The following is a 44,848-nucleotide window of genomic DNA, read 5'->3' on the forward strand; positions in this document are numbered from 1 at the left end:
CGCACGCGTCGGCACCATGCCGGTCGGCGCCAGCACGATGGGTGCGGCCCGGTCGAGGTCGATCAGCAGTGCGGACATGCCAGCTCCTCGACCTCCTGGGCGCGCAGCACCCGCGCCGGGTTGCCGACCACGACGGCGCCGGGCGACACGTCCCGTGTCACCACGGCACCCGCGCCCACCGTCGCACCTCGCCCGACCGTGAGCTCGGGGAGCACGGTGGCGCCGGCGCCCACGAAGGCACCGGCCTCGACGACCACGCCACCGGCGAGGACGACGCCCGGGCCGGTCGACGCGGCGAAACCCAGGCGCGCGTCATGGCCGATGGAGCTCGAGCGGTTGACGTTGGCGTGGCAGCCGATGCTCGCGTGGGAGCCCAAGACCGCACCGGCGTTGACGTAGGCCCCGTGGGCGATCGTGGCCGTCGACGCGACGGTCGCGGTCGGGTCGACCAGCGCTTCGGGCTCGGACCACCCGGCGTCGGCCGCAGCGTGGGCAGCCCGTCCGCGGTGGGCGGCCGACGAGAGGCCCAACGCGAATGGCGTACGCACTGTGTCGTCGGTGAGCTCGCTCAGGCCGGGCAGGCGCGGGTCGGCCCCGCCGTGGTTGTCGACGCAGACGACGTCGCGGCCCAGCCGACGGGCCGACTCGGCCACGTCGAAGGCGTAGGGCGACGCCACACCTACAAGGGTGAGGGGGCCAGGCATGGAGAGACCATAGTGGCGAGGCGCGCTGGTCGGCCCGGAGTCGCGCGGTGCTCTATACCGGTCTGTTCATTCCCGCTCGGGCGTTCCCTGCGGCGCCGGGTCGCCCGTCGCCGTGTGGATGCTGAGGACGGACTCGTCGGGCACTCCGTTGACGGCGGCCGGGACCAGCCGCTCCACCACGAGGGCCAGGACGGCGATCAGCGCGCACCCGACGACCATGGTCAGCACGTAGGGCGTCGACCAGCCCCGGTCGAGCACGAAGCCGGCGAACAGCGGGCCCCCGATCGCGCCGGCCTGGAACGCCCCGGCGTTGACCGCGTTGTAGCGCCCGCGCAGGTGGTCGGGCGCCATGTCGTTGGTGATCGCCGGGATGGTCGGCTGCATCATCGTCTCGCCGAGGGCGAACAGGCCCATGTAGGCCAGCACGGCCGCGCCCGCGAGCACTCCCGGCAGCACCCCGGTGGCGCCGAGGACGAGGTAGGAGACCGCCCAGATCGCGCACATCACCAGCATCACGCGGGTGCGGCGGTGCCCCGCGATGCGGCGCAGCACCAGGAACTGCAGCAGCACGATCACCGCGGTGTTGACGGCGAAGGCGAAGCCGATCACCCGGGTCGACACGTCGCCGACCTGGCGGGCGAACGCCGGGAAGCCGGCCTCCAGCTGCCCGTAGCCGACGAAGACGGCGATGAAGGTCAGCCCGGTCATCCCGACGACGGCCGGGTTGCGGAGGATGGCGAGGTAGGAGCCGCTGGCCGCGTCGGCGTCGTCGGGTGCGACGTGCTGACCGCTGACGCGACGCAACGGCCCGAGGAGCAGGGCGATCGGGACGAGCATGCTGGCGGCGTCGGCCAGGAAGATCACCGTGAACGTGTGGGGCTGCGAGACGTCGGCGTACATCCCGCCGATCACGCCGCCCACGCCGATGCCGAGGTTGATCAGCGCGAAGTTGATGCCGAAGTACTGCTGGCGCAGCTCGCCCGTGGTGACCGCGGCGATGAGGGCGTTGAACGCCGGCCACGACATCCCGAAATTGACGCCGAGGAAGGCCATCGCGAGCGCGGCGGCGGCCGGCGTGGTCGCGAAGGCCAGCACGGTGCACCCGAGGAGCTGGCACGTGGTGGAGAAGAGCAGCACCCGGCGGGCGCCGACCCGATCGGTGAGCGCGCCTCCGGGCCCGGTGACGGCGAGGGCCACGACCGCGATGAACGCCATCAGGGTGCCGGCGAGGTCGAGGGAGAAGCCGCGGACCTCGTGGAGGTAGATCACGGTGAACGGCAGGGTGAGCCCGCGGCCCAGGGTCTGCACCGCGACGGTGGACAGCAGCCACCGCCCCTCGGGGGACAGCACGGTCCAGAACTGGCGCAGGGTCACCGAGGAGCTCACCGGTGGATTGTGTCCTCCGGCACCGACACGTGGCACGCGGGTTTCGGACGGGTACGTCGACGGTGGCGGCCCGGAGGGCGTGGACCGGGACCAAGGTCCTGAGAAGTCCCGTGCCCGGTGGCTTCGTCTCAGGTCGGCGGTGCGCCTGACGATCGTCCTCTCAGCCACCGGGGAACGCCCGGTCATCTCCGGGAGTAGCACCACGCATGTCTGCCAACCACGACGCACGTCCCACCGCCCGGATCGTCCGCCCCACCGGCGTCGAGCGGTCCTTCGGCCAGGACGAGGTCATCGTCACCAAGACCGACCTCAAGGGGCGCATCACCTACGCCAACGACGTCTTCTGCCGGGTGTCGGCGATCGAGGAGGCGGAGCTGCTGGGGCGCCCCCACAGCGTCATCCGGCACCCCGACATGCCCAAGGCGGTGTTCCAGCTGCTGTGGGACACGCTCCGCAGCCGGCAGGAGCTCTTCGCCTACGTCGTGAACCTCGCCGGCGACGGGGCGCACTACTGGGTGCTCGCCCACATCACCCCCAGCATCGGTCCCGGCGGGGACGTGGTCGGCTACCACTCCAACCGACGGCTGCCCGACGCGCGCGCGATCCGCGAGATCGACCCCTTGTACCGCAGCCTGGTCGCCGAGGAGAAACGTCACCACAACTCCGCCGAGGCCGCTCGCGCCGGCTGCGACCTGCTGCAGGAGCTCCTGACGGACCGGCGCACGTCCTACGACCGGTTCGTCTGGTCGCTCGCGAGCGGAGCAGTGGCATGAGCCGGCTCGGGCGCGCGGACCGGGACGCCCAGCGACAGGAGGCGGAGGTCTATCGCGAGGTCGTAGCGCAGTGGCTGGCGGTGTGCCGGGCCGCGGCCTCCGGCGACCTCGAGGCGCGAGCCATGGCGGTGCCCGGCAGCGAGGGGATGGCCGACGTCGCGGCCCTGCGCTCGGCGCTGAACCTCCTGCTCGACCGCACCGACGCCTACGTGCGGGAGTCCGCGGCGTCGTTGGAGGCGGCCAGCGACGGGCGCTTCCACCGGCAGTTCCTGCTCAACGGCATGAGCGGCTCCTTCCGCACGGGTGCGACCACGATCAACCGCGCCGCCGGCCACATGGCCGAGGCGCAACGAGACCTCGACGTCGCCGCGGCCGCGCGTCAGGAGCTCGCCAACCGTCTCGAGGACACCGTGATGTCAGTGGCCGAGCAGGTCGCGGCCGCGGCCACGGAGCTCGGCGCCACCGCGGCGGGGCTCTCCGAATCCGCCCACCACGCCGTCGGTCAGGCCGATGCGGCCGGGACGACCAGCAGCCGTCTCGACGATGCCGCGCGCGAGATCCAGGACGTCGTCCGCGTCATCTCCCAGATCGCCGCGCAGACCCAGCTCCTGGCGCTCAACGCGACCATCGAGGCGGCCCGCGCCGGCGAGGCGGGGCGGGGCTTCGCGGTCGTCGCGACCGAGGTCAAGTCGCTCGCCGACACGACCGCCGCCTCGGCCGAGCGGGTGGTGGGCCAGGTGCGGATGATGCAGGACGTCGTCGCGGCGAGCACCGCGGCGATGGGCGACGTGGGGGGCACCGTGCGCGAGATGTCGCCGATGGTGGACGCCGTGCGCACGGCCGTGGACGGTCAGCTGCGCGGCTCGTCGGAGGCTTTCGACGCTCCCGCCCAGGGACTCGCCCACATGGCCGAGCTCCTGCGCGAGGAGGTCGGCACGTTCCTTGCGGTGATGCGCGAGGACGCATGACGTGCGCGGGCCCCGGTCACCGAGGTGACCGGGGCCCGACGCGTAGGTGGAGAGCGAGTGCTACCAGACTCGGCGGCTCGAGCCGCCGATCGGGACGAAGTTCAGCACCAGCCCGACCACGATCAGGATGATTCCCAGCGTGGTCAGGATGCTCTGGGGCAGAAGCAGCCCGAGGATGAGCAGGATCAGTCCGAGGACAATCATTCTTTCTCCTCCTTGTTGCGTGCCCACTTTGGGCGGCCGCCCGAGTATGCCGGGGTCCGTCCGGAAGGGGAACCCTCCCTGCGGGTGACGACCGGTGAGCGACCCTCAGTCGGCGGAGAGCGCCTCGATCGCCTCGTGGATCGACAGCGTGCGGCGGGCCGACTCGACGTGGAGGTTCTCCACCATCCGGCCGTTGTAGGTGACCACACCGGCCCCCTTGCCGTCCTCCCACGCGGCGATGAGGCCGCGGGCGTCCGCGACGGCCTGCTCGCTCGGCGCGAAGGCGGCGTTGGCGCCCTCCACCTGGCCGGGGTGGATCAGCGTCTTGCCGTCGAAGCCCATCTGGCGGCCCTGCTCGCACTCGGCGAGGAAGCCCTCGGTGTCCTTGACGTCGTTGTAGACGCCGTCGATCACCGCGATGCCGGCCGCACGGCCCGCGAGCAGGGCCGTGTGGAGGCTGGGCAGGATCGGGGCGCGGCCAGGGACGTGCTCGGCGTACAGCTCCTTGACCAGGTCGTTGGTGCCGAGCACGAACGCGGCGAGGCGCTCGGACGCGCGGGCGATCGCGAGCGCGTCGAGGATCGCGACCGGCGTCTCGACCATGGCCCACAGCCGCGTGTGGTCGGGCGCGCCCGCCTTCTCCATCGCGGTGACGAGCCGGGCGACCTGATCGGCGCTGTCGACCTTCGGCACCACGATCGCGGCCGGGCCGGCCTGGCTCGCCGCGACGATGTCGTCGTCGTGCCACTCGGTGCCGATGCCGTTGACGCGGATGGTGACCGTGCGCCGGCCGTAGTCGCCGGAGGCCGCCGCAGCGGCGGCGGCGTCGCGGGCAGCGGGCTTGGCGTCGGGCGCGACGGCGTCCTCGAGGTCCAGGATCAGGCCGTCGCAGGCGATGGACTTCGCCTTCTCCAGCGCCCGCTCGTTGGAGCTGGGCATGTAGAGGACGGAGCGCAGCGGGGTGAAGTCGCTCATCTCAGGCCTCGATCCCGATCGCGTCGTAGGCCTTCTGCAGCTCGGGGTCGATCGCCGCGAGCTCCTCGGCGAGCGCGACCATCACCTGGCACTGCTTGACCGAGGCGTCGTCCTCCATCTTCCCGTCGATCATCACCGCGCCGGTGCCGTCGCCCATCGCGGCGATCACGCGGCGCGCGTGCGCGACGTCCTCGACGCTGGGGGAGAAGACCTTGTTGGCGATCGCGATCTGCTTCGGGTGCAGGCTCCACGCACCGACGCACCCGAGCAGAAAGGCGTTGCGGAACTGGTCCTCGCAGGCGACCGTGTCGGCGATGTCGCCGAACGGCCCGTAGTAGGGGTAGATCCCGTGCATCGCGCACGCGTCGACCATCCGGGCGATCGTGTAGTGCCACAGGTCCTGCTGGTACGTCGTCCGCTGGGCGTCGTACTGCGCCACGCCGAGGTCGTCCTTCACGGGGTCCTGGCGCACGAGGTAGCCGGGGTGGCCGCCGCCGACGCGGGTCGTCTTCATCCGGCGGTCCGCGGCGAGGTCGGCGGGGCCGAGGGAGAGGCCCTGCATGCGCGGGCTGGCGCCGCAGATCTCCTCGACGTTGGCCACGCCGCGCGCGGTCTCGAGGATCGCGTGGACCAGGATCGGACGGTCGAGGCCGGCCTTGGCCTCGAGCTGGGCGAGCAGCCGGTCGACGTAGTGGATGTCCTCGGCGCCCTGCACCTTCGGCACCATGATCACGTCGAGCTTGTGGCCGATCTCCGGCACGAGCGTGGTCAGGTCGTCGAGCACCCATGGGCTGTCGAGGGAGTTGATCCGCGTCCAGAGCTGCGTGGGTCCGAAGTCCGTGGCCTTGCCGATCTCCACCAGGCCTTGGCGGGACTTCTCCTTGTTCTCCGCCTTGACGGCGTCCTCGAGGTTGCCCAGCAGCACGTCGACCGTGCCGACCATGCCCGGCACCTTGGCGGCCATCTTCTCGTTGCCGGGGTCGAAGAAGTGGATCGCGCGGCTGGGCCGGGCCGGGATCTCGCGCAGCGGCGCGGGGGCCCCGACGGCGAGGGGGGCGAAGAAGTCCTTGGCGGAACGCGTCATGCGCGCAAACTACCGTCGCTCCCGCGCAGGCGGATATGACGCATGTCTCTCCGGTGGCGCGGTCGCTGGAGGTCAGCGGGTGCGCCGACGCCGCCACCACGGCCGACGTCCGCCCTCCGGCTCGCCGGCCGCAGCCCGGACGGCACGCTGCGCCTCGATCCGGGCCGTACGCCGATCGCGCCAGGCCGCGACCTCGGCGTCGACGTCACGCGTGGGCGTCACCACGGGCGGGCCGCCCTGGAGCTGGCGGCGGGTCTCGACGACGCGTCGGTTGAAGTCGTCGAGCTCGCGCCGGACCTCGCGCTCGACGGTGATCGCGTCGAGCCGGTCCTCGAGCTCGGCGTCCTCCTTGCGCAGCGCGATCGCCGGGGGGAGCAGTGCGATGTTCTCGCGCTCGACGAGCTTCTTGAGCCACCAGTCGGGGTCGTGCTCGACGCCGAGGTCCTTGATCGGCTTCCCCTGGCCGGGCAGGTCGTCGAACTCCCCGCGCTCCATCGCCTGCCGCACCTGCAGGTCGACCCAGCTGGCCTGCTGGGCGATCCGGGCCGCCGCCGCGGACCGCCCGGTGCGATCGTCGCGCTCGACCTCGCGGCGCACGGACTCGGGGTCCGCCACCTCGAAGTCGTCGTCCCGGTCGCGCTCCGGCATGCCTCCACTCTACGAGCCACGCCCCGACGGACGTGTCGCCCGCCGGTCCGGCACGGGCAGGCTGGAGCCATGGCCGTCACAGGGATCCCGCAGCGGGCAGCGGGCGTGCAGCTCCACGTCACCTCGTTGCCCGGCGGTCGCCTCGGTGAGCCGGCGCGCGACGTCGTGAGGTGGCTCGCGAGGGCTGGGCAGCAGGTGTGGCAGGTCCTGCCGGTGGCGGTCCCCGACGCGCATGGATCGCCGTACGCGTCGCCGTCCGCCTTCGCCGCGTGGCCCGGGCTGCTCGAGGACCCCGGGGCGCCCGTGGACGACGACGAGGTGGCGGCCTTCGCCGAGGAGCACGCCTACTGGGCCGGGTCGTGGGTCGACCACGGCGGCGACCTCGCCGACCAGGTGCGCTTCGAGCGGGAGTGGGCAGCGCTGCGCACGTTCGCCGGCGACCACGGCGTGCAGGTGCTCGGTGACATCCCGATCTACGTCGCGGCCGGCAGTGCCGACGCGGCGACCTGGCCGGAGCTCTTCCGCACCGACGCGGTCGCCGGCGTACCGCCCGACGCCTTCACCGAGACGGGCCAGCTCTGGGGCAACCCGCTCTACGACTGGCACGCGATGGCGGCCGACGGTTACCGCTGGTGGATCGAGCGGCTGCGCCGGAGCCTGGGGCTCTACGACCTCGTCCGCATCGACCACTTCCGGGGCTTCTCCGCGTTCTGGGCCGTCCCGGCCGGTGAGGCGACGGCCCAGCACGGCCGCTGGGAGCCGGGCCCGGGGCGCGCGGTCTTCGACGCGGCGACGGCGGAGCTCGGACCGCTGCCGGTGCTCGCCGAGGACCTCGGCGTGATCGATGCTCCGGTGGAGCGGCTGCGCGACTCGCTGGGACTCCCGGGGATGGCCGTGCTGCAGTTCGCGTTCGACCCGGACGGTGAGGACCGTTCGCACGAGCCCGAGAACCTGCGTCGCGACCAGGTCGTCTACACCGGCACCCACGACAACGACACCGTCGCCGGGTGGTGGGACGACCTGCCCTTACGCCGTCGCCGCGCAGCCCGGGAGGCGTGGCGCGCCGCCGGCATCGACGACCCCGATCCGGTCTGGGCCATGATCCGGCTGGCGCACGCGGCTCCATGCCGGCTCGCCATGGTGCAGGCGCAGGACGTGCTGTCCTTGGGGTCCGAGGCGCGGATGAACACCCCCGGCACCGCGGCCACCTGGTCGTGGCGGCTGGAGCCCGGAATGCTCACGGACGAGCTCGCAGCCCGGCTGCGGGCGGTCACCGAGGAGTCGGGCCGGGCCGGCTGACCCCGGCACCCCCGGTTGTGGTTCGGGGTCGGACCGGGGCTCACCCCGATGGCGTGGACGCCCGGACAGGCGCATGCTGGAGGCATGGAGAAGATCCGCACGTCCTTCGCCCGACAGGGCCTCGTCCGCTCGACCGACCGGGCGATCCTCGGCGGCGTGTGCGCCGGCGTCGGACGACGCCTCGGGCTCACGCCGTGGATGACGCGGCTGCTGTTCCTCGTGACGCTCGTCGTCATCCCCGGCAGCCAGTTCCTCGTCTACCCGCTGCTGTGGTTCCTGATGCCCTCCGAGGACAGCATCGAGGCCGCCGCCGCCAGGACGTACCCCACCCGCTGACCTCAACCGGCTCCCTCGGTGGTCGAGGTGCGAGCGCTTGCCCCCGATGGTTGAGGTGCGAGCGCTTGCCCCCGCGGTGGGTTGAGGTGCGAGCGCAGCGAGCCTCGAAACACGGGAGCGCAGGTTTCGAGGCTCGTCGCTGGCGCTCCTCGCACCTCAACCGGCGGTGGGTTCTCCGACGTCGCTGAAGGCGTGCCGCGGTGCCGCGAGGAGCGCGAGCGCGGCGAGGAACGACGCCCCGGCACAGACCGCCCACACCGTGAGGTAGCCGCCGAGCGGCGCGACCTTCTCCGACGCCTCGTCGAGCGAGCCGGTGGCGGTGAGCGCGATGGCGAAGACCGCCGAGGCGATGGCGCCCCCGACGGTCTTGGTGCCGTTGGTCATCCCGGTCGCGATCCCGGTGCGTTCGGGAGGGGCCGCGGCGGCGGCAGCCGCGGGCAGGGCCGCGACGAGCGCTCCCGACCCGATGCCGGCGACGGCCATGTTGATGAGCGCCTGCCAGGTGTGGTCGTGGAAGGGCAGCCACAGCAGGTACCCCACGCCGACGAGCACGCAGGCGACGACGAGCGCGCGGCGCACGCCGCCGAGCAGCCGGGTGGTCAGCGGCAGGGTGAACGCGCCGATCGCGAGGGTGATGACGTAGATCCCGATCAGGGTCGAGATGAAGCTGGAGTCAGCACCAAGGCCGTAGCCGCGCTCGGCCGGGTCGGCCTGGGCGAAGGTCGACAGCGGGATCTGGCCGCCCAGCACGGGGATGCCGAAGAGGAAGGCGGTGACCTGCACCGGCCACTGCGCCGGGCTGGACAGCAGGCGGACGTCGACGATCGGCTCGGGGTGCTGCTTCTCGAAGCGCCAGAACGCTGCGAAGACCGCGACGGACAGGATGATCGTCGCCCACCCGCGCAGCGACCCCGGCCCGTCGAGGCGCAGCCACACCAGGCCGCCCATCAGCACGCCCAGCGCGATGGTGACGAGTCCCAGGCCCGCCCAGTCGATGCCGCCGCTGTCGTCGCCGGGCGCCTGCTCGATCCCGACGAGGATCACGAAGAAGACCGCCGTCACGACGAGCGCGGGCAGGGTGAGCAGCACGTTCATGTCCAGCGACTCCACGAGCGCGCCGCTGGCCACCGCGCCGACGATGACGGCCAGCTCGAGCGAGCCCACCAGGATCGCGGCCCCGCGCCGGGTCAGCAGCTCCTGCCGGCCGGACGTGCGTGTGCGGCGGTGGATGATCGCGATCTCGAGCGGAAGCCAGACGACGTACGCGCCCTGGATCGCCCAGCCGATGAGGAAGGTCGTGAACGTCGGCGCGAACGCCAGCCACCACGACCCGAGGGCCGTGACGGCGGTCGAGACGAGCAGCACCCGCTTGTGCCCGACCAGGTCGCCGAGGCGGGCCAGCAGCGGGATGCACAGCGCGCTGACGACCAGCTGCGCGGCCTCGAACCAGTTGACGTCACCCTCGTGGATCTCGAGGTGGTCGGCGATCTGCGGGAAGATCGGGGTGTAGAAGCCCTGGAGGATGCCGCTGGCGAACTCGACCATCACCAGGAAGCCGACGATCGCGGCGAGACCCTTCACCGCGGTCGGGGCGGCGGGCTTGGTGTCAGTCATGCGGCAGCCTCTCGATCAGCAGCTGGTACCACCGGGCGCCGTCGACGAGGTCGGCGACGCCGAGGTGCTCGTCGTAGGAGTGGATCGCCTGGCGCTGGGCCTTGGTCATCCGGAACGGGGCGAAGCGGTAGACGTGCTCGCTGATCGCGGTGAAGTGCCGCGAGTCGGTGGCGGCCATCATCACGTAGGGCGTGGGGACCGCATCCGGGAACACCTCGCCGATGCACGACTCGAGCAGCTCGAACGGCTCGTCCATCGGCGAGACCGGCGACGGCTCGCCCGAGTCGACCACGTCGATGCGGATGGAGTCGTCGGCGATCGCGGCCCGGACGTGCTCGACGACGCCGGCGACGGTGTCGCCGACCATGACCCGGATGTTGAGGCCGGCCTTGGCGGTCGAGGCGATGACGTTGAGGGCCGGCGAGCCGCTGAGGGTCGTGGTGGCGACGGTCGTACGCGTCATGGCGGCGGCCTCGGGGCCGGCGGCGAGCAGCACCCGGGTGATGACGGGTGCCAGCCGGTCGGCGCGGTCGAGCAGGGGCGCGACGACCGGGCGCACCGGCATCGGCAGGTGCGGCGCGAGCCGGCGCATCAGCTCGAGCGTCGGCGCGGGCGCGGAGGCGTGGAAGGGCGACTTCTCCACTCGCAGGATGGCGCGCGCGAGGCGGGCGGTGGGTCCGTTCCTCGCCGGGGTGGAGGCGTGGCCGCCGCGCCCCTCGGCGACCAGCTCCAGCGAGGTCGTGCCCTTCTCCGTGACACCGATGACGCCCAGCGGCGCCGTCACGCCCGGGAACGCGCCGCCCGCGATGGCGCCGCCCTCGTCGAGCACCAGCCACGGCGTGACCCCCCGCGCGCGGAGGACGGCGACGGCCTCGGGCGCTGCCGTGCCGCTGACCTCCTCGTCGCAGCCGAAGGACAGCCACACGTCCTGGGCCGGCGTGTGCCCGGCCTCGAGCAGGGTCTCCACCGCCTCGCAGATCGCGGCGACGCAGCCCTTGTCGTCGAGGGTGCCGCGGCCCCAGATCGCCGGGCCCGTCTCGGAGTCGTGGATCTCCCCGCCGAACGGGTCGTGCTGCCACGGCGCCTCGCCGTCGACGGGCACCACGTCGAGGTGGGCCATCAGCACGACCGGCTTCGCGTCGCTCGCGCCGGCCCAGCGGAACAGCAGCCCGTGGCTGCCGACGCGGGTGAGGTCGAGCTGCTCGTGCAGCAGCGGGAACTGCGTCTCCAGCTCGGCCAGCAGCCGGTCGAAGGCCGCCGTGTCGACCCGCGCCGGATCGCGGTCGGAGACGGTCGGGACGCGGACGAGGGCCTGCAGGGCGCTCACCACGCGCTCGACGGGCGGGGCGGTCATGGGGTGACCGTAGTGCCCCAGCGTCCCCGGTGGACCAGATTCGTACGTCGTTCGCGCCGCGCCGGCGAGCCCGTGGATCCGGCGTCCGTGACCCGGTGCCCGACGGTGATCGCGCCGACCGGAGCGTGGTCGTCCGGCACGCCGAACGCCGCCCGGAAGGAGTCGAGGTGCTCGCCGGGGATGCCGAAGAAGCACGCGCCGAGGCCCTCGTCGACGGCCGTCTGGAGGATCAGCAGCGCGGCCATGCCGGCGTCGACGTACCAGTAGGGCACCGGCCAGCGGTCCTCGCGACGGTCGGTCCAGCCCTTGTCCGGCTCGGCGTACCGGTCGAGGTAGGCGTCCTTGCAGGTCAGCGGCACGATCACCACAGGGGCGGTGCGCATGCCGTCGAGCCACCGGTTGTGGGTGCCGGGGTCGGCGCCGGTGGACTCCCAGAAGCGAGCGACGTCCTCGGGCGTGTCCAGCACCAGGAACGCCCACCCCTGGCTGAAGCCGGCGCTGGGTGCGCGCTGGGCGTGCGCGAGCATCCGGTCCACGACGGCCGGGTGCACCGGCTCGTCGGAGTAGCGCCGCACCATCCGGCGGCGGCGGACGACCTCACGGAACTCCATGGGCCCATTTTGCTCGTCGGTCGGCCGTCCTCGCTGGCCGAGGTGCGGGCGACCTCTCTCGCTGGTTGAGGTGCGAGCGAAGCGAGCCTCGAAACCAGGATCGTGGTTTCGAGGCTCGTCGCTGGCGCTCCTCGCACCTCAACCACCAGCAGGCCTGGCGCTCCTCGCACCTCAACCACCAGCAGGCTGGCGCTCCTCGCACCTCAACCACCAGCAGGCTGGCGCTCCTCGCACCTCAACCACCAGCAGGCCTGGCGCTCCTCGCACTTCGACCGCCGAACGCCGTCTGGGATCCGAGACGACTTGCCGGGGCCCTGCGTTGACCCGGCTGGGCGTTCCCGGTGGACTTCAGCCATGCGGTTCGAGGAGATGTGGCGAGACCTGGCGCCGGTGGGTCGCTCCGCGGCCTCGGGCGGCTACTTCCGCCAGCCCTGGACCTCCGCCGAGGGCGAGCTGCGGGCGTGGTTCGCCGAGGAGTGCGCCGCCCGGGGCCTCGTCGTCGCGACCGACGGGATCGGCAACCAGATGGCGTGGTGGGAGCCCGACGCGGCGACCGACGCCCCCGGCGTGCTGACCGGCTCCCACCTCGACTCGGTCCTCGACGGTGGGGCGTACGACGGCCCGCTCGGCGTCGCCTCTGCCCTCGCGGCCGTCGACGTCCTCCGGGAGCGTGGCTTCGCGCCCGCCCGCCCGATCGGCGTGGGCGTCTTCGTGGAGGAGGAGGGTTCGCGCTTCGGCCGCGCCTGCCTTGGCTCGCGGCTGGTGACCGGCGCGACGACGTGGGATCAGGCGCAGGAGCTCCGCGACCGGGACGGCGTCTTCCTCGCTGACGCGATCACCGCCGCCGGCCTCGACCCGACGGCCGGGCTGGTGGACCTCGGCCGGGTCGGCACCTTCGTCGAGCTGCACGTCGAGCAGGGCCGCGACCTCGTCGACCGTGACGTCGCCGTCGGGTTGGCCAGCGAGATCTGGCCGCACGGACGGTGGCGCTTCGACTTCACCGGGCAGGCCAACCACGCCGGAACCACCCGCATGGAGGACCGGCGCGACCCCATGCTGACCTACGCGATGACCGCGCTCGCCGCCAACAAGCAGGCCCGTCTGGCCGAGCAGCGAGCCACCTTCGGCCGGATCGCGGTCGAGCCCAACGGCACCAACGCCGTCCCCTCGCTCGTCACGGCCTGGCTCGACGCGCGCGCCTCCTCCGACGACGCCCTCACCTCGCTGGTGGAGTCGATCCAGCGGCAGGCCGAGGACCGCGCCGGTCGCGACGGCACCTCGCTCGAGGTCACCGCCGAGTCCGTCTCCGGCTCGGTGGTGTTCGACCCTGGTCTTGCCGAACGGCTTGCGGGACTCGGCGGCTGGCCGGTCATCCCGACCCAGGCGGGTCACGACGCGGGCATCCTCTCCGACGCCGGCATCCCGACCGCGATGGTCTTCGTGCGCAACCCGACCGGCGTCTCCCACTCGCCCGACGAGCACGCGGAGACCGCCGACTGCCTGGCGGGCGTCGAGGCGCTCGCCGACGTGCTGGCCGAGCTGGCGGGCCCAGCATGACGGCGTACCTCCTCGAGCGTGCGTGGGTCGGCGACCGCTTCCGCGACGACGTCCTGGTCGAGGTCGACGACGGCCGTTTCACCGCCGTGACGCCGGACGCCGACCCGCCGCGCGCGATCCCGGTGCGCGGCCTCGTCGTGCCCGGCCTCGCCAACACCCACAGCCACGCCTTCCACCGCGCGCTGCGCGGCCGCACCCAGCGCGAGCGCGGGACGTTCTGGACCTGGCGCGACCAGATGTACGACGTCGCCGGCCGGCTCGACCCCGACACCTACCTCGCCCTCGCGCGGGCGACGTACCGCGAGATGGCGGCCGCCGGGATCACCTGCGTCGGGGAGTTCCACTACCTCCACCACCAGCCCGACGGCACGCGCTACGCCGACCCCAACGAGATGGGGCAGGTGCTCGTGCATGCCGCACGCGAGGCGGGGGTGCGGATCACGCTGATCGACACGCTCTACCTGTCGTCCGGCTTCGGTGCGGCGCCCGAGGGCGCGCAGGTGCGCTACAGCGACGGGTCGGTCGAGGCGTGGGTCGATCGGGTGAGCAGCCTGGAGGCGCGCTTCGACCGGACCGCGACCGAGCGGGTCGGCGCCGCGGTCCACTCCGTGCGCGCGGTGCCGGCCGACGACCTCGACGCGGTGGCGTCGTGGGTGGGCGAGCGGCCCTTCCACGTCCACCTCTCCGAGCAGGTCGCCGAGAACGCCGCGTGCCAGGAGGAGTACGGCGTCACCCCGGCGCAGCTGCTCGCCGACCGTGACCTGCTCCGGCCCACCACCTCGGTGGTGCACGCCACGCACCTGACCGACGCCGACGTCGCGCTCATCGGCGGGGCCGGCGCCTACGCGTCGTTCTGCCCGACCACCGAGCGCGACCTGGGCGACGGCATCGGGCCCTCGCGCGCTCTCCACGACGCCGGGGCGCGGCTCACGCTGGGGTCCGACAGCCAGGCCGTCATCGACCCCTTCGAGGAGATGCGGGCCGTCGAGCTCGGCGAGCGGCTGGCCACGCAGCAGCGCGGTCACTGGACCGCGGCGGAGCTGCTGGCGGCTGCGACCACCGAGGGCCACGCGTCGCTCGGCTGGGCCGACGCGGGCGCGATCGCGGTCGGGCAGCACGCCGACCTCGTCGTGCTGGACCCCGCCTCCCCGCGCACCGCGGGGACGGGCCGTGACGAGGGCACCGTCGTCTTCGCGGCGATCGCCGAGGACGTACGACGGGTCATGGCCGACGGCCGGTGGATCGTCGAGGACGGCGACCGGGCCGAGGTCGGGCGCGAGCTCGACGACGTCATCGGGAGGATCTGGACGTGAGCACCACCGTCATCACCGGCATCGGCGAGCTGGCCACGAACGACCCAGGACGGGACGGTCTCCTCGGCCTCGTGACGGACGCCGCGGTGGTCGTCGAGGGCAGCCGGGTCGCGTGGGTGGGCCCATCCGCGGACGCGCCGGAGGCCGACGTCGAGGTGGACGCCGGGGGGCGCGCCGTCGTCCCCGGCTTCGTCGACTCCCACAGCCACCTCGTCTTCGCCGGGGACCGCTCGGCCGAGTTCGAGGCGAGGATGACCGGCGAGCCCTACACGGCCGGGGGCATCCGGACGACGGTCGCTCGCACGCGCGCGGCCACCGACGAGCAGCTCACCTCCCACGTCGCCCGGCTCGTGGCGGAGATGCGGGCGCAGGGCACCACCACCGTCGAGGTCAAGAGCGGCTACGGGCTGTCGGTGCGCGACGAGGCCCGCAGCCTCGCCGTGGCGCGGCAGTTCACCGACGAGACCACGTTCCTGGGCGCCCACGTGGTGCCGGAGGGGATCACCGCCGACGACTACGTCGAGCTCGTCACCGGCCCGATGCTCGCGGCGGCGGCACCCCACGCCCGCTGGATCGACGTGTTCTGCGAGGAGGGCGCATTCGACGTCGACCAGGCGCGCACCGTCCTGGCGGCGGGGTCCGCCAGCGGCCTGCGCGGGCGGCTCCACGCCAACCAGCTGACGTACGGCGGGGGCGTGCGGCTGGCCTGCGAGCTCGGCCTGGTCGCGGTCGACCACTGCACCTTCCTCAGCCCGCTCGACATCGAGTCGCTGAGAGACTCAGGGACCATCGCGACGCTCCTGCCGGGTGTCGAGTTCTCCACCCGGCAGCCCTACCCCGACGCCCGCGGGCTGCTCGACGCCGGCGTCCGGGTGGCCCTCGCGAGCGACTGCAACCCCGGCTCGTGCTTCACCTCCTCGATGGCGCTGTGCATCGCGCTGGCGGTCCGCGAGATGCGGATGAGCCCGGCAGAGGCCCTCCACGCCGCGACGGCCACGGGCGCCGCCGCGCTGGGCCGCGACGACGTCGGTGTGATCGCCCCGGGGAAGGCCGCCGACCTCGTGCTCCTGGAGGCGCCGTCCTACGTCCACCTCGCCTACCGCCCCGGCGTCCCGCTGGTGGCGGGGGTCTGGCAGCAGGGCCGTCCCGTCGTCTCCAGACAGCTGGGGTAGGCGACAGCTACCTCAGACGGGTGTCGTACGCCGCCGGGGAGCGCATCTGAGGTAGCCGGCCACGCGTGAATAGGGCACCCGCCCGATGTCCGCGGCTACCTCACGGGCGGAATCTCTACTCACGGTCCAGCCAGGGCCGGACGAGAAGAGGAGAAGCACATGTTCGCCACCGACAGCTTCCTGAGTGCCGAGATCGCCTACCGACAGGACAAGATCCGCAAGGACTACGGCCACCGCAGGTGGACCCGGGTCCGCGCCGACGACACCCAGAAGTGAGCCACACCGCGATCGACCCGCGAGTGTCGGTCGAGCACGACACAATGTCGTCCGTGCCGGCCCTGCGGACCACCGATCTCATCGGACGCGATGCCGAGCTGGAGCAGCTGACTGCCCAGCTCGGCATTCGCACGTCCGGAGGCGACGCCTCGGCGCGGGCGATGCTGGTCGCCGGGGACGCCGGCGTCGGCAAGACCCGCGTGCTGATGGCGCTGCGCGACGAGGCCCTCGACGCCGGCTGGCAGGTCGTCGCCGGGCACTGCCTCGACCTCGCCGACAGCTCGCTCCCCTACCTCCCCTTCTCCGAGGTGCTCGGCCGCCTGATGGCCGACCGGCCCGACGTCGCCGACCGCGTCCTCGACCAGCACCCCACACTCGCCCGCCTCCAGCCGGGCCGGCGGATCCGCACCAGTGCGACCGCGTCGGGCGACCAGGCCCTCGACCGCGGCAACGTCTACGACGGGTTCGGCGACCTCCTCTCCGCCGTCGCCGAGCAGGCGCCGCTGCTGGTGATCGTCGAGGACGCTCACTGGGCCGACGAGTCCACGCGCGACATGCTGAGCTTTCTGTTCTCCCGCCCCGTCCCGGGCGTCTCGCTCGTCGTCTCCTACCGCGCCGACGACCTCCACCGCCGCCACCCCCTGCGCCGCCAGGTCGCGGAGTGGATGCGCCTGCGCGGCGTCGACCGCCTGCAGCTCGAGCCGCTCGCCGACGACGACGTGCGCCTCCTCGTTCGGGCGCTGCACCCCTCGACGATGTCGGAAGCTGAATACACCTCGATCGTGGACCGGGCCGAGGGCAACCCGTTCTTCATCGAGGAGCTGGTGGGCGCCGCCTGGTCCGGGCAGGTGCCCGGCGAGCTCGCCGACGTGCTGCTCGTCCACCTCGACCGCCTGGACGAGACCACGCGCCAGGTGGTGCGCATCGTGTCGGTGGCCGGTCGCCAAGTCAGCCACGAGCTGCTCGCCGCGGTGTCCGACCTCGGGGCGGCCGAGCTGGAGGCCGCGCTGCGCAACGCCGTGGAGTCCCACGTCCTCGTCGCCTCGCGGGGCGGCACCTACGCCTTCCGGCACGCCCTGCTCGGCGAGGCCGTCTACGACGACCTCCTGCCCGGCGAGCGGGCCCGCCTCCACGCCGACTTCGTCGCGGCGCTCGGCGAGGGCCGCGCGGTCGGTACGGCGGCCGAGCTCGCGCAGCACGCCCGCCGGGCCGACGACCGTCCGGTCGCCGTCCGCGCCTCGATCGAGGCGGGGGAGGAGGCGCTCGCCGTCGGCGGCCCGTCCGAGGCGGCGACCCACTTCCTCGACGCGCTCGAGCTCATCGACACCTCACGCGCGCCGGTCACCGACGTCGACGTCTTCGCCCTCGCCCGCCGGTGCGCCGAGGCGCTGATCGCGTCCGGGCGCGTGCCCAAGGCGGTCAAGGTGCTCCGCGCCCGGCTCGCCGCCCTCCCGGCCGAGGGGTCCGACGTCGACCGGGGGCAGCTCCTGACGTCGCTCGCCGCGGCCCTGATGCTCACCGACACCCCCGAGTCGCCCCGGGAGATCGCGGCCGAGGCGGTGGAGCTCCTGCGCGGCGCCCCGCCCAAGCTCCTCGTCCGCGCCCTGCTGGTCCACGCCCAGAGCCTCAGCGGCTGGCACGCCGACGAGGCGCGCGCGGTCGCGCTGCAGGCCCTCGAGCTGGCCGAGCGCAACGACCTCACCGCGCTGGCCGTCGAGCTCCACACCACGGTCGCCGGCCTCGACCCGGCCGCCAGTGCCAGTCCCAGCGCGGGCTGGCGGGCCGCGGCCGACCGCGCCCGCCGCGCCGGCCTCGTCGAGCCCGAGCTCCGCGCCCTCTACCTCCTCGGCCGGCTCCACCACGACGAGGGCGACCTCGACGGCGCGGTGCAGGTCTACCGCGAGGTGATCGCGCGCAGCGAGGTGGGCGGGCTGACCTGGTCCCCCTACCCCGCCGAGGCGCGACTGCTGCTCGCCGTCGCGCTCACCCACCAGGGGCGGCTCGACGAGGCGTGGGAGCTGCTCGACGTGAGCGGCCAGAACCCGCCGATGGTCTTCGAGTGGCTCTACTTCGCCCACCAGATGCTCATCACCATCGGCATCCGCGGCGAGCAGAAGCCCAAGGCGCTCGAGCGGCTCCGCGACTACTGGAGCACCGACGGGCTCACCGCCATCTCCTCCGCGAGCGCGGAGCTGATGCGGGCCGCCACCGCCGGCGACGCCGCGCGGGCCGTGCGCGTCTACGACGACGTCGTCGCGACCGTCGTCCCGCTCTGGCACGACTGGTTCCAGGCCCGGCTCCGTCTCGCCACGATCGTCGTGGGCGCGCTGGCAAACGCCGCCCCGCGCCAGTCGGCCGAGGAGCGCGCGGCCGCTCGCGCCGAGGTCGAGCGGATGCTGGCCGACGGGGGCCGGGTCATCGACTTCTACGCCCCCTACGACGCCAGCCACGGCCCCGAGTACCGCATGTGGGTCGCCCGCCGCACGGCCGAGCACCTCCGCTGGCGGTGGCTGGCGCAGGTCGACCCGCCGTCCAGCGACGAGCTCGTCGCGGCCTGGCGGGCCGCGGAGGAGACCGCCCTCGCCTACGGCAGCGTGCCCGAGATCGCGCAGACCAGAGTGCGGCTGGCGGGGGTCCTGCGGGCCGCGGGTGACGCCTCCGCCGCCAGAGAGGTCGCCGACCTGGCGCGCGAGGCCGCCCATGCGATGCGGTCGAGCTCGCTGGCGGCCGAGCTGACCGCGCAGGGCTCGGCGCCGGCACCCGCGTCCGCAGCCGACACGGCGACGCTGACCCCGCGCGAGTCCGAGATCCTGGCGCTGGTCGCGGAGGGCCGCTCCAACGGCGAGATCGGCAAGCAGCTGTTCATCAGCACCAAGACGGTCTCGGTCCACGTCTCCAACATCCTGGCCAAGCTCGACGCCGCCTCCCGCACCGAGGCGGCCGCCGTCGCCCGGCGCCGCGGCCTCCTGTGAGGTGCTGCCGAGCCATCGGGAGCCATCGGCGAGACTGCGCGCATGCCTGACTTCCGGTGCTCGATCGCCAGCCTCGCCGACGAGGAGCCGATCGTCGGCACCGCGCCGACCGACCCCGAGCTGCTGCTGGTGGAGTCGCCCGGTCCGTGGGGCCGCGACGCGCTCGCGGACAACCGCCTCCCCGACGCCGTCCGCGACCACCTCGCCGGGCTCGACCTCAAGGTCCTCCTCCTGCGCCGGTACGACGGCGGGGCCGGCCCCGGCACGCACGTGTTCCACGCCCGTGCCACCGGGGCGGGGTTCGAGGTCCGCGGCACGGTGCTGGACCGGCCGGAGGACCTCCTCGCGCTCGACCTCGCCGCGCTGCCGGCGTACGACGCCCCGCTGTGGCTGGTGTGCACCAACGGCAAGCGCGACCGGTGCTGCGCCGAGGTCGGGCGGCCGATCGCCGGCCTGCTCACCCAGGAGTGGCCCGAGGGCACCTGGGAGACCACCCACCTCGGCGGCCACCGGTTCTCCGGGACCCTGCTCGCCCTGCCCAGCGGCCTCACCCTCGGTCGCCTCGACACCGCCACCGCCCTCGCCGCCTGCGAGGCGGTGGACCGTGGCGAGGTCCCGGCCGCGTGGGTCCGCGGCCGCGCCGGTCGACCGGGTGTGGAGCAGGTCCGCGAGCTGCACGTGCTGGCCGGCGGCGACCCGGCGGACGAGGTCGTCGCCGTGCCGGGGCCGGCCCGCCGCCAGTCCTGCGGGGACGACAAGGTCAAGGGCACCACGCGTTTCGAGGTGCGCGGACCCCACGGGGATCCGGTGCCGGGACGCTAGGAGGCGGTTCTCGCCCCGGCACCGGAAGCTCAGCCCTTCACCGCTCCCGCCGTGCCCCCGCGCACGAGGTACTTCTGGAAGACGAAGAAGACGATCGCCACGGGGATGGTCATCAGCAGCGCGGCGGCCATGGTGATCGGGTACTGCTGCCCCGACCCGAGCTGGCCGCTGGTGAGGGTGGCGACGCCCTTCGTGAGGGTGAAGAGGTCCGGGTCCTGGGCGGCCACGATGAAGTGCGGCAGCTCGTTCCACGAGCCCTGGAAGGACAGGATGGTGATCGTGATGAGCGCCGGGCGCGACATCGGGAGCACCACCGACCAGAAGATCCGGAAGGTGCTCGCGCCGTCGATGCGGGCCGCCTCCTCGACCGACTCCGGGATGCTCTCGAAGAACTGCTTCATGATGAAGACGCCGGCGGCGTCGACGAGCAGCGGCAGCACCAGGGCGGGGTAGGTGTCGTAGATCCCGAGGTAGTTGAGCACCAGGAACTTCGGGATCAGCAGCACGACGCCCGGCACCGCCATCACCGCGAGGATCGCGGTGAACACCGCACCGCGGCCGCGGAACTTGATCCTGGCGAGGGCGTAGCCGGCGAGCGAGTCGAGGAAGACCCGGCCCGCCGTCACCAGCAGGGTGACCACCACCGAGTTCAGGAACCACAGCGGGAAGTCGGTGTCGAAGAGTCGCTCGAAGGCCGCGATCGTGAACGGGTCGGCCACCAGGCTCAGCGGGTTGGCCACCGCGTCCGGGTTGGTCTTGAACGCCGTCGTGAGCTGCACGAGGAAGGGGTAGAGGTAGACGAAGGAGAAGACCACCAGGACGACGTAGCCCAGGAAGAGCCCCAGCGCGGTGCGGTTGCCGACCATCGGCCGGGTCTGCGGCGCGGGGCTGGTGCGGGTGCTCGTGCTCATGCCACACCTCCCGCCACGGCGCGCGCCTTCCTCGTACGCCGCTCCTGCCGCTTGAGCGCGATCGCGTCCTTGTCGCGGAACAGCCAGCGCTGCAGGCTGGCCATCGCGAAGATGATCAGGAAGAGCACGAACGCCATCGCCGCTGCGACGCCCCACTTCTGGTTCTCGAAGGCGTAGAAGTAGGAGAGGAACGCCGGGGTGAGGGTCGTCTTCCCGGGGCCGCCCTGCGTCATGACGTAGACCTGGTCGAAGACCTGCCACGTGCCGATGAGGCCGAGCGTGGTCACCAGCAGCATGGTCGGGCGCAGGTGCGGGAGCGTGACGTTGCGGAACACGCCCCAGCGGCCGGCGCCGTCGATCCGGGCGGCCTCCTCGACCTCGACGGGGAGGTCCTGGAGGGCGGCGAGGAACATCAGCATGAAGGTGCCGGTGGTGGTCCACACGACGAGCAGGATGATCACGGACAGCGCGACGCTCGGCCCGGCCAGCCACTGCCACCACGACAGGCCGAGCGCCCCGCCGTCGGCCAGCGCGGCCGGCGGTGCGGACGCGTTCCACAGGCCGAGCCCGTCACCGACGAGGTGCAGCAGGCCGCGGGAGTCGTTGAACCACGTCGGCCCGTCGAGCCCCACCCAGCCCAGCATCGAGTTGACCACTCCGCCGCCGGTGAAGAGGAACAGGAAGACCAGGCTGATGGCCACCGAGCTCACCACCGACGGGAAGTAGAACGCCGTGCGGAAGAGGCCGACCGCCTTGAGCATGCGCTGGTTGAGCACCAGCGCCAGGAACAGCGCGAACGCCGTCTGCAGCGGCACCACCAGCAGGACGTAGTAGAAGTTGTTGCGCAGCGACGTCATGAAGTCCGACCGGGTGAGCCCGCCCTGCTCCCCGACCAGCTCGCGGTAGTTGTCCACGCCCACGAAGCCGATGCCCGAGGCGAACGGGCTGCCGCGGCCGTTCCAGTCGGTGAAGGAGACCCACAGCGCCATCAGGACCGGCACCGCGAGGAACAGTCCGAGCACCACGATGGTGGGGGACACGAACAACCATCCCGCGCGTGCCTGGCCCTGGTGGACGGTCCGGGTGCGGCTCACTGCAGCTCCGCCTCGGCGTTCTCCTGGAAGGACTCGAGGATCTCGGTGACGTCGGCGGTCTTCAGCTGCTCGAGCTGCGAGTCGAGGTCGGCGACGACCGGTCCCAGGCCGGGGAGGTTGACCGGGCCCTGGCCGTAGTCACCGCCGGCGATGAACGGCGCGTCCTGCGGGAACTGCTCGACGTAGTCGGCCTGGGCGGACTCGCGGCTGGGCATCACGCCGAAGGCCTCGGCGTTGGCCAGCTGCTGCTCCGGGGTGGTGAGCGCCTCGACGAGCGAGACCGCGGTCTCCTGGTCCGGCGACTCCGCGGCGATGCCCCAGCACTGCGTGAACAGCAGCGTGCCCTTGCCGGCCGGGCCCTCGGGCAGCTCGGCGACGGTGTAGTCGACCTTGGGGTAGTCGTTGGACATCGCGCCGCGGATCCAGTTGCCCTCGATGGTCATCGCGGCCTTCTCGGTGCCGAAGGCCTCGCCGCCCCACCCGGCGTCGACGTCGGGCGCCAGCACGGCCGCGCCGCTGTCGAGCAGGCCCTGGACGTACTCGAGGGCCTCGACGTTGGACGGCTCGGTCGCGGTCGCCTCGCCGCTCTCGCTGTCGACCCAGAAGCCGCCGTTCTGCACGAGGAAGGCGCCGACCCGGTCCCGGCCCAGACCCAGCACGAGCCCGGCCTGGTCGGGCGTGGTGAGCTCCTGGGCGACCGACTCGAGCTCCTCCCACGTGGTGGGGATGTCGTCGTCGGTGAGCCCGGCCGCCTCCCACGCCTTGGTGTTGATCTGGAGCGCGAGCGTGGAGAAGTCCTTGGGCGCGCAGTAGGCCTGCCCGTCCAGGGTGAAGGAGTCGACGAGGTTGGGGTAGAAGTCGTCGGCACCCTCCATGTCGTCGAAGTAGGGGTAGAGGTTGCCGGCCTCGGCGTAGTCACCGAAGACGCCGGCGTCGACGTAGAACACGTCGGGCGGGTTGCCGCCGGCGAAGCCCTGCGAGAGCTGCTGGGCGATGTCGTTGGCCACGACGACCTCGACCTCGTTGCCGCTCTCCTCGGCCCACGCCTGGGCGGCGTCCTCGACCGCCTTGGTCTCCGCGTCGCCGCTGGACGCGATCAGGACCTGCAGCTCGGCCGGGCCGTCGCCCGAGGAGGCCGGCTCGGAGCCCTCCTCGTCCTCGAAGCCACCGCCGCCGCACCCGGCCAGGGCGAGGGACGAGCCGAGGGCCAGCGCGGCGAGGGACGTACGGCGACAACGGGACGAGGGCAACATGGGTGTCTCCTTGCGGTGGGGGTGGGTCGTGCGGGGGATCGGGTGAGGGTCTGGAGGCTCAGGCAGGGGCTCAGGAAGGGATGTGGAGGACCGGCGGCACGAGCAGCCCGCGGGCGGGGCGGTCGGGTGCCTCGAGCCGGCCGGTGAGCAGGTCGATGCAGAGGTGCGCGGCCTGGTCGATGGGCTGGGCGACGCTCACCAGGCCGAGGGCGGCGGAGACCGGGGTGGCGTCGAAGCCGACGACCGTGGCCGGCTCCCCGCCCTCCGCCAGGGCGACAGCGGCCCTGTGGGCGCCGAGGGCCAGCGTGTCGCTGGCGCACACGATCGCGTCCGGGGCGTCCGGGCCGCCGAGCAGCTCGGTGACGGCGGCCTCGGCGGCCGCGGCGTCGTTGAGGCTGCGCGCCTCGACGGGGGCCTGCGCGACCGGTGCCGCGGCGAGCGCCTCCAGCCAGCCCCGGCGCCGGTCGGTCCCGGTGCTGGGCTGCTCGCCGTCGCCGGGCCAGCCGAGGTAGGCGATGCGCCGCCGCCCGCGGTCGAGCAGGTGGCGGACGGCGAGGCCGGTGCCCACCGCGCCGTCCACGTCGACCCAGTCGTGGGGCTCGTCGTCGTGGCCCCACGGGCGGCCGAAGGCGCAGAACGTGGTGCCGTGCCTGCGCAGGTGGGCCGGGCGCTCGTCGTCGGCGTTGGTCGCGGTGAGGACGACCGCGTCGACGGAACCGGTGAGGACGAGCTCGTCGATGACGGCCACCTCCGCCGCCTCGTCCGCGGGCTGTGCGTAGAGCAGGACCCGGAGCCCGGCGTCCTGCCCCGCCTCGGCGAGGCCGTGGTAGAAGGCGTCGAGCACCAGGCCGGAGATGCCGTCCTGCTGCCGCTCGGCGCGTACGGCGATGGCGTGCGCGCGTCGGGTCGCGAGCTGTCGCGCCGGGAGCGAGGGCCGGTAGCCGCTCTCCTCGATCGCCGCCATGACCCGCTCGCGCGTCGCGGCCGCCACCCGGCCCGGGTGCCGCAGCACGTTGGACACCGTCTGCCGCGAGACGCCTGCGCGGGCCGCGACGGCGTCCAGGGTGACGGGAGAGCTGGGTCCCACGGGGCGTCCTCCTGGGCGGCCGGCCCGGCCGGTGGCCGGGAGCAGATCGAGGCACTACGCTGTTTGAGCGCTCAAACTTTGAGCGCTCAAACCGTAACCCACGTCACACTCCTTGTCACCCCCTCCGATCGCTCGCCACCTCGACCGCTCCAGAAGGGCTCGCCGATGACGCCGGACGCCGCACCCCCCGCCGCACCGCAGCAGCCGTGGCTGCACGACCTGACCCTCACCCTCGCCGCCCCCACCCAGGTGTGGTCGGCCGCCGACGGCCAGGTCGGACCCGGCGGCCTGGCCGGCGTCCACCACGCCGACCTGCGCGTGCTCGACCTGCTGCGCCTCGAGGTGGACGGGCGCGAGCCCACCCCGGTCGCCGCGCACGGCCTCCGCGGGGACACCCACTCGTTCGTCTCCGTCCCGCGCCACCTCGGCGACCCCGGCCCCGACCCGACGGTCCGGCTCGTCCGGCGGCGCGACGTCGAGCCCGGGCTGGTCCGGGAGCGCTACACGTTGTCCAGCACCGCGGCCGAGCCCGTCCGCTGCACCGTCGGGCTCCGCGTCGGCGCCGACCTGGCGCCGATGGACGCGGTCAAGGGCGGTGGCTCGGGCACCCGCCGCGCCCCCGTGGGCATCGGCGGTCACGTGCTCAGCTGGGAGGAGGAGTCGCTGCGCGCGGTCCTACGCCTCCCCGGTGCGCACACCGTCGACGAGGGCGACCACGTGCTCGCCACCTGGGAGGTCGAGGTGGCGCCGGGGGAGGAGGTCACCCACGAGCTGCTGCTGGCGCTCGACGCCGAGGTGACCGCCGTACGCGCGCCGCGCACCGAGGTCCGGTGGGACGCCGTCACCGTGGTCAGCGCCGACCGGCGACTGGGCCCGGTCCTCGACCGCAGCCTCGACGACCTGCGGTTGCTGCGGCTGGCCGCGACCGGCGCCGACGGCGCGGACGAGGAGTTCGTCGGGGCCGGCGCCCCGTGGTTCCTCACGCTGTTCGGGCGCGACAGCCTGTGGGCCGCCCGCATGCTGCTCCCGGTGACCACCGACCTGGCCATGTCGACGCTGCGCCTGCTGGCCCACCACCAGGGCACCCGCACCGACGACACCACCGCCGAGGAGCCGGGCAAGATCCTGCACGAGGTGCGCTCTGCCGGCTTCAGCCTCGGTGAGGACGAGGGGGTGGGCCGGCACCTGCCGCCCATCTACTACGGCACCATCGACGCCACGCCGCTGTGGGCGCTGACCCTGCACGACGCGTGGGGCTGGGGCGCCCCCGAGGACCAGGTCGAACGACTCCTGCCCGCGCTGGAGCGCGCACTCACCTGGCAGGTCGAGCACGGCGACGCGGACGGCGACGTGCTGCTCGAGTACGTCGACCGGTCCGGTCACGGCCTGTCCAACCAGGGCTGGAAGGACTCCGGCGACGCCGTGCGCCGCAGCGACGGCTCACGCGCCAGCTCGCCGCTCGCGCTGGCCGAGGTGCAGGGCTACGCCTACGCCGCCGCCGTGCGCGGTGCCGACCTGCTCGAGGCGTTCGGCCGTCCCGGCGTGGACCGCTGGCGCGAGTGGGCGGAGCGGCTGCGGACCGAGTTCGCACGACGGTTCTGGGTCGAGGACGCGGTCGGCCCGTTCCCGGCCATCGCCCTCGACCGGGACAAGCGGCCGGTCGTCTCGCTCACCAGCAACATCGGGCACCTGCTCGGCACCGGCCTGCTCGACGCCGAGGGAGTCGACGTCGTCTCGCGACGCCTCGTCGGGCCGGACATGCTCTCCGGGTTCGGCATCCGCACGCTGTCGAGCCGGGCCGCCGGCTACTCGCCCACCGGCTACCACGTCGGCTCGGTGTGGCCGCACGACACGGCCATCTGCCTCGCCGGTCTGGCCGCCGAGGGACGGCCCGAGACCGCACCCGTCGCCGAGGCGCTCCTCGCCGCGCTCACCGCCTTCGACGGCCGGCCGCCGGAGCTCTTCGCCGGGGACCCGAGCTCGCAGCAGCCCGTCCCCCTGCCGTACCCCGCGGCGTGCCGTCCGCAGGCGTGGTCGGCGGCCGCCGCCGTGTCCCTGGTCGGATCGGTGCTGGGCATGGTTCCCGACCGGCACGAGGGCCTCACGCTCGACCCGGTGCAGCCGTGGACGTTCGGGGAGACGCGCGTGTCCGGGCTCGGCATGCACGGCAGCCCCGCCGACATCTCCGTCTCCGCCGATGGCCACGCGCACGTGGCGTCCCGGGGCTGACGCGCGGCCGGTGACCTCGTCCCCAAGGGTGTGGGACGGTGGGAGCAGCGAGCACCAGACTCGATGACGTATCCGGGGCGGACCGTCCGTCGCGGCACGACGAGGAGGATCCATGACGACGACTCCTGACAGCCCCCTGGGCGACGACGAGATGAGCACGGAGGGCACCGATCCCACCGGCGTGCCGTCCGCACCCGGTGACGCCGACGGCACCGACGCCGACGGCACGGACGGCGACTCCACCGACGCCACCGACGGCGACTCGACGGACGGCGACTCCACCGACGCCGACGGCACGGACGGCGACTCGACCGACTCGACCGACGGCGACTCCACCGACGCCGACGGCACCGACGGGTCCTCGCTCTGAGCGCACTCGACCGACTCACGGGTGACGCCCAGACCTTCCTCGACAAGGTCTGGGCGTCGCACGTCCACGTCCACCGCACCGACGCGGCCCTCGGGGCCGAGGTCCTCTCGCTCGCCGACGCCGACCACCTGCTGACCGAGACCGCCATCCGCACACCGGCGGTCCGGGTGGCCCGCAACGGCTCGGTGCTGCCGGAGTCCTCGTTCACCCGTGGCGGCAGCCTCGCCGGCAAGCCGCTCACCGGGCTCGTCGACCCGGTCAAGCTGATGCGCCTGCACGACGGGGGCGCCACGATCGTGCTCCAGGGGCTGCAGCGCTACTGGACTCCCGTCGGCGACCTCGTCGCCGACCTCGAGCTCGAGCTCGGCCACCCGTGCCAGGCCAACGCCTACCTGACCCCTCCCGGGGCCCAGGGCTTTGCGGTCCACTCCGACTCCCACGACGTCTTCGTGCTGCAGACCCACGGCACGAAGTTCTGGGAGATCCACGGCGACGGCGGTCCGGGTGAGCTGCTGCTCGAGCCGGGCGTCGTGGCCTACCTCCCCACCGGCACCCCGCACGCCGCCCGCGCGCAGGAGGCGGTCTCGCTCCACCTGACGATCGGGATCAACCAGCTCACCTGGCGCAGCCTGCTGCAGCGCGAGGTGGGACGTCTCCTCGACGAGGTCCCCGACCGGCACCTGCCGGCCGGCTACCTCGACGCCCCGACGCGGCTCGCCGAGGGCCTCGGCGACCACCTCGCCGCGCTCGCCGACGCCGTGCGCCGCCTCGACCCGGCGGCCGTGGCCGACGACCAGGCCGATCGGTTCCTCGGCGGCCGCCCGCCCCGGCTGCCCGGGGCGCTGCTCGACCGCGCGTCGCTGGCGGACCTCGACGCCACGACCCGGCTGCGCCGCCGCGCCGGGCGCCCGTGCGCCCTCGCCGACGCCGGCGACGTGGTCCGGGTTCTCATCGGCGACCGGGTGCTGCGCGTCCCGGCCCGGGTGCGCCCCGCGCTCGAGCACGTCGCCGCGCACCGCGAGCTGGCTCCCGGTGACCTTCCACTCGACCCGGAGAGCGCGCTGGTGCTGTGCCGGCGCCTGGTGCGCGAAGGGTTGCTCGAGGTCGTCCGGTGACGGACTTCCGGTGCGCCGCGGCCAGCCGCGAGCGCGGCGACGACCTCGCCGGGACGGCCTCCACGGTGCGCAGCTACCTGCTGCTGGAGCACGCCGGCCCCTGGGGTGTCGACGTGCTGCGCGACGCCCGCCTGCCCTACGGCCTGGGCGTGCACCTGCGCGAGGCCGCCGGCCAGCACCGGTTCCGGGTGCTGCTGGTGCGGCGGCCCGGCCGGCGAGGGGTCGACGGCGGGATCCGCCTCTTCGCCTGCCGTGCGGCCGGCCCGGAGTCGTGGACCGAGACCGCGCTGCTCGACGAGCTCAACGACGTGCGCGACCTCGACCTCGCCCCGCTCGGCGCCGGCCTGTCGCTCGGGCTCGAGCCGCACGACGCGCCGCTGCTCGCGGTCTGCACCCACGGACGGCACGACGCGTGCTGCGCCGAGCTGGGCCGGCCCGCCGCGCTCGCGCTCGCCGGCGGCCCCCACGCGGACGCCGTCTGGGAGACCTCCCACGTCGGCGGGGACCGCTTCGCCGGCAACGTCGTCGTGCTGCCCCGCGGGCTCTACTACGGCGGCCTCGACGCGGCGACGGCCCCGGCTGTGGCCGACGCGACCGCTGCCGGCGAGGTGCTCCTCGACCACTTCCGTGGCCGGTCCGACCTGCCGATGGGCGCCCAGGCGGCCGACGCGGCCCTGCGCCGCGACCTGGGGCTGACCGGCTTCGACGACGTGCTCGCCCGCTCGGTCCGCGTCGAGGGCGACCTCACCACCGCCCGCTTCGAGGTCGCCGGGCACGGCGCCCGCGAGGTCGTCGTACGCCGCGTGCCGGGAGAGACGGCGTACCAGCTCACCTGCTCGGCGCGGCGCGACAACCCGGTCCCACGCCACGAGGTCGTCGAGGTCCGAGAGGCGCGGGAGACCTGAGAAACTCGCGCGCGTCGGCGTGCGGCCGGTGGGAGACTGACCGCTCGTGACCTGGACCGAGCGGATCCGCGCGCTGCGGATGGACGTCAGCCCGCTGCGCGAGTCGCGCGACTTCCGACTGCTGTTCACCGCGGGCAGCGTCTTCTACCTCGGCAGCATGGTCGCCTACGTCGCGGTGCCGTTCGCGATCTATGACCTCACCGGCTCCAACTTCCTCGTCGGGCTCGTCGGCCTGGTCGAGCTCGGGCCGCTCATCGTGTTCGGCCTTTACGGCGGCGCACTGGCCGACCACGTCGACCGCCGGAGGCTCCTCGTCGGCACGGGCGCGGTGCAGGTGGCACTGATGGCCGCCTTCGCCTGGAACGCGTTCTCGGCGCACCCGCGGGTGTGGGTGATCTTCGTGCTCGCCGCCCTCTACGCCGCGGCCAGCTCGCTGCAACGCCCTTCGCGCGAGGCGCTCGAGCCGCGCACGGTCCGGCACGACCAGATCGCCGCGGCCAACGCGCTCAGCAGCTTCGCGATGCAGTTCGGCGTGCTGCTCGGCCCCCTGTGCGGCGGCCTCCTCGTCGCCTACGTCGGCGTCGGCTGGTGCTTCCTCGCCGGGATGGCCGGCTACGCGATCGCCTCCCTGCTCTACGCCGCGATGCGCCCGTACCCGCACGACGGGGAGACCACGCCGCCGAGCCTGCGCGGCATCCACGAGGGCCTGACCTACGCCCTGCGCCGCCGCGACCTGCTCGGCACCTACGTCGTCGACATCGCCGCGATGATGCTGGCGATCCCGGTCGTGCTGTTCCCGGCGCTGGCGCACGAGGTCTTCGACCGGCCCGAGCTGCTCGGCCTGCTCTACTCGGCGGAGACGGTCGGCGCACTGGTCGCGACCGCGCTGAGCGGGTGGGTCGGTCGCGTGCACCACCACGGCCGCGCGATCGTGATCGCCGCCAGCCTGTACGGCGCCTGCATCGCGCTCGCCGGCCTGATGCCCTCGTTCTGGCTGGCCTGCCTGTTCCTCGCGCTCTCCGGGGCGGCCGACATGGTGTCCGCGGTTTTCCGCTCGACCGTGTGGAACCAGACCATCCCCGACACCATGCGCGGGCGCCTCGCCGGCATCGAGATGCTGTCGTACTCGGTCGGCCCGATGGTCGGGGAGACCCGCGCCGGCTTCGTCGCCGACGCGTGGTCGGTTCGAGGCGCGATCGTGAGCGGAGGTGCGGCCTGCGTCGGCGGGGTCCTGCTCACCGCCGCCGCCCTCCGCGACTTCTGGTCCTACGACTCCCGCACCGACCCGTACGCCGTCGCCGAGCGCGAGCGCCGCGCCGCCGCCCCGGGCGCCGTCTGACCCGGATCAGACGCACCCGATCAGCCGAGCGCCCGATCAGCCGAGCCGGTCCCGGAGGTCGGGGGCGGGCTGCCAGTCGGCGCGCTCGACGACGAGGCGCGGCTTGCCGGACTCGGCGGCCTCGAGGTTGCGGGCGGCGCGGTTGGCCTGCGCCTGCTCGCGGTCGGCGACCTGCTCGGCGTCGTGGGCCTCGACCCGCGCCTCGGCCAGCTCGCGGTGCAGGGTCTGCACCTTGGTGGCCTGCGCCTGGATCTCCTCCGGCGGGCGCTCCTCGAGGACCATCGTCTCGAGCTGGTCGAGGGCGTTCTGCTCGCGACGCTTCAGCTGCTCGACGGTGCGCTGGGCGGCCTCGGCGCGGTCGTTGGCCTGGACCGCCTCCATCGCCTCCTCGGCCGCCTCGCGGCGCAGCTCGCCGAACGACACCTGGTTGGCGTTGGCCGCGACGAGCTTCGCCTTGTCCTTGTCGGGGTGGACGCCGGCGTACTCCGCCAGCGCCCTCACCAGGTCGCGCGTGCTGGCGCGGCGGGCGTCGCGCAGCTCGATCTTGATCTCGAAGCACTCCTGGTAGGCCTTCCAGTCGGCCTCCCACGCGTCGGCCTGCTTCTGGGTGGCGTCGCCCGGCAGCGTCTCGACCGGCGGCCAGATCCGGTTGTCGCGGACCTCGAGCCCCTTGCTGGAGGCGTAGGCGCGCAGCTGCTCGAGTCCCTCGCGGTGGCGGCGCAGCACGTCGGAGTAGGCGTTGATCGCCCGGCCCAGCCCGCGGAGGTTGTCGCGGACCGTCGCCGACTCCTCGTGGCGACGGCCGGCGCGGTCGCGAAGGGTGTCGGCGGCCTCGCCGGCGAACACCTCCTCGGACAGCGTCGCGGTGCGCTCGAACCCGTCGACGGCGAGCTCGACCTTGGCGGCGAGCCGTCGGACCGAGTCGCCGTAGGAGTCGACCTTGTCGGGCTCGAGCCAGTGGTAGCCGCAGCCGATCGGGTCGCCGAACTGCAGCCCGTCCTGCTGGGTCTCGAGCCTGTCGGCGACGACCCGGGTCATGGCGTCACCTGGTCCAGCTTGGTGGCCACGCGGGCGGCCTCGCCGACCATGAGGTCGAGCTCGTCGAAGTCGATGATCGAGTCGTCGATGGCGCCGGCGAGGGTGCGGCACTTCTTCGCCACCTGCTCGGCGTCCTCGACGAGGCTGCGCACGCCCTCGACCATCAGGTCGCGCCACGGGAAGTCGTCGGCCGGGTGGTCGATGTCGCCCAGGGCGTCCTTGAGCGCCTCACGCGCGGAGTCCAGCTCTTCCTTGGCGGTCCGCAGCGCCCGCTGGTTGATCGCGATCGGCCTCATGGCGACCTTCTGCCCCGATGGACGCCCGGTGAAACGCGAAGTGGTGAAACTGTGAACCAGGACGCGGGACCGGTCTGGACCGTCCCTGCTCCAGGCGTGCCGACGGGGGCCGGCAGGGCTCAGACGTGACCGCTGAGCTGGGCCATCCGCAGCTCGAGCCGGGCGAGGAGGTCGGCGCAGGCCTTGTCCGTCAGTCGGGTCGGGTCGGACGACTTCTTCCCGCCGCCCTGCGCGCACACCGGCAGCACGTCGATCGACAGCTTGGCGCCGCCGGCCAGTGCGCGGAGCTCGTCGAGCTTGTCGCCGAAGGGCGAGCCGCTGCCGGGGGAGTAGTAGTCGACGGCCGCCTCGACGTCGTCGGCGAAGAGGTCGGCCTTCGTCACCGCGACGATCAGCCACGTGGGGCGGTCGCGGCGCACCGCCATGCTGGCGATGCGGTGCGCGGTGATCGACCAGTCCTCGAGCTCGGCGGTCAGCTGCTCCTCGCGGGTCGCCGCGCCCGTGCCGCTGGTGCCGCCGGTGCGCCGCGGGGTCGCGTAGCCGTTGGCGACCACGTGCAGCACCCCGTCGACCGGCTCGTCGTGGAAGACCTCGTCGAGCGCCCCGAGCCGGGTGGCGGCGTTCTCGCCCGGCACGACGCGGAAGCGGTAGCCCCGCATCCGCGCGTCGCGGCGGGTACGCCGTTCCATGACTGCGGAGCCGACGTCCTGGCCCGCCTGCTCCGACTGGGCGCTCGCGCGCCGCGACAGCCGGTCGGCCAGCCGGGTCTTGCCGACGCCGGTCATGCCGGTGACGGCCACGGTCGGGTAGCGGTGCCGGAGGAGGCGCGAGGCGCGCTCGGGGGCCTGGGACAGCGCGGCCAGCGCGCCCCCGGCGATCGTCGTACCGAGGGCTGCCCTGCCGTGTCGCAACGGTGACTGCATGGGTCCATCCTTCCCGACGCCCGGGTGGTCCAGTGACGAACCGTCGTCCGAAGGGGTCTCCGGCGACCCTCTGCCACTGGACCACCCCGGCGGGGGCGCCGGGCGCCGGTTGGCCATGCAACCAGCGATCACGGACAATGGCCGCGCCCGTGCCCGCCGGTCGAAAGGTCTCCATGGACACCGAGAACCGTCCCGTCCTGACGGGGTTGCTCGCCCTCGTCGGCGTCGCCGTGGCCATCGGGCTGCTGGGCGGTCTCGCCGTCCTCGTGGGCGTCAAGGCCGCCGGCATCGGCGGGGACACCGAGGCGTCCGACGACAGCACGGCCTCGGCGACCTTCAACCTGCCGCGGCCCACCGACACGGAGAGCTCGATCCCGGAGCCGGCCGAGACGTCCGAGCCCAGCTCGGGGGAGCCGACGTCGGAGGCGCCGGCCGAGGCGATCTCGCTGTCGGCCACGCAGCAGTCGGTGAGCCCGATGCAGCAGATCGACCTGACCGGCACCTACCAGTCCGGCGAGGGCGCGATCCTGCAGGTGCAGCGCATGGAGAACGGCGCGTGGTCCGACTTCCCGGTGACCATGTCGGTCAGCGGCGGGACCTTCGCGACCTACGTCCAGACCAGCCGCCCCGGGCCCAACAAGTTCCGCGTGATCGACACCGACACCCAGACGACCTCCAACGAGGTCACCGTCACGGTCGGCTGACCTCCGGCGCGAGCGCCGCGGCCCGGGCGCGGTCCACGCGACCGGTCCAGTGGCCGACCCAGCCCGCACCGGCGAGCCCCAGCACGCCGACCACCAGGCAGGCGGTCGCGAGCGGCGCGACCGCGGCGACGGCGCTGACCAGCAGCGGACCGCTGGTGTTGCCGATGTCGCCGCACAGCCGCCACGCGCCGAGGAACTGCGACCGCCCGTCCACCGGCGCGGCGTCCGCGCCGAGGGTCATCACGATCCCGGCCCCCAGCCCGTTGCCGGCGGCGATGAGCGCCATCACCAGCGCCACGGTGAGGGCGGACGAGGTGAGCGGCAGGAGCAGGCACGCCACCGCCATCGACAGCACGACGGGTACGGCGACGACCCTCCGTCCGCGCGTGTCCATCAGCCAGCCGCCGGGCCACATGAACGCCACGTCGAGGGCGGCGGCCGCGGCGAAGATCAGCGACGTGGTCGAGGCGGACAGGCCGACGTGGTCGGCCCACAGCGGCAGCAGGCTCATGCGCAGCGACCGGCTCATGCCCAGGACCACGACGGCCGTGCCGAGCGTGCCGAGCACGCGGCGGTGGGCGGAGATCACCGTCCACACCGGGAGGTGGCCGGTCGAGCGCGCGGCCGCCCGCTTCTCCTCCCCGAGGTCCGGCATCGTGCCGGCGAGCAGCGCAGCGCAGACCGACATGGCCGCGCCCAGCCAGAACACGCTCTCCACACCGCTGACCTCGATGAGGCCGGCGCCGAGCAGCGGCCCGACCAGCACGCCGATGCGGTAGGACCCGCCGAGGAAGGACATCGCCCGCGCCCGGTGGGTCTCGGGGACGACGTCGATCATGAAGCCCTGGCGGGCGATGAGGAACAGCGTCCAGCACACCCCGCTCAGCAGCACGCCGACGGCGAGCCCGAGCACGGAGTCGGTGAGGCCGGCCAGTGCCATGGCGCCGGCGTCGACGAACCCCGCCACGACCAGCGACCGGCGCTCACCGATCCGCGCGACCAGGGCGCCCGCGGGGAGGCTGAACAGCAGCATGCCGACGCCGGTGAGCGCGACGACCGCGGCCGCCGTGCTGACGTCCGCCCCGAGGTCGCGCGCCCGCAGCGCGATCACCGGCAGGATCGCGCCGTGCCCGATCGCGGAGACGATCGAGGGGCCGTACGCCACGAGCCAGATGTCGCGGAACCTGAAGTCCTGCGCCCCCGAGCTCACCCGGTCATCCTCTCAGCCAACGGTCCCGCCCTCTCCCGTCCGCCCGCCGGCGGCGGGGATCAGGGGATCCAGTCGAAGGTGTCCGGGTTGGGGCCGGTGCGGCCGTCCTCACCCCGGTCGAGACCGGAGATCGCGTCGACCTGGTCGGTGGTGAGCTCGAAGTCGAAGAGCTCGAAGTTCTCCCGCATCCGCTCGGCGCTCATCGACTTCGGGAAGACGATGTCGCCGCGCTGGAGGTGCCAGCGCAGCGTGACCTGGGCCGGCGTACGCCCGACGGCGGAGGCGACCTCGCCGATGGTCGGGTCGTCGAGCACCCCGCCCTGCGCGATCGGCGACCACGCCTCGGTCAGGATGCCGTGCTCCCGGTCGGCCGCGCGGACGGCCTCGTTGGTGAAGAAGGGGTGCACCTCGACCTGGTTCACCACCGGCACCACGCCGGTCTCGTCGATGATGCGCTCGAGGTGCGCGGGCTGGAAGTTGGAGACGCCGATGCTGCGCGACTTGCCCGCCTCCTGCGCCTCGATCAGCGCGCGCCAGGTCTGGACGAAGTCGCCGTCGTACTGCGTGGGCAGCGGCCAGTGGATGAGGAACAGGTCGACCTGCTCGAGGCCGAGGCGCTCGAGCGAGGCGTCGATCTCCCGGCGGGCGTCGTCGGGCCGGTGGAAGGAGTTGTTGAGCTTGGTCGTGACGTAGAGGTCGTCGCGGGCGATGCCGGAGTCCCGGATCGCCTCGCCCACGCCGGCCTCGTTGCCGTACATCTGCGCGGTGTCGATGTGGCGGTAGCCGACCTCGAGGGCCTGGCGGACCGCGTCGGCGGTCTCCGGCGGCGGGACCTGGAAGACGCCGAAGCCGAGCTGGGGGATGGACGTGCCGTCGTGGAGCTGGAGGGTCGGAACAGTCATACAGGTCTCTACCCCGCGGGTCCGCGAGGTATTCCGCTGGACTCCGCGTCCTAGGCTCGGGGGCGTGACCCAGGACACGGACCGCACGCTCGCACCCCTCCACCTCCCCGGCGACGGCGACTGGCTGACGTGGGTGGGGGACCGCTGCGAGGGCGGGCTCGCCGAGGCGCGGCGGCTCGTCGAGGAGGTGAAGGCCGGCTCGGGCGGCGCACGCGAGGTGCTCGACGCGTGGAACCGCGCGGAGACCGCCCTCACCAACGCCGGCGCGGTCTCGATGTGGGCCGAGGTCCACCCCGATGCCGCGGTGCGCGACCGGGCCGACGAGCTGAGCCAGGAGGTCCAGAGGTACGTCACCGAGCTCGGCCTCGACCGGGACCTGTACGCCGTCTTCGACGGGCTCACCGCGGATGGCCTCGACGACGACGCCCGCCGGGTCCTCGACCACACGCTGCGCGACTTCCGCAGGGCCGGCGTGGACCGCGACGACGCGACGCGCGAGCGGCTGCGCGAGCTCAGCGAGCGCGGGGTGCGGCTGTCGCAGGACTTCGGCCGCAACATCCGCGACGACGTCCGCTCGATCCGCATCGCGCCCGAGCGCCTCGACGGACTGCCCGAGGACTACCGCGCAGCCCACCCCGCCGACGACGACGGGCAGGTCACCCTCACCACCGACTACCCCGACCTGGTGCCGTTCATGACGTTCGGCTCCGACGCCGACGCGCGCCGCGACCTCAGCCTGGCCGCCAACAACGTCGCCTGGCCGGTGAACGACCAGGTCCTCCAGGACATCCTCGCGGTGCGCCGCGAGACCGCCGACCTCCTCGGCTACGGCTCGTGGCCCGACTACGACACCGAGGTCAAGATGATCGGCACCGGCGCGGCCGTGGCCGGGTTCATCGACCGGATCAGCGATGCGGCCACCGAGCGGGCAGGCCAGGAGCTCGCGGTGCTCCTCGAGCGCAAGCGCCGCGACGACCCGGCCGCCGACACCGTGGCGACGTACGACTCGCGCTACTACGCCGAGCTCGTCCGCCGCGAGCAGTACGACGTCGACGGCCAGGTGGTGCGCACCTACTTCCCCTTCGAGCAGGTCCGGCAGGGGCTCCTCGACGTCACCGGGCGGCTCTTCGGGCTCGAGTGGACGCCCGTCGACCAGGCCGAGGCCGGCACCTGGCACGAGGACGTCGCGACCTACGACGTCGGCCTGGACGGACGCCGGATCGGCCGGATCCACCTCGACCTGCACCCGCGCGAGGGCAAGTTCAAGCACGCCGCCCAGTTCGACGTGGTGAGCGGCGTCGCCGGCGTGCAGCTCCCCGAGGGCGCGCTGGTCTGCAACTTCAGCCGCGGCCTGATGGAGCACGGCGAGGTCGTCACGCTGTTCCACGAGTTCGGCCACCTGGTCCACCACGTGCTCGGCGGGCAGGGCGACTGGGTGCGGTTCTCCGGCGTGGCCACCGAGTGGGACTTCGTCGAGGCGCCCAGCCAGATGCTCGAGGAATGGGCGTGGGACGCCGACGTGCTGGCGACCTTCGCCCGCAACGCCGACGGCGAGACCATTCCCGCCGAGCTGGTCGCGGCGATGCGCCGGGCCGACCACTTCGGCAAGGGCACGCACGCCGCCCAGCAGATGTCGTACGCCGCCCGGTCCTACTGGTTCCACGCGCAGCAGCACGACGACCTCACCGCCTACGGCGACGAGCTCCAGCGCCGCTACTCGGTGTTCCCGCCGCTCGAGGGCGCCCACATGCACTGCAGCTTCGGCCACCTCGACGGCTACTCGTCGGGCTACTACACCTACATGTGGTCGCTGGTCATCGCGAAGGACCTGTTCTCCGCCTTCGACCGCGACGACCTCTTCGCCGCCGACGTCGCGGGCCGCTACCGCGACCGCGTCCTCGCCCAGGGCGGGCGCAAGGACGCCGCCGACCTCGTCGCCGACTTCCTGGGCCGGCCCTACTCCTTCGCCGCCTGGGAGGCCTGGCTCGCGGAGTAGGGCCGACCGCCGGCGCTCAGCTCGTCGTCACCGCGGTGTCGTCGAGGACGAAGCTGGTCTGGAGCGAGGAGTCCTCGTTCATCAGGAACCGCACCGTGACCGTCTTGCCCTTGTAGGCGAGCAGGCTGTGGCTGAACTGGGTGTAGGTGGCGTTGGTGCCCACGTTGCTGAAGGTCTTCAGCGTCGTCGCGGTGCCGCCGCTGACGACCTGCACCCGGAGCGTGTCGTACGCCGTCGAGCCGGACTCGGCCGTGTCGGTCCGGATCCAGTACGACAGCGACGCCGCGGTGGCCGTCGCCGGGATGGTCACGGCCTGCGCGATGTTCTCCGACGAGGTCGAGCCGTTGCCGCCGAGCCAGGCCTTCCACGTGCCGGTGCGCGCCGGGCGGCCGCTGTTGCTCGTGATCGGGCCCGAGGTCCCGGTCCACGAGGTGGCGCCGGACTCGAAGCCGGGGTTGGCCAGCAGGTTGCTGCCCGTCGGCGGGGTGGTGGGCGGGGTCGTGGTGCCGAAGTCCTTGTCGGCGTAGAGCCACACCATGTGGCCGATCATGTCGAGGTTGCGGCCCAGCGCCGTGGTGTCGACGTTGGAGATGGTGTCGCACGAGCGGTGGTAGCACGGGTCGAAGGCGCGCCCCGCGGTGCCGCCCCACTTCTGGGCCTGCGCGGTGGTCTTCGTCGTCTCACCGCCCGAGTACATGCCCGTCGTCGCGATCCCGTAGGTGCGGAAGGACGCGTGGTCCGAGCGCCCCTGCACGTCGATGTACTCCCAGGGGATGCCCTTCGACGTGTAGTAGGCGGTCATCGCGTCCCGGGCGAAGTTGCCGACGGCGTTGTCGTCGTAGACGAAGTAGCCGGGGTTGGGCGAGCCGACCATGTCGTAGTTCATGTAGAGGTCGATGCGGTCCTTGTCGGCCGTCGGCAGGTTGCGCATGTAGTGGTTGCTGCCGAGGAGGCCCTGCTCCTCCGCGCCCCACCAGGCGAACCGCAGGTGGTTGCGCGAGGTGTTGCCGCTCGACGCCCATGCGAGCGCCGCCTCGAGCACCGCCGCGGAGCCCGTGCCGTTGTCGTTGATGCCGGGCCCGGACGACACGCTGTCGAGGTGGGCGCCGGTCATGACCACGTGCTCGGGGTCGCCGCCCGGCCAGTCGGCGACGAGGTTGTACGACGTCCCCGACGAGGTCGAGAACGTCTGCACCTGGGTGGTGTAGCCGGCGGCGTCGAGCTTCGCCTTCACCCAGTCCAGCGAGGCCTTGTAGCCCGGCCGGCCGGTGGCGCGGTTGCCGCCGTTGGCGGTGGCGATGCTCTGCAGCTGCTGGAGGTGCGCGGTGACGTTGGTGGTGCTGAGGTCCGGCGACGGCGCCGCGACGGCGGGTGAGCCGGTGCCGGCGAGCATCGAGGCGGTGACGGCCGTGGCCGCGACGGCGGACAGCGCCGTCGTACGAAGGGAACGCATGGGGATCTCCCGAGAGGTCGGAGGAGGGCTGGGGACAGGAGACGGGGCGGGGCAGCAGCGCTGCCCCGCCCCGTCAGGAGCGGCAGGACGTCAGGAGACGTTCAACGCGGTGTCGTCGACCACGAAGCTGGTCTGCAGCGACGAGTCCTCGGTCATCGTGAAGCGGATGGTGACCGTCTTGCCCTTGTAGGCGGTGAGGTTGTGCGAGTACTGGGTGTACGTCGCGTTCGTGCCCACGTTGGTGAAGGTGCGCAGCGTCGTCGCGGTGGAGCCGTCGACGACCTGGACCCGCATCCGGTCGTAGACCGTGGAGCCGCTCTCCGAGGTGTCCGTGCGGATCCAGTACGACAGCGTGGCGGCCGTGGCCGACGCCGGGACGGTCACCGACTGGTTGATCGTCTCGGTGCTCGACGAGCCGTTGCCACCGAGCCAGAGCTTCCACGAGCCGGTGCGGGCCGGGCGACCGGTGTTGTTGGTGATCGGGCCGGCGGTGCCGGTCCAGGTGGTCGCGCCGGACTCGAAGCCCGGGTTGCCGAGGATGTTGCCCCCGGTCGGCGGGGTAGTGGGCGGCGTGGTGGTGCCACCGCACGTCGGGTCGGCGCTCTGGGCGGGCACGTTGACCGCGTCCCACGCCGTCTTGACGGCGTTGAACTGGGCGCAGGTGCTGTCCAGGTTCTTGGCCGCGGTGAGCGTCCAGGTGCGGTACTTCGGGTAGTTCGACGACGAGGTCTTCATCAGCATCGCGTTGTAGAGGACCTTGATCGCGGCCTGCTCGCCGATCGCGGGGACGACGGTGCCGTCGCAGCGCGAGGTGCCACCGCGGCCGAGGAGGTAGAACCAGTGGTCGCCCGGTCCGGCGTCGGAGTGCACGCTCGAGCTGGGGATCGCCGAGCTGTAGCAGGACGGGTCACCGGCGTTGGCCGGGTTGGAGCCGTCGCGGATCGGGCCCTGGCCGACGAGGTTGATCTCCTCGCCGATCGTGTGGTCGGGACCGTCGTAGCTCGAGGACTGGTTGTCGTAGTACTCCGTCGCCGTGGCCAGCGCGTCGCCGATGAACTCCTGCGTGCCGCCGCCCGAGATGCCGCCGGGGGTGCGGTCGTCCACGCCGTGGCCGAACTCGTGGGCGACCACGTCGATCGAGGTGATCCACTGCCCGGCGGTGTTCTTGCCGAACTGCGTCTGCGTGCCGTCGTAGTAGGCGTTCTGGTCGTTGAGGCCGACGCGCATCGGCACCCAACCGCCGTTGCCGTCCATGCCGTTGCGGCCGAGCCACGACGACATCATCGCCTTCATCTGCTGCGCGGCGTAGAGCCCGTCGACGCAGCCGGTCTCGCGGTTGGTGCCGTTGCCGTTGCCCCACACGTCGTCGGAGCCCGAGAAGGTGGTGTTGTTGGCGGCGTCCTGGCAGCGCAGCGTGGAGGCCGACGGGTCCTGCATCAGGTAGGTGCTGCCCGACTGGGTCGTGGCGAAGGACAGCGGGTTCGGGCCGGAGTACGCCGCCGTGCCCGTGCCGTGGGCGATCTGCTCGCGGGACTCCAGGACGTCGCCTGAGACGGCGTCGACCCAGACCTTCTTCCAGGACACCTCGCCCTTGTCGGTGCCGCGCACCTCGACCTCGTAGGCGAGCTCCGTGCCGGCGTCGCGGTGCCAGATGACGAGCTCGGGCGCGGAGGCCTGCGAGCCCTGGTCGACCAGCGCCTGAGCCGCCTCGGCGGCTGCGGTGGCGTCGATCTTCGGGGTGGTGACGGCGATGTCGACCGGCGCCTCCTGGGCGACGGACGTGCCGACGACCTGGCCCTCCCCGTTGGCCAGGACGACGAAGTCGCCACCGACCACGCGCAGGCCCTCGTGGGTCCGCTCGTAGGCCATGGAGTAGATGTCGGAGCTGCCGGCGAAGGTGCCGGTGCGGACGAAGGCGTCCTGCGACGCGCGCTCGAGCGCGTTGCCGTGGCCCTTCACCCAGGCGCTGGCGGCCTGCTGGGCCTCGAGGCGGGGGTTGCCCGCCGAGGGTGCGGCGCCGGCCGGGGTGGCGGTCGGAGCCAGGAACGACGCAGCGACGGCCGTCGCTGCGATACCGGCCAGGGCGGCCAGTCGAGATGTCTTCACGTGGGGTGTCCAATCATGAGTCCGGGACCCGAGAGCCCGAGGGTGGATTGGGGTGATGCGGACCACTGCACAAACTCGCAATCGGCGAGGGGCCGGTCAATGCGGCATCGACTGCAGGTTCGTGCAACGCGAGAACCTGCACACTGCGAACGGCCACGTCCGATAATCGGCGACGCGCGGGATTCCGTGGTGTGGGAACGGTCTCAGCGAGTGAGTACGACGGGGCGCCGGGGCGAGACCGCGGCGATCCGTTCGGCGACGGCCTCGCCGAACTCGTCGTGGCCGCCCTCGGTGAGGTGCAGCCGGTCCTCGAGGTAGTCGAGCTCGAGGTCGCTGGTCTGGACGTACGGCACGCCGTACTCCTCGCTCAGCCGCGCCAGCAACCCGTCGACGCGCGGCACGCCGGCGGCGCGGGCCGGGGCGGTGGCCGGACCGACCACGACCACCCGTTGCGCGGCGAGGTCGGCCATCAGGGCGCGGAAGCCGCGGTCGACGGCGGCGGCCGGCTGGTCGTGGTCGTTGAGGCCGCCCTCGACGACCACCAGCGCGGGCCGTACGCCGAGCGCCGTCGGCGCGCGGTCGTGGAAGGACACCCGGCCGCACGTGCTCGCGTGGGCGCTGAAGCCCGAGCCGGAGAACCCGGCGACGTGCACCTCGCCGGGGAGCCGCGCGGCCCACGACCGGGCCAGGTCGTCCTGGCCGAGGCCCACCGACCACGAGTCGCCGATGACCAGCGTGCGGGCGCCCTCGCCGGTGACGACGGCGGCACGCTCCCGGGAGTCCTCCCGGTGCTGCTGGCAGCGGGCCGGACCCGCGCCCGCGCGGTCGGCGACGTAGAACGCCGTCAGGGCAGCGAGCAGCACCGCGATGACTGAGGCGCCGACGACCCGGCGCACGTTCCCCCCGAGGACCACGAGGAAAGTGTGCGGCCTCGAGCCCGAAGAGCGCAGGGGAACAACCCTGAGATTTGCCCTGATTTCCGTGATCGCAGGTTTCGAGGCTCGTCGCTGGCGCTCCTCGCACCTCAACCGGCGGTGGGGGTCTGGCCGCGGCCGGAAATCGGGAGGCGGTGCCGCCTCCGCGCTCCTACGCTGCGCGCATGACGGACGAGCTGCGGCAGGCCTACGACGACCAGCTCCGGCGGGAGGGGGAGGTGGGCACCGCCGAGGACCTCGTGCTCCACGGCCCGCTGATGTGGGCGGTCTTCGACCACGGCGGCTTCGTCACCTACCGCGACCTCGCGGGGATCGAGGGCGACGCGCTGGACACGCTGATCGAGGAGACCGTCGCGCACTTCCGCGACGACACCACGGTCGACTCGTTCGAGTGGAAGTCGCGCGGCCACGACCTGCCCGCCGACCTCCCCGGGCGGCTGCTCGCGCACGGCCTCGAGGCCGAGCCGCAGGAGACGGTGATGATCGGGGAGGCCTCGCTGCTGGCCGTCGACGTGCCGCTGCCGGAGGGCGTCGTCGTACGCCGGGTGGGCGAGGGCGGCGACCTGCGCGACGACGTGACCCGGATGCTCGCCGCCCAGGAGTCGGTCTTCGGCGGCGGTCGCGGGCCCTCGGTCGACAGCGCGCTGGCCGAGCTGGCCCGGGGCGACTCCGAGTCCTGGATCGCCGAGGTCGACGGCCAGGTCGTCTGCGGCGGCCGCCTCACCGTCGTGCCCGGCACGGAGTTCGCCGGCATCTGGGGCGGCTCGACGCTCCCGGAGTTCCGCGGGCGCGGCATCTACCGCGCGCTCGTCGCCGCCCGCGCCCGCGCGGCCGTCGCCCGCGGCGTGCGCTACCTCCACTCCGACTGCACCGACATGTCCCGCCCGATCCTCGAGCGCTCCGGCCTGCGCGCCGTGACCACCACGACGCCGTACGTCTGGACCCGCTGACCGCACCTGTCGCCCGGACCGAAAAATTGTCGGCTGGATCGGGAACATCCACCGCGGCCATGCGTTGTAGCCAGTGATGCAAGTTGAGTCCGATCGACTCAACTGTTTTGCCTCCCCGGGCGTGACACGTCAGGATGGCGGCATCGGCGGGCGACGACAGCCGCCCGCGCCCCAGACATCGACCCCGGACCCACCGGGGCGCAGCAGGAGGTAGACACACATGGCACGAGCCGTCGGCATCGACCTCGGTACGACGAACTCCGTCGTCGCCGTCCTCGAGGGTGGCGAGCCCACCGTCATCGCCAACGCCGAAGGCGCGCGGACCACCCCGTCCGTCGTGGCCTTCACCAAGTCCGGCGAGGTCCTCGTCGGCGAGGTCGCCAAGCGACAGGCGGTCACCAACGTCGACCGCACCATCCGGTCCGTCAAGCGCCACATGGGCGAGGACTGGAAGGTCGACATCGACGACAAGTCCTTCACCCCCCAGCAGATCAGCGCGTTCGTGCTGCAGAAGCTCAAGCGCGACGCGGAGGCCTACCTCGGCGAGACGGTGACCGACGCGGTCATCACCGTTCCGGCGTACTTCTCCGACGCGCAGCGCCAGGCCACCAAGGAGGCCGGCGAGATCGCGGGCCTCAACGTCAGCCGCATCGTCAACGAGCCCACCGCGGCCGCCCTCGCCTACGGCCTCGACAAGGGCGAGGACCAGACCATCCTCGTCTTCGACCTCGGTGGCGGCACCTTCGACGTGTCCCTGCTGGAGATCGGCGAGGGCGTCGTCGAGGTCAAGGCGACCTCGGGTGACAACCACCTCGGTGGCGACGACTGGGACAACCGCGTCGTGGAGTGGATGGTCAAGAAGTTCAAGGACAACAACGGTGTCGACCTCGGCGCCGACAAGATCGCCAAGCAGCGCCTCCAGGAGGCCGCGGAGAAGGCGAAGATCGAGCTGTCCTCGAGCTCCGAGACCACGATCCACCTCCCCTACATCACCCACGGCGAGGGCGGCCCGCTCCACTTCGAGGAGAAGCTGACCCGCAGCGAGTTCCAGAAGATGACCTCCGACCTGCTCGACCGCACCAAGGCGCCGTTCCAGTCGGTGCTCAAGGACGGTGGCGTCGCGGTCAACGACATCGACCACGTGGTGCTCGTCGGCGGCTCGACCCGCATGCCCGCGGTCACCGACCTGGTCACCGAGCTCCTCGGCGGCAAGCAGCCCAACAAGGGCGTGAACCCGGACGAGGTCGTCGCCGTCGGCGCCGCCCTGCAGGCCGGTGTCCTCAAGGGCGAGGTCAAGGACGTGCTGCTCCTCGACGTCACCCCGCTGTCCCTCGGCATCGAGACCAAGGGCGGCGTGATGACCACGCTGATCGAGCGCAACACCACGATCCCGACCAAGCGGTCCGAGATCTTCACCACCGCCGACGACAACCAGCCGTCGGTCGAGATCAAGGTCGCCCAGGGCGAGCGCCAGATGTGGAGCCAGAACCAGCCCCTCGGCAACTTCGAGCTGACCGGCCTCCCGCCGGCGCCGCGCGGCGTGCCGAAGATCGAGGTCACCTTCGACATCGACGCCAACGGCATCGTGCACGTCTCGGCCAAGGACCAGGCCTCCGGCCGCGAGCAGTCGATGACCATCTCCGGTGGCTCGGCGCTCAGCAAGGACGAGATCGACCGCATGGTCAAGGAGGCGGAGCAGTACGCCGAGGAGGACGCCAAGCGTCGCGAGGCTGTCGAGGCCCGCAACCAGGGCGACCAGCTCGTCTACACGACCGAGAAGTTCCTCACCGACAACGCCGACAAGCTCCCCGACGACGTGAAGACCGAGGTCCAGGCCGACGTCGACGCGCTCAAGGAGACCCTCGCCAAGGACGACGCCTCCTCGGAGGAGATCACCGCGGCGGTGACCAAACTCGGTGAGTCCAGCCAGAAGATGGGTGCCGCGATGTACGCCGCCGCCGAGG

At 72.9% G+C, this 44,848-nt stretch carries 39 protein-coding genes; 18 read left to right on the forward strand and 21 right to left on the reverse strand.

Features of this window, described 5'->3' with window-relative positions; genetic code table 11:
- Positions 1-62 precede the first annotated feature (62 nt).
- Complete coding sequence (locus tag Q9S36_RS44710) at positions 63-704, reverse strand: hypothetical protein (protein ID WP_311291210.1); 642 nt, start codon at positions 702-704, stop codon at positions 63-65.
- A gap of 66 nt (positions 705-770) precedes the next feature.
- On the reverse strand, positions 771-2,090 hold the full coding sequence (locus tag Q9S36_RS44715; protein WP_311291211.1) for an MFS transporter: 1,320 nt from the start codon (positions 2,088-2,090) through the stop codon (positions 771-773).
- Positions 2,091-2,296: 206 nt separating this feature from the next.
- Here Q9S36_RS44715 and Q9S36_RS44720 point away from each other — a divergent pair, with 206 nt between their 5' ends.
- Entirely contained in the window at positions 2,297-2,863 is a 567-nt protein-coding gene (locus Q9S36_RS44720; RefSeq protein WP_311291212.1) for a PAS domain-containing protein, read from the forward strand.
- Positions 2,860-3,831, forward strand: coding sequence for a methyl-accepting chemotaxis protein (locus Q9S36_RS44725; protein WP_311291213.1), 972 nt, complete (start codon positions 2,860-2,862; stop codon positions 3,829-3,831). Before Q9S36_RS44720 ends, Q9S36_RS44725 begins: the two co-directional genes overlap by 4 nt.
- A 60-nt stretch (positions 3,832-3,891) precedes the next feature.
- On the opposite strand, the gene Q9S36_RS44730 is transcribed toward Q9S36_RS44725, so the two are convergent.
- From Q9S36_RS44730 to Q9S36_RS44745, 4 genes are all read right to left on the reverse strand, one after another.
- Complete coding sequence (locus tag Q9S36_RS44730) at positions 3,892-4,035, reverse strand: hypothetical protein (RefSeq protein ID WP_186339411.1); 144 nt, start codon at positions 4,033-4,035, stop codon at positions 3,892-3,894.
- Positions 4,036-4,140: 105 nt separating this feature from the next.
- The gene (locus Q9S36_RS44735; protein ID WP_311291214.1) at positions 4,141-5,010 is read right to left on the reverse strand and encodes a CoA ester lyase; all 870 of its coding nucleotides are present in this window, start codon (positions 5,008-5,010) and stop codon (positions 4,141-4,143) included.
- A gap of 1 nt (position 5,011) precedes the next feature.
- Positions 5,012-6,094 (reverse strand): CoA ester lyase, encoded by a 1,083-nt coding sequence (locus Q9S36_RS44740; protein ID WP_311291215.1) that lies wholly within the window; start codon positions 6,092-6,094, stop codon positions 5,012-5,014.
- Positions 6,095-6,166: 72 nt separating this feature from the next.
- Positions 6,167-6,742, reverse strand: a complete 576-nt coding sequence (locus tag Q9S36_RS44745; RefSeq protein WP_311291216.1) for a DnaJ family domain-containing protein — start codon at positions 6,740-6,742, stop codon at positions 6,167-6,169.
- A gap of 69 nt (positions 6,743-6,811) precedes the next feature.
- Between Q9S36_RS44745 and Q9S36_RS44750 the strand changes: the two genes are divergently transcribed.
- Together Q9S36_RS44750 and Q9S36_RS44755 are read left to right on the forward strand one after the other, a co-directional pair.
- On the forward strand, positions 6,812-8,041 hold the full coding sequence (locus Q9S36_RS44750; protein WP_311291217.1) for a 4-alpha-glucanotransferase: 1,230 nt from the start codon (positions 6,812-6,814) through the stop codon (positions 8,039-8,041).
- Positions 8,042-8,125: 84 nt separating this feature from the next.
- Positions 8,126-8,377: a PspC domain-containing protein gene (locus tag Q9S36_RS44755; RefSeq protein ID WP_311291218.1), complete on the forward strand. Its 252-nt coding sequence runs from the start codon at positions 8,126-8,128 to the stop codon at positions 8,375-8,377.
- Between the two features lie 156 nt (positions 8,378-8,533).
- Here the strand turns inward: Q9S36_RS44755 and Q9S36_RS44760 are convergent, their stop codons facing one another.
- Genes Q9S36_RS44760 through Q9S36_RS44770 form a run of 3 tightly spaced genes read right to left on the reverse strand, consistent with a single transcriptional unit; the run spans position 8,534 to position 11,956 of the window.
- Positions 8,534-9,991 (reverse strand): MFS transporter, encoded by a 1,458-nt coding sequence (locus Q9S36_RS44760; protein ID WP_311291219.1) that lies wholly within the window; start codon positions 9,989-9,991, stop codon positions 8,534-8,536.
- On the reverse strand, positions 9,984-11,345 hold the full coding sequence (locus tag Q9S36_RS44765; protein ID WP_311291220.1) for a M20/M25/M40 family metallo-hydrolase: 1,362 nt from the start codon (positions 11,343-11,345) through the stop codon (positions 9,984-9,986). The genes Q9S36_RS44760 and Q9S36_RS44765 overlap by 8 nt, the downstream gene beginning before the upstream one ends.
- Positions 11,342-11,956 (reverse strand): nitroreductase family protein, encoded by a 615-nt coding sequence (locus Q9S36_RS44770; RefSeq protein WP_311291221.1) that lies wholly within the window; start codon positions 11,954-11,956, stop codon positions 11,342-11,344. The genes Q9S36_RS44765 and Q9S36_RS44770 overlap by 4 nt, the downstream gene beginning before the upstream one ends.
- Positions 11,957-12,310: 354 nt before the next feature.
- Between Q9S36_RS44770 and Q9S36_RS44775 the strand changes: the two genes are divergently transcribed.
- From Q9S36_RS44775 to Q9S36_RS44795, 5 genes are all read left to right on the forward strand, one after another.
- Entirely contained in the window at positions 12,311-13,513 is a 1,203-nt protein-coding gene (locus tag Q9S36_RS44775; RefSeq protein WP_311291222.1) for an allantoate amidohydrolase, read from the forward strand.
- Positions 13,510-14,826: a formimidoylglutamate deiminase gene (locus tag Q9S36_RS44780; RefSeq protein WP_311291223.1), complete on the forward strand. Its 1,317-nt coding sequence runs from the start codon at positions 13,510-13,512 to the stop codon at positions 14,824-14,826. The genes Q9S36_RS44775 and Q9S36_RS44780 overlap by 4 nt, the downstream gene beginning before the upstream one ends.
- Positions 14,823-15,998, forward strand: a complete 1,176-nt coding sequence (hutI, locus tag Q9S36_RS44785) for an imidazolonepropionase (protein WP_311291224.1) — start codon at positions 14,823-14,825, stop codon at positions 15,996-15,998. The genes Q9S36_RS44780 and hutI overlap by 4 nt, the downstream gene beginning before the upstream one ends.
- Positions 15,999-16,327: 329 nt before the next feature.
- Positions 16,328-19,246, forward strand: a complete 2,919-nt coding sequence (locus Q9S36_RS44790) for an AAA family ATPase (protein ID WP_311291225.1) — start codon at positions 16,328-16,330, stop codon at positions 19,244-19,246.
- Between the two features lie 42 nt (positions 19,247-19,288).
- A complete protein-coding gene (locus Q9S36_RS44795; protein ID WP_311291226.1) occupies positions 19,289-20,068 on the forward strand; it encodes a sucrase ferredoxin in 780 nt (259 codons plus the stop codon).
- A 29-nt stretch (positions 20,069-20,097) separates the two neighbouring features.
- Here Q9S36_RS44795 and Q9S36_RS44800 read toward each other — a convergent pair whose 3' ends face one another.
- From Q9S36_RS44800 to Q9S36_RS44815, 4 genes are all read right to left on the reverse strand, one after another.
- Positions 20,098-20,979 carry a carbohydrate ABC transporter permease gene (locus Q9S36_RS44800; protein WP_396653969.1) on the reverse strand — a complete coding sequence of 294 codons (882 nt, stop codon included), beginning with the start codon at positions 20,977-20,979 and terminating at the stop codon, positions 20,098-20,100.
- Positions 20,976-22,073 carry a sugar ABC transporter permease gene (locus Q9S36_RS44805; RefSeq protein ID WP_311291227.1) on the reverse strand — a complete coding sequence of 366 codons (1,098 nt, stop codon included), beginning with the start codon at positions 22,071-22,073 and terminating at the stop codon, positions 20,976-20,978. Before Q9S36_RS44805 ends, Q9S36_RS44800 begins: the two co-directional genes overlap by 4 nt.
- Positions 22,070-23,326, reverse strand: coding sequence for an extracellular solute-binding protein (locus Q9S36_RS44810; RefSeq protein WP_311291228.1), 1,257 nt, complete (start codon positions 23,324-23,326; stop codon positions 22,070-22,072). The genes Q9S36_RS44805 and Q9S36_RS44810 overlap by 4 nt, the downstream gene beginning before the upstream one ends.
- A gap of 70 nt (positions 23,327-23,396) precedes the next feature.
- The gene (locus tag Q9S36_RS44815; RefSeq protein ID WP_311291229.1) at positions 23,397-24,413 is read right to left on the reverse strand and encodes a LacI family DNA-binding transcriptional regulator; all 1,017 of its coding nucleotides are present in this window, start codon (positions 24,411-24,413) and stop codon (positions 23,397-23,399) included.
- Between the two features lie 165 nt (positions 24,414-24,578).
- Between Q9S36_RS44815 and Q9S36_RS44820 the strand changes: the two genes are divergently transcribed.
- From Q9S36_RS44820 to Q9S36_RS44840, 5 genes are all read left to right on the forward strand, one after another.
- Positions 24,579-26,642, forward strand: a complete 2,064-nt coding sequence (locus Q9S36_RS44820) for a glycogen debranching N-terminal domain-containing protein (RefSeq protein WP_311291230.1) — start codon at positions 24,579-24,581, stop codon at positions 26,640-26,642.
- 112 nt (positions 26,643-26,754) lie between these two features.
- Positions 26,755-27,012: a hypothetical protein gene (locus Q9S36_RS44825; RefSeq protein WP_311291231.1), complete on the forward strand. Its 258-nt coding sequence runs from the start codon at positions 26,755-26,757 to the stop codon at positions 27,010-27,012.
- A gap of 167 nt (positions 27,013-27,179) precedes the next feature.
- Positions 27,180-28,127 (forward strand): JmjC domain-containing protein, encoded by a 948-nt coding sequence (locus Q9S36_RS44830; RefSeq protein WP_311291232.1) that lies wholly within the window; start codon positions 27,180-27,182, stop codon positions 28,125-28,127.
- Positions 28,124-29,032, forward strand: coding sequence for a sucrase ferredoxin (locus tag Q9S36_RS44835; RefSeq protein WP_311291233.1), 909 nt, complete (start codon positions 28,124-28,126; stop codon positions 29,030-29,032). The genes Q9S36_RS44830 and Q9S36_RS44835 overlap by 4 nt, the downstream gene beginning before the upstream one ends.
- A gap of 46 nt (positions 29,033-29,078) precedes the next feature.
- Positions 29,079-30,371 (forward strand): MFS transporter, encoded by a 1,293-nt coding sequence (locus Q9S36_RS44840; RefSeq protein ID WP_311291234.1) that lies wholly within the window; start codon positions 29,079-29,081, stop codon positions 30,369-30,371.
- A 36-nt stretch (positions 30,372-30,407) separates the two neighbouring features.
- Here Q9S36_RS44840 and Q9S36_RS44845 read toward each other — a convergent pair whose 3' ends face one another.
- From Q9S36_RS44845 to Q9S36_RS44855, 3 genes are all read right to left on the reverse strand, one after another.
- Complete coding sequence (locus tag Q9S36_RS44845) at positions 30,408-31,409, reverse strand: hypothetical protein (protein ID WP_311291235.1); 1,002 nt, start codon at positions 31,407-31,409, stop codon at positions 30,408-30,410.
- Positions 31,406-31,705, reverse strand: a complete 300-nt coding sequence (locus Q9S36_RS44850) for a hypothetical protein (protein WP_311291236.1) — start codon at positions 31,703-31,705, stop codon at positions 31,406-31,408. The genes Q9S36_RS44845 and Q9S36_RS44850 overlap by 4 nt, the downstream gene beginning before the upstream one ends.
- A gap of 119 nt (positions 31,706-31,824) precedes the next feature.
- Entirely contained in the window at positions 31,825-32,628 is an 804-nt protein-coding gene (locus Q9S36_RS44855) for a hypothetical protein (protein ID WP_311291237.1), read from the reverse strand.
- 173 nt (positions 32,629-32,801) lie between these two features.
- Here Q9S36_RS44855 and Q9S36_RS44860 point away from each other — a divergent pair, with 173 nt between their 5' ends.
- Positions 32,802-33,332, forward strand: a complete 531-nt coding sequence (locus Q9S36_RS44860) for a hypothetical protein (protein ID WP_311291238.1) — start codon at positions 32,802-32,804, stop codon at positions 33,330-33,332.
- Here the strand turns inward: Q9S36_RS44860 and Q9S36_RS44865 are convergent.
- Together Q9S36_RS44865 and Q9S36_RS44870 are read right to left on the reverse strand one after the other, a co-directional pair.
- Positions 33,319-34,542, reverse strand: a complete 1,224-nt coding sequence (locus Q9S36_RS44865; RefSeq protein WP_311291239.1) for an MFS transporter — start codon at positions 34,540-34,542, stop codon at positions 33,319-33,321. The two genes, Q9S36_RS44860 and Q9S36_RS44865, sit on opposite strands and share 14 nt — an antisense overlap.
- 59 nt (positions 34,543-34,601) lie before the next feature.
- Positions 34,602-35,444 (reverse strand): aldo/keto reductase, encoded by an 843-nt coding sequence (locus tag Q9S36_RS44870; RefSeq protein WP_311291240.1) that lies wholly within the window; start codon positions 35,442-35,444, stop codon positions 34,602-34,604.
- Between the two features lie 64 nt (positions 35,445-35,508).
- On the opposite strand from Q9S36_RS44870, the gene Q9S36_RS44875 reads away from it, so the two are divergent.
- Positions 35,509-37,440, forward strand: a complete 1,932-nt coding sequence (locus tag Q9S36_RS44875; protein WP_311291241.1) for a M3 family metallopeptidase — start codon at positions 35,509-35,511, stop codon at positions 37,438-37,440.
- A gap of 16 nt (positions 37,441-37,456) precedes the next feature.
- Here Q9S36_RS44875 and Q9S36_RS44880 read toward each other — a convergent pair whose 3' ends face one another.
- The 3 genes from Q9S36_RS44880 to Q9S36_RS44890 form a co-directional block, all read right to left on the reverse strand.
- Positions 37,457-38,893: a M28 family peptidase gene (locus tag Q9S36_RS44880; protein ID WP_311291242.1), complete on the reverse strand. Its 1,437-nt coding sequence runs from the start codon at positions 38,891-38,893 to the stop codon at positions 37,457-37,459.
- A gap of 90 nt (positions 38,894-38,983) precedes the next feature.
- On the reverse strand, positions 38,984-40,999 hold the full coding sequence (locus Q9S36_RS44885) for a M4 family metallopeptidase (RefSeq protein ID WP_311291243.1): 2,016 nt from the start codon (positions 40,997-40,999) through the stop codon (positions 38,984-38,986).
- A gap of 203 nt (positions 41,000-41,202) precedes the next feature.
- Entirely contained in the window at positions 41,203-41,913 is a 711-nt protein-coding gene (locus Q9S36_RS44890) for an SGNH/GDSL hydrolase family protein (RefSeq protein ID WP_311291244.1), read from the reverse strand.
- Positions 41,914-42,098: 185 nt separating this feature from the next.
- Here Q9S36_RS44890 and Q9S36_RS44895 point away from each other — a divergent pair, with 185 nt between their 5' ends.
- A complete protein-coding gene (locus tag Q9S36_RS44895) occupies positions 42,099-42,884 on the forward strand; it encodes a GNAT family N-acetyltransferase (RefSeq protein ID WP_311291245.1) in 786 nt (261 codons plus the stop codon).
- Positions 42,885-43,104: 220 nt separating this feature from the next.
- A partial coding sequence (dnaK, locus tag Q9S36_RS44900) for a molecular chaperone DnaK (protein WP_311291246.1) occupies positions 43,105-44,848 on the forward strand: 1,744 nt, incomplete at its 3' end.

The sequence above is a fragment of the Microbacterium sp. ARD31 genome (assembly GCF_031844425.1).

Coding starts and splice junctions, on each gene's coding strand:
- Q9S36_RS44710 (WP_311291210.1), bottom strand. CDS start 704: ATGCCTGGCCCCCTCACCCTTGTAGGTGTGGCGTCGCCCTACGCCTTC.
- Q9S36_RS44720 (WP_311291212.1), top strand. CDS start 2,297: ATGTCTGCCAACCACGACGCACGTCCCACCGCCCGGATCGTCCGCCCC.
- Q9S36_RS44725 (WP_311291213.1), top strand. CDS start 2,860: ATGAGCCGGCTCGGGCGCGCGGACCGGGACGCCCAGCGACAGGAGGCG.
- Q9S36_RS44730 (WP_186339411.1), bottom strand. CDS start 4,035: ATGATTGTCCTCGGACTGATCCTGCTCATCCTCGGGCTGCTTCTGCCC.
- Q9S36_RS44735 (WP_311291214.1), bottom strand. CDS start 5,010: ATGAGCGACTTCACCCCGCTGCGCTCCGTCCTCTACATGCCCAGCTCC.
- Q9S36_RS44740 (WP_311291215.1), bottom strand. CDS start 6,094: ATGACGCGTTCCGCCAAGGACTTCTTCGCCCCCCTCGCCGTCGGGGCC.
- Q9S36_RS44745 (WP_311291216.1), bottom strand. CDS start 6,742: ATGCCGGAGCGCGACCGGGACGACGACTTCGAGGTGGCGGACCCCGAG.
- Q9S36_RS44750 (WP_311291217.1), top strand. CDS start 6,812: ATGGCCGTCACAGGGATCCCGCAGCGGGCAGCGGGCGTGCAGCTCCAC.
- Q9S36_RS44755 (WP_311291218.1), top strand. CDS start 8,126: ATGGAGAAGATCCGCACGTCCTTCGCCCGACAGGGCCTCGTCCGCTCG.
- Q9S36_RS44760 (WP_311291219.1), bottom strand. CDS start 9,991: ATGACTGACACCAAGCCCGCCGCCCCGACCGCGGTGAAGGGTCTCGCC.
- Q9S36_RS44765 (WP_311291220.1), bottom strand. CDS start 11,345: ATGACCGCCCCGCCCGTCGAGCGCGTGGTGAGCGCCCTGCAGGCCCTC.
- Q9S36_RS44770 (WP_311291221.1), bottom strand. CDS start 11,956: ATGGAGTTCCGTGAGGTCGTCCGCCGCCGCCGGATGGTGCGGCGCTAC.
- Q9S36_RS44775 (WP_311291222.1), top strand. CDS start 12,311: ATGCGGTTCGAGGAGATGTGGCGAGACCTGGCGCCGGTGGGTCGCTCC.
- Q9S36_RS44780 (WP_311291223.1), top strand. CDS start 13,510: ATGACGGCGTACCTCCTCGAGCGTGCGTGGGTCGGCGACCGCTTCCGC.
- Q9S36_RS44795 (WP_311291226.1), top strand. CDS start 19,289: ATGCCTGACTTCCGGTGCTCGATCGCCAGCCTCGCCGACGAGGAGCCG.
- Q9S36_RS44800 (WP_396653969.1), bottom strand. CDS start 20,979: ATGAGCACGAGCACCCGCACCAGCCCCGCGCCGCAGACCCGGCCGATG.
- Q9S36_RS44810 (WP_311291228.1), bottom strand. CDS start 23,326: ATGTTGCCCTCGTCCCGTTGTCGCCGTACGTCCCTCGCCGCGCTGGCC.
- Q9S36_RS44820 (WP_311291230.1), top strand. CDS start 24,579: ATGACGCCGGACGCCGCACCCCCCGCCGCACCGCAGCAGCCGTGGCTG.
- Q9S36_RS44825 (WP_311291231.1), top strand. CDS start 26,755: ATGACGACGACTCCTGACAGCCCCCTGGGCGACGACGAGATGAGCACG.
- Q9S36_RS44845 (WP_311291235.1), bottom strand. CDS start 31,409: ATGACCCGGGTCGTCGCCGACAGGCTCGAGACCCAGCAGGACGGGCTG.
- Q9S36_RS44850 (WP_311291236.1), bottom strand. CDS start 31,705: ATGAGGCCGATCGCGATCAACCAGCGGGCGCTGCGGACCGCCAAGGAA.
- Q9S36_RS44855 (WP_311291237.1), bottom strand. CDS start 32,628: ATGCAGTCACCGTTGCGACACGGCAGGGCAGCCCTCGGTACGACGATC.
- Q9S36_RS44860 (WP_311291238.1), top strand. CDS start 32,802: ATGGACACCGAGAACCGTCCCGTCCTGACGGGGTTGCTCGCCCTCGTC.
- Q9S36_RS44870 (WP_311291240.1), bottom strand. CDS start 35,444: ATGACTGTTCCGACCCTCCAGCTCCACGACGGCACGTCCATCCCCCAG.
- Q9S36_RS44880 (WP_311291242.1), bottom strand. CDS start 38,893: ATGCGTTCCCTTCGTACGACGGCGCTGTCCGCCGTCGCGGCCACGGCC.
- Q9S36_RS44895 (WP_311291245.1), top strand. CDS start 42,099: ATGACGGACGAGCTGCGGCAGGCCTACGACGACCAGCTCCGGCGGGAG.